We start from the raw sequence: 45,526 nt of genomic DNA on the forward strand, positions 1-45,526 counted from the left end.
AAGAAGGAGAATACAACAACTGCTGGTAATGAAGGGAACTCACAGGTTAGCCAGACGCAGGAAAGCAGTTCTAAGAGTGAAGAAAAGTCAACTAGTCAGAGTAATGACCAGTTAGAAAGTCAAATTAGTATATTTAATGGATTTACAGCACAGATACCTAAGGGATATACATTTACTGGTGGCGGTGGAAAAATAATATATAATTCGAAGGACAAGACAGACCTATATATATCAAGATCATTTGATAAAAAAAGTGTATTACCACTCACATCTGTTACGAAAGAGACTATAGTTGAAAGTATATCACAGCTTTTATGGACTGATGATGGTATTTCAGAGCAGATAAATGGGTATACAAAGGATGTTCCTGTGACAGTAGCATCAGTTACTGATACAGAGATTAATGGAATAAAGATGAAGAAGTTTGAAGGAAAGCTTACTCTAGCAAAGTCAAGTAGTGATAAGGATACGACATGGGATTGTTATATATATGGATATGTGCTTGAGGCTGGTCCTAATACTGTTGGTTTCTTCGGTCTTGAGCAGGAACAGTCACAGTCAGCAGATAAGATTGAGCTAATAAAGAAGAATATGGATGCAATGGTAAAGACAATTAAGCTTATTTAATTAAGATAATAAATTGAGAAAAGTACCATCATAATTCATAAAAATGTATATTAATTTCATACAGGGAAAATTCGCACTTGAAAAGTGATATTGACTATGTTATCATTTAACTATATGAATATCTTAAAGACTGTGAAAGAGACTTCTTTTCATGGAACCTGACAGGAAAGCGATGCCACCGACTGAAAGCATACGCAGGGAATTGATAAGAGGAACGCTCTGGAGTTGGATGGTTGAGCAGCCACGGCTGGGTAGGTCATTCCGTTACACGCGTTAAGTGCAATGAGATGAAAAGTTTAGAACTTTTCAATGCGGGTGGTACCGCGGATAACACAGTTTATTCGCCCCGGGATGTATATTACATCCTGGGGCTTTTTTGCGCGAAAAAGCATAGCAGGATGTTAGGTATTATTATTTTATTTGACAGGACATAACATTTTGCCTGTCCAGAAAAGAAAGGAGATTGCAATGGCAAACATGTACAGAGATGTTAACTTAAGTGAAGTTAATGAAAGTTACATCGGCAAGGAGTTAAAGGTTGCAGGATGGGTTGAGAACATCCGTGACCACGGAGGAGTTTCATTTATCGATTTAAGAGATATGTATGGAGTACTTCAGGTAGTACTTCGTGATACAACATTACTTGATGGTATTCATAAGGAAGAGTGTATCGCTATCGAGGGTATTATGGAGCAGAGAGATGAGGAGACATACAATCCTAAGATTCCTTCAGGAACAATTGAGCTTGAAGCTAAGAAGATTACAATACTTGGACAGGTATACCAGCAGCTTCCATTTGAAGTACAGACTTCTAAGGAAGTAAGAGAGGATGTACGTCTTAAGTACAGATATCTTGATTTAAGAAACCAGAAGGTTAAGGATAACATGATATTCAGATCAAAGGTTATCGCATTCCTTCGTCAGAAGATGACAGACATGGGATTCCTTGAAATCCAGACACCTATTCTTTGTGCTTCATCACCAGAGGGCGCAAGAGATTATATCGTACCTTCAAGAAAATATAAGGGTAAATTCTATGCTCTTCCACAGGCACCACAGCAGTATAAGCAGTTACTTATGGTATCTGGTTTTGATAAATATTTCCAGATTGCACCTTGCTTCAGAGATGAGGATGCAAGAGCTGACCGTTCACCAGGAGAATTCTACCAGTTAGATTTCGAGATGAGCTTTGCTACACAGGAAGATGTATTCAGAATTGGTGAAGAGGTTCTTACAGAAACATTTGCAAAATTCGCACCAGAAGGATATGAAGTTACACAGGCTCCTTATCCAATCATCAGCTACAAGCAGGCAATGCTTGAGTTTGGTTCAGATAAGCCAGATCTTCGTAATCCACTTAGAATTATCGACCTTTCAGAGTTCTTCAACAAATGTACATTCAAGCCTTTCCAGAACAAGACTGTAAGAGCAATCAATGTACATGCAAAGCTTTCAAAGGGACAGCATGAGAAGTTACTTAAGTTCGCTACAGGAATCGGAATGGGCGGACTTGGATACCTTGAGGTTCTTGAAGACGGAAGCTACAAGGGACCAATTGATAAGTTCATTCCAGAAGAGCTTAAGGGAGAAATCAAAGACCTTGCAGGACTTCAGCCAGGAGATACAATCTTCTTTATCGCTGATAAGGAAGACAGAGCAGCATACTTTGCAGGACAGATCAGAAACGAACTTGGTGAGAGACTTGACCTCATTGAGAAAAATGCATACAGATTCTGCTACGTTAATGACTTCCCAATGTTTGAAAGAGATCCAGAAACTAAGAAGATTGGATTTACACATAATCCATTCTCAATGCCACAGGGTGGACTTGAGGCACTTAATACAAAAGATCCACTTGATATCCTTGCATACCAGTATGATATTGTCTGCAACGGTGTAGAGTTATCATCAGGCGCAGTTCGTAACCATGACATGCAGATAATGGTTAAGGCATTCGAAATTGCCGGATATGACGAAGAAGTATTAAAGGCAAAATTTGGAGCATTATACAATGCATTCCAGTTTGGTGCACCACCACACGCAGGTATGGCACCAGGTGTTGACCGTATGATTATGCTCCTTAGAAATGAAGAGAATATCCGTGAGATAATTCCATTCCCAATGAGCGGAACAGCACAGGATTTAATGTGCGGAGCACCAAATGAGGTAACAGAGCAGCAGCTTAGGGAAGTTCATATTAAGGTTAGGGATTAGGAGGCATACGGACGACTGCGAGGTTTATAAGTTCACCGCAAGGCACGCTCTCGCTGCGAGCGACAAGTAGCGAAAGCGTGTCTTGTGATGATTTATCCAATTTCTCCAGGCGTATATAACGACAACGAAAGGAGACGCACACATGGCTAATGTAATTAGTGATGAGACAATTGAGTATGTTGGTATCCTTGCCAAGCTTGAACTCTCTGATGAAGAGAAGGAAGCTGCCAAGAAGGATATGGCTAGCATGCTTGATTATATTGACAAGCTCGGAGAGCTTGATACTACAGGGGTAGAACCTATGTCACATGTGTTCCCTGTTAATAATGTAATGAGAGAAGATGTTGTTACTAATGGTGACGGAAGCGAGGCAACTCTTGCTAATGCACCTGAATGTAATGAATCAGGATTTATTGTACCTAAAACTGTTGAATCATAGAAAGGACGCATATGAGTTTATTAGATTATACAGCTGTTGAACTGGCTGCTAAGATTAAAGCGGGTGAGACAACAGCAACAGAGGCTATGGAAGCTGTTATTGCACAGATTGAAAAATCTGAAGATGAGCTTAACTGCTATGTCACATTTGACAAGGAAAAAGCTCTTGCAGCAGCTAAGAAAGCAGATGAGGATATCAAGGCAGGTAAGCTTACAGGACCTTTGGCCGGAGTACCATTTGCAATCAAAGATAATATGTGTACAGAGGGCATGCTTACTACATGCTCATCAAAGATACTTGGTAATTTCGTTCCAACTTACACAGCAGACGCTGTAGAAAGACTTCAGAATGCCGGAGCTGTAATTATCGGAAAGACTAACATGGATGAATTCGCGATGGGTTCTACAACTGAGACAAGTGCATTTGGTGCAACTAAGAATCCACGCAATCCTGAGCATGTACCTGGTGGTTCATCAGGTGGTTCAGCAGCAGCTGTAGCAGCTAATGAGTGCTTTGCAGCACTTGGTTCTGATACAGGTGGATCAATAAGACAGCCAGCTTCTTACTGTGGTGTTGTAGGCTTAAAGCCAACTTATGGAACAGTTTCACGTTACGGACTTATCGCTTATGGTTCATCATTAGACCAGATTGGACCTTTATGTAAGGATGTAACTGACTGTGCAACTATTATGGAAGCTATCGCAGGCAAGGACGATAAGGACTCAACATCAATTGGAAGAGATGATTATTCATTTACAAAGGCATTAGTTGATGATGTTAAGGGAATGAGAATCGGTATTCCAAGAGATTATTTTGGAGAAGGTCTTGACCCTGAGGTTAAGGAAGCTGTTCTTAACGCTGCCAAAGTTCTTGAGAGCAAGGGCGCAATCGTCGAAGAGTTTGATTTAAGCCTTGTTGAGTACGCAATTCCTACTTACTATACAATCGCAGCAGCAGAAGCAAGCTCTAACCTTGAAAGATTCGATGGTGTTAAATACGGATACAGAACTAAAGAATACGAAGGACTCCACAACATGTACAAGAAGACACGTTCAGAGGGCTTTGGACCAGAGGTTAAGAGAAGAATTATGCTCGGTTCTTTCGTATTAAGTTCAGGATATTATGACGCTTATTATCTTAAGGCATTAAGAGTTAAGGCTCTTATTAAGAAAGCATTTGATGAAGCATTTGCAAAATACGATGTAATTCTTGGACCTGTTGCACCTACAACAGCACCAAAGCTTGGTTCATCACTTTCTGACCCTATTAAGATGTATCTTGGAGATATCTATACTATCTCTGTAAATCTTGCCGGACTTCCGGGACTTTCTGTTCCATGCGGTAAGGACAAGAATGGTCTTCCAATCGGCTTACAGCTTATTGGCGACTGCTTTAAAGAAAATAACCTTATCCGTGCAGGCTACGCTTATGAGCAGGCACGAGGAAGATTTGAATAGGAGGGAGGCATAAGTATGAAAGATTATGAAGTTGTAATCGGACTTGAAGTCCATGTTGAATTAGCTACTAAGACAAAGATTTTCTGCGGATGCTCAACTGAGTTCGGCGGAGCGCCTAACTCACATACTTGCCCTGTGTGTACAGGTATGCCAGGTTCTCTTCCTGTTCTTAATAAGAAGGTTGTAGAATATGCAGCAGCAGTAGGACTTGCAACTAACTGTACAATTACACAGGACTGCAAGTTTGACAGAAAGAATTATTTCTACCCTGATAACCCACAGAATTATCAGATTTCACAGCTTTATCTTCCAATCTGCCGTAACGGTCATGTTGATGTTACATTATCAGATGGAACAGAAAAGACAATAAGAATCCACGAGATTCATATGGAAGAGGATGCAGGAAAGCTTGTTCATGATGAGTGGGAAGGCGTGTCATATGTAGATTATAATCGTTCAGGTGTGCCTCTTATCGAAATCGTTTCTGAACCAGACATGCGTTCAGCAGAAGAAGTTATTGCTTATCTTACTAAGTTAAGAACAACAATCCAGTATCTTGGTGCTTCTGACTGCAAGCTTCAGGAAGGTTCTATGAGAGCCGATGTCAACCTCTCTGTAAGAGAGCGTGGTTCAAGCGAGTTCGGAACAAGAACAGAAACTAAGAACCTCAATTCATTTGCAGCGATTGAAAGAGCAATTAAGGCCGAGACAGCTAGACAGATTGACTTAATCGAAGCAGGCGAGAAGGTTGTACAGGAAACAAGAAGATGGAATGATGACAAGGAATATTCATATGCTATGCGTTCAAAAGAAGATGCGCAGGATTACAGATATTTCCCAGATCCAGACCTTGTTCCAATTCACATCAGTGATGAGTATTTAGCAGAGCTTAAGGCAAAACAGCCAGAGTTCAAGGACGAGAAGAAGGCACGTTATATTGAAGAATTCGGACTTCCTGAATACGATGCAGAGATTCTTACAGATTCTAAGAAGTTCACAGAAATCTTTGAGGAAGCTACAGCAATCTGCAACCAGCCAAAGAAGGTTTCTAACTGGATTATGGGTGAGACAATGCGACTCATGAAGGAAGAATCAGCTAAGACTGGAAGAGAATTCAGAGCCGAGGAATTAACATTTTCACCTGAAAGCCTTGCCAAGATTATTACTCTTGTTGAGAAAAAGGAAATCAACAATGCAGCAGCTAAAGAAATATTTGAGCATGTATTTGCAGAAAATGTTGATGTTGACGCATATGTTGAAGAACACGGTTTAAAGCAGGTTAATGATGAAGGCGCGCTCAGAGCAACAGTTGAGAAGGTTATTGCTGATAACCCACAGTCAGTTGCTGATTATAAAGGCGGCAAAAAGCAGGCAATCGGCTATCTTGTCGGACAGACAATGAAGGCAATGCAGGGCAAGGCTAATCCGGGAATGGTAAATGCTTTGTTACAGGAGCTTTTAAAGTAACACATGAACTTAAAACTAAAAGGAGATGTGGAATGAAAAAAGTTAATTTTGATGTAAAACTCCCGGCATTTGTTGACAGAATAGTATATGTTGACAACTATGGTGCAAGACCATACTGCTATACTATTGAAGATGCATCAAGAAATGCTGATGCTATAAACAGGGCTATTAACTATATCTCAGAAAAGGGCGGCGGAACTGTTGTGATTCCTGAGGGAATCTGGTTTACAGCGCCAATCGAGATTAAGAGCGATGTTGAGTTAAGAATTGAGAAGAATGCAATACTTAAATTTTCTAAAGATATTGACCAGTATCCACTTATTATCACTAACTATGAAGGTCAGGAGTGTATAAGAGCCAAGTCTCCTATCACAGCTGAAAATGCTATTAACATCGGTATAACCGGTGGCGGTGTTATTGATGGAAGCGGTGATCTGTGGCGTCCTGTAAAACAGTTTAAGATGACTGAGAGACAGTGGCAGGAGCTTATGAAAAAGAGCCAGTACACAATTGATACTAAAGAGGGCGGCATATGGATGCCGACAGAAAGCTCATTTAAAGGTAATGAGCATAATATCCAGCTTGACGCTGAGAATGCACTTGAGAAAGCAAGCGAGTATTATGATTTCTACAGACCTGTAATGGTAAGTCTTCGTCACTGTAAAAGAATTCTTCTTGATGGTGTAACATTTATGAATTCACCGGCATGGAATATACACCCATTTTTCTGTAAGAATCTTACAGTAAGAAATGTTACGGTGAGCAATCCATATTATGCGCAGAACGGTGATGGAATTGATGTTGAATCATGCAAGAAGGTTCATATACATAACTGTACATTTGAAACAGGTGATGATGCAATCTGTTTAAAGTCAGGCAAGAATGCCGTAGCAAGACAGATTGAAGGACCTTGTGAGGATGTATATATCCATGACTGCCTTGTTAATAAGGGACATGGCGGTTTCGTTATCGGAAGTGAGATGAGTCGAGGCATTAAAAATGTACTGGTAGAGAATTGTACTTTTCTTGGAACTGATGTCGGAGTCCGCATTAAGAGTGCACTCGGACGAGGCGGCGTTATCGAGAATATTAATGTAAAGAATATTAATATGGTTGATATTAAGGAACAGGCAATAATTCTTACAATGTCATATGTGCTTAATTTGCTTAACAGAAATGAAGAGATTAACGGAATTGACAAGGACGATATTCCTTATATTAAGAATATTAATTTCGAGGGAATTAATTGCCTCGGAGCAAAGGAAGCGGTTGTCATAGAGCCGTTAAAGGATATGCCTGAGACAATCACAGATATACACATTAAGGCTTCATCATTCGTAACAAGCGGTGAGAACCGTGTTGGATGCGACTGTCTTACAAGCGAACAGACAACTTATGAGATATTATAAAGAAATCCCGGCAGCACTGATATATGTGTTGCTGGGATTTATGCGTTGTGTATTAATTTTTCTTTTCTGCTTGGGCTGCTAATAATTGTTCGTATTTAGCTTTCCACTTTTCGGTTTCTGATATTTCATTTTGCAATTTTATGTGTAATTCAGTTTTTTCTCTTGTGAGATTTTCCTTATCTTCCTCTAGTTTCTTCAATTTATCTTGCATATGTTTTTCTTCAATCTCAGCCCGTCTTCGTGCTTCACACTGCTGGCGGATTGTTTCGTCACTATTAAGCTCATACAAAGTCTCTGCTGCATCTTTCATATATTCATTACTCTGAACAGCCATACGCAACTCCTCCCATGTCTTAGCCTTGAAGACAGTGGCCCATGTGTCTATTCCATAAGCCTTGTCTTCATCACTCGCCATATCTATCTGAGTTAAGTCTAACACACTGATACCAAGTTTGTCACTATACCTTCTGTGAGTTTTCTTATTCAATAGTTCAAATTCAGCGTAGAATTCCGGTGCGTCTTCAAATAAAGTATAATCAAGAATACCAATATTGATAACAGGTTTAATATCTTCGTATGCGTCACCTTTATTAAGCTGGCTGAAGTCTGAACATAAATAACATAATGACCTGTTTTCCCAGTTGTGCAGATTATTAACCTGCATCTCAAGGTTCAGCATTCTACTGTTATTAAGCAGAATATTTACATCAAGTATAAATGTTTTGGCATTAATGCTTTCACCTAATATTATAGGATTGGTTATTTCAATATCCTTAATATCTTCAGGGTTAAGATGCAGCAATGCACTTGCTAGTCCAATCAGTGTTTTTCTGCTTTTTTGCAGTATTGCACGAAACATATAATCATTAGTCAGACCATAATCAATCTTTCCTTTTGCCACCATAATAGGTGCAGTATTCCCCATAAAATTCCTCCTCTATTCGTATTGCTATATTGTTTTGTGGATATAATTGGCGAAATGTAAAACCTGCCAGACAGTTAAATATAATATTTAACATAATTGTATAATAACATGAAATATATTCTAATGCAATACACAATAGAAAGAAAATATTAAATAGATACGGTATTTAATGAGAACAATTAAAAAGTTGCATGTTATTCATTATTAGATTGAATGGCATGCAACTTTTTCCATTGTGTCATAATTTTTCTTTTCTGCTTGGGCTGCTAATAATTGTTCGTATTTAGCCAATGGCTCTCATATTGCATTAGTTGCCAACTTCTTCCTGAATCAATTCCAATGCATATAAGTCAACACTCAGATACTGGTTTTTGTAAAGAATTGCAGGGCATTTTACAATAGACAGTTCTTCAGAAGAGCCATCTTTATATTGTATGTTGAGTACATACTGTACATATGAATCAGCATCATTATAGAAAGTAACCGGGTGCGATGGAGTGAAAGCCAGAGCATCTGTTAAATCTTTAAGTTTATTTCCATCAAAAACGGCAGTCTTATGATTAGACTGGTTGGTGACAGTAATGCTGTCAGCATTGGCTATGTTAATTGTTACAAGACTTTTGTTATAAATGTTGTCGAGATAATCTATAACATTTGCTGCTGATTTTCCAAATGGACGGTAAGTTATGTTGTTAATTGTGACTTTGTTGTTGAGTATAATAATGTTGTTGGTACGGTTATCAGTAAATATTCTATATGTCCAGCCAGTTGATTGCGGATACAGCCACGGCATAACAGTTATATCTTCTATTATGTCAATTAGCTGGTTCTTCTCATTCTGTGTCAGGCTGATTTCGCTGCCTTCTCTTACAACAGATAAGTCGTCTGTGTCTGACAAACTGACTTTGATATGACGTGGTCTTAGTAAGATTATTAAAATAATAATTAAAACTGCACCAATTAAGAGACATATCTTTTTCTTATTCATAATAATTACCTACTATTGAGGGGATGTCTATTGTGACTCTTTATTCTTTTTCAATCTTAGCCTCATATTCATCAAAGATATAACCAAGAATCGGTGCCATACCGACAAACTCGCAGCCATAAAGATAATTGTCAGTGCCCTCAATCGCCTGACTTCTTATAATCTTGACAACACTGTAGAGAGTATCTGTTTCAGAGCCAAGATTAAGTGCAGCGTTAAAATAGAAGTTGATAGGCAGCATGCTCTTTGATTCAAATGCAATTCCACCTTCAGATATATTGATAACTTTAATAGGAGAATCAAGATTTTTAATCTCCATGTTATCCTGCTTAAATAAAGATGAAACATTGAGTGACAGGTCTGCTTTCATTCTTTTAAAACGTCTTTTTTCAATTCCATTAGCCATAATAAAATCTCCCATCTTAATATTATTATCCAAGTGAATAGTACACTTCTAAAAACTGACTATATTTATATTTTTAATAATACACTTTAATGAGGTAATGCGCAATGTATTATTGCAAAAGATAAAGTCTATTGATTTTGAATGGACGCTGGTATATAATATTTTTGTTTGTTTTTAAACCGCATAAACACTACGGTTTGATAACTTTTTAACTAATAATTATATTAAGAAGAAAAGGATGGATGAACTCATGGGAAAATGTGAATTACTCTATGAAGGAAAAGTAAGAGAAGTATATGATTGCGATGACAAGCTTGTTATGGTCGCTACAGACCGTATCTCAGCATTTGATCACATTTTAAAGAATAAGGTTACAGAAAAGGGAGCAATTCTTACACAGATGTCAAAGTTCTGGTTTGATTATACTAAGGACGTTGTTGCTAATCATATGGTTTCAGTTGATGTTAATGACATGCCAGAGTTCTTCCACAAGGATGAATATATTGGAAGAAGCATGCTTTGCAAGAAGCTTACAATGCTTCCTGTTGAGTGTATCGTAAGAGGATACATTACAGGTAGTGGCTGGGCAAGCTACAAGGAAAACGGAACAGTCTGTGGAATTAAGCTTCCAGAGGGACTTAAGGAATCAGAGAAGCTTCCTGAACCAATCTACACACCAAGTACTAAGGCTGAGATTGGCGACCATGATGAGAATATTTCATTTGAGAAGAGTATTGAAGTTCTTGAGAAGCAGTTCCCAGGTAAAGGTCTTGAGTATGCTACTAAGATTAAGGATGCAACTATCACTCTTTACAAGAAGTGTGCAGAGTATGCTTTAAGCAAGGGTATTATTATTGCAGATACTAAGTTTGAATTCGGTCTTGATGAGAATGGTGATGTAGTTATCGGTGATGAGATGCTTACACCAGACAGCTCAAGATTCTGGCCATTAGAAGGATACGAGGCAGGAAAGAGCCAGCCATCATATGACAAGCAGTTTGTAAGAGACTGGTTAAAGGCTAATCCAGACAGTGATTATTTACTTCCAGATGATGTAATCGAGAAGACAGTTGAGAAGTACAAGGAAGCATATAAGCTTCTTACAGGCAAGGATTTTTCCCGCAAATAATCACAGGCGATAAGGAATGGAGAATTATGAATCAGATTGATATTAATGACAGCCACTATGCTGAAGATGAACTTCATGAGGAATGCGGAGTTTTTGGTGTATATGATTTCGATGGCAATGATGTTTCATCTACAATATATTATGGCCTTTTTGCCCTTCAGCACAGAGGACAGGAAAGCTGCGGTATAGCAGTCAGTGATACAGAAGGACCTAAGGGAAAGGTTCTTTCATATAAGGATATGGGACTTGTTAATGAAGTCTTTAATCCTGAAAAGCTTGAAAAGCTTAATGGTAATATAGGTGTCGGACATGTAAGATATTCAACAGCCGGAAGCAGCAGCCGTGAGAATGCTCAGCCACTTGTTCTTAACTATGTTAAGGGAACTCTTGGTATGGCACATAACGGTAATCTTCTTAATGCGGTTGAACTGCGTGAAGAGCTTTCTTATACAGGAGCTATCTTCCAGACAACTATTGATTCAGAGGTTATTGCTTACTTAATCGCAAGAGAAAGACTTAATGTTCCTACTGTTGAGGGAGCTGTGTTAAATGCGATGAAGAAGATTAAGGGTGCTTATTCACTTATCGTAATGAGTCCTAGAAAGCTTATCGGAGCAAGAGACCCATTTGGTTTCAAGCCATTATGTATCGGTAAGAGAGATAATGCATACTTCTTATCATCAGAGACATGTGCACTCGATACTGTAGGTGCAGAGTTTGTAAGAGATGTTGAGCCTGGTGAAGTTGTTACTATTACTAAAGACGGAATCAAGTCTGATAAGTCACTCTGCCAGAAAAATACAGCAAGATGTATATTTGAATACATATATTTTGCAAGACCAGACAGCAAGATTGACGGAATGGGCGTATATGAGTCAAGAATTAATGCAGGTAGAATCTTAGCAAAGACTCATCCTGTAGAAGCTGATATTGTTGTAGGTGTTCCAGAATCTGGTAATCCGGCAGCACTTGGTTTCTCAATGGAATCAGGAATTCCTTATGGTAATGCATTTATCAAGAATAACTATGTTGGACGAACATTCATCAAGCCTAAGCAGGAACAGAGAGAATCAAGCGTTAAGGTTAAGCTGAATGTACTTAAGGAAGCAGTTGCAGGCAAGAGAGTTGTCATGATTGATGACTCGATTGTACGAGGAACAACAAGTGCAAGAATTGTTAATCTTCTTAAGGCAGCAGGTGCTAAGGAAGTTCATGTAAGAATAAGTTCGCCGGCGTTCCTTCACCCATGTTATTTTGGAACAGATATTCCTTCAGAAGACCAGCTTATCGCATCAGGCCATTCTGTAGATGAAATCTGTGAAATTATCGGAGCAGATTCATTAGGCTATCTTGAGGTTGACAAGTTAAGCGAGATGATATGTGGACAGACAGGTTACTGTGACGCATGTTTTACAGGCAATTATCCAATTGAACCGCCTAAGATTGATATCCGCGGTGAGATGGGCTGATAAAGCGATTGCAGCATGCTGCCTGGAGGACATCTCTGATGTGGCGGTTGGTTGAGGCTTGCTATAGCCGTGTCGCGGACAGTGGATGTGCCTTGAAAGCATAATATTGCTGAATATGAAGGCAATTTCTGGCTGAATACCTATAAGATTAACATATGTGCTGATTTGGTAGGTGTTTTTTAGCAGAATAATAGAATATATGACACAAGATGCCTACTAAAAGCATGGAATATGTTATTTAGTAGGCATTTTTAGTAAAAATGTAGTACTATTATAATAGTCACAAACGAAATTTACCTACTAAAATACTGAATATGCGACTATTTATAGGTATCATGACAACAAGCAAAGAAAATCAGGCTAAAGCAAACAGAAATTAACAGTTTCAAAGTGTATCATGACAATAATTACAAGAAAAGGGGAACAGGATGAGTTATTTTCCGTTTTTTAGAGAAATAGAAGGGGAGAAATGCCTTGTTATCGGTGGCGGTAAGGTGGCAGCAAGAAAGATAAGCAGGCTGAAGGGATTTGGCGTGAAGATTAAAGTTGTTGCACCGTCTATAGTTTCTGACATAGAGGCAGTGGCGCAGGCTTGCGATAATATAAGTGTTGAAAGAAGAATATTCACACCACAAGATATTGAAAATGTGGATTTTGTTATCGCGGCGGCTGGTGAAGAAGTGGATAAAGAAGCTACAAGATTGTGCAAAGAAAAGGCAATTCCTGTAAATGTTGTGGATAACCAGGAGTTATGTGATTTTATATTCCCTTCAATTGTGCAGAAGGGTGATATGGTTGCAGGCTTTGTTACAGGTGGGAAGAGTCCGCATGTTGCAGCTAAGTTAAGAAGAGATTTTGAAGCAAATGTATCTGATAATATAGAGAGCATATTAGATTATCTTTCAGAGGTCAGGACACTTGCCAAAGAAAAGATAGATGATGACAGAAAAAGAGCAGCATTTATAAGAGAAGTTTCTGAATTCTGCATGAAAGCAGACAGAGTGTGCAGCAACAAGGAAGAAAATGCATTTTTACAGAAATATCTTGATAACAGGAGTGAGACAGTGCTTCCGGGGGCAGCACTTGTTGGAGCAGGATGCGGCTCATATGAACTCATCACAATAAAAGGTCTTAATGAGATAAGACGGGCAGAGGTTATAGTGTATGATGATTTGATTGATGAGCATCTGCTGGAATTTGCACCGGAGAGCTGTGAGCTTATATACGCCGGAAAGAGGAGTGGCAGACATTCCAAGGCACAGGAGGAGATTAATGAGCTTCTTGTAGAAAAAGCTCTTGAAGGCAGATATGTTGTGAGACTAAAAGGTGGTGACCCTTATGTGTTCGGCAGGGGCGGAGAGGAAGCACTTGCACTTAAAGAACATGGAATACCAGTGCATGAAGTTCCGGGGGTTACATCAGGTATCGGTCTGTGTGGAATGGCAGGAATTCCGGTGACACACAGGGGTGCAAGCCGTGGATTTCATGTGATTACCGGACATACGGCAGATAATCTGTCACCAGAGGTTGAGGAAATCAGGTGGAAATCATATGCGAAGCTTGATGAAACATTTGTATTTCTTATGGGTTTAAAGAGTATAGACATGATTACGGAAAAGCTGATGAGATATGGAAAGTTGTCAGATACGCCGGTTGCGGTAATTCACGGTGAGAATACAGATGGTACATATGTAAAGCTTGTCGGAACACTTTCGGATATTGCAGCAAAGGTGAAAGAAGTAGACTTCCCATCACCAGCTATTATAGTTGTTGGCGAGGTTGCGTCACTGGAATTGACGGATTAGCAGAAACTTAAGATGCGCTGAAAAGCAGCGCAGGAATAGAGGTTAACATGGATAAAGACAGACTTGACAGACAGATAGAGTTTATAAGAGAGATTGATAAGGAAAAGAGCATTGGCAGACAGACGTATCTGGCGGATGCGTCAAGAAAGGAAGATGACGCTGAGCATGCATGGCATATGGCAATTATGACTGTGCTGTTGTCTGAATATGCCAACGAAAAGATTGATGTGCTCCGCACAATGACAATGCTTCTTATACATGACCTTGTAGAGATAGATGCAGGCGATACATATGCTTACGATGAGAATGCTAAGAAGACACAGCGTGAAAGAGAGTTAAAATGTGCTGACAGAATATTCAGTATTCTTCCAGAAGACCAGGGGAAATATATGCGTGAATTGTGGGAGGAATTCGAGGCACAGGAAACACCAGAAGCAAAGTTTGCAAGAACTATGGATAACTTCCAGCCTGTAATTTTAAATGATGCTTCAAAAGGAAAAAGCTGGGCAGAAAAGGGTGTGCATCTTAGCCAGATATTAAAAAGAAATGCACGAACAGGAGAAGGCTCAGAAGAACTCTGGAAATATTCGTATGAAAAATTTATAATGCCTAATGTGAAAAAAGGGAATATTAAAGAGGATTAAAATAGTAGAAATTCGAGTTAAGGGGGTAAAATTTACAAAAAAGTAAAAAAATACCCCCTTAACTTAAAAAAACATTTCTTTTGCTATAATAAAAATATAAAACGGAAATTTTCCGAAAACAATATTTTATGATAATCCAGACGATAAGAGAACATATATTAAGAGTGTTATAGGAGAAATATTAGAAAAGGATATTAAGCACAGGGTAAAGATACGTAATGTTTCAGTTTTTGAAAAAGTGCAGACATATCTTATTAACAACTTTGGCTCAACAACTAGTTTGAAGAGTATCTTGAAAGAACTTCATAAATCTGGAATGGACATAAAGAGAGAAACTTTGAACCGTTATATTAATATATTAATGGATGCAAAAATAATATACGAATGTAAGAGGTTTGATTTAAAATCCATAAATGGTGAGCAGAAGTATTATTTATCAGATATGGGTTTCTATTTTGCAACAAATACTGATAACAGAATTAATTATGGACCAGCCCTTGAAAATGTTGTTTTTAACTATGCAAAATCAAAGGGGTATGATATCAGTATTGGAAGAATAGGAAAGTTAGAATGTGATTTTATTATGAGAGATAATATGAACAACTATGGTTATGTTCAGGTGACGATGACAACAATGTTAAACAGAGAAACAGAGGATCGAGAGTATGCTCCATTAGAGATGATTAAAGATAACTATCCTAAATATGTGCTTACAAGAAATGATATGATACAAAAAAGAAATGGAATCATTCATGAAAATATACCGCAGTTTATGGCATCTGGAAAGCTTTTCTAAGGATGCTCCAGCATAACCACAACGCGGAATTCCTGCTTTTCCTCCGAGTAAACATAATTGAGCAGACCATTATATTTATCTGCAATGCGCTTTACACTTTTAAGACCATAACCGTGAAAACCAGTGTCCTGTTTTCTGGAATGAAGTTTTCCGTCATGGCCTAAAGGAGATGATTTGCATGAGTTAGCAATGCTTATAAGGTCAGCGTTGCCGCCTCTGATAAGAGAAACATTACAATCTATATATGGTTCATCACATGATAGGGATGCATCAATGGCGTTATCAAGAAGATTGCAGAATATGGAAGTGAAATCCTGTGCGGGAAGATATTCAAGGGTGTTGGCGCGTATGTCTGCCTCAAAGCTTATACCTGAATTACTACATTGTTCGGCATATCTTGAGATAATTACATTCAGTATATCAATTTTGCAATATCTTTTGGATTTTCTTAGTGCATCACTTCCCAGAATGTTATTGATATATCCGGTTATTTCGTCAATATGTTTTCCATCATTCAGCTGGCTGATAGTATTAAGGTGGTTCTTAATATCGTGAATAAGAATGTGCTGTTTCTCATTAACTTCCTGAACATAATTATAATAATGTTCAGTGTCAGTCTCTTTCTGTAATTCAATCTGCAATCTGGCATATTCAACATTTTTCTGGCTGATATCCTGCTGCAGATAGAAAGTCAGGATATTGATTGAGAGCAGCAGAACCAGACATATGAATACAATAACAGAGTCAGAGCCAGACAGTTTACCGTTGAGACATATATAGCCAAGAGAAACGGTAATGATAGAGGACATAACAGGTATCAGATACAGCATAAGGGTGCTTTTGCGTATAGAAGCATTATTGACTGTATTTTTAGAGAAAATTCTGGTTACTAACTGTGAAATACATAAATAGACAGATTTGCTTAATATAACAAATGTAAATGCCGAACTATGTATGTTTCCATCACGGAATGCATATATCGTTATGTCAGGAATAGCTGCGGCAATAAGTCCTTCTGATAATGCCATAAGAATTGTCAGGGCAAGGGCATGAAACAGTGCCCAAACCGGTTTTGAATCATAATTAAGCACGATGCAGCACAGATAGACAATGAATGAGCAAAATGCATTGAGTGCCGCATTAGTGAGAATTGCTACAGGTATAAGCAGACTGAACATGCCAATAGTGATTAAAAGAGATAAAAATGTGTTCTTTCGTGAAGTAAATATCCGGTTGCAGTATAGCCATAGAATAATGGCTTCTATAAGATATACAAATAAATAGTACAATATTAAATTCATAAATCCCCCTCTGATTAATAAACTAGCGCAATGTTGTAAGAAATGCTGAATAGGTATTAAAAAAATCATTATACTTGCGCAAGGCAATATCAGCGTAAAGATGATTTTCCATATATATTCTGCTGTTATTATAAGACATAATATAATTCATATTCACTATATAACATCGATGGCTCTGATAAAAGCTCCCAGACGGAAGCATTGATTTAATGCTGGCGAGAGTCTGGGTGGTTGTATATGTATCTGAAACCGTGTGGATAGTAAGATTGCGGCAGTGAGGATTAACCTCCACCATAATGATATCCTTTGCTGATAATACATATGTTTTGCCTTTACATTTTACAATAATCCTGCCGCCAATAGAATTGAATTCAGATATGGCGTCTTCAAGGTTACGCATAAAACGTTTACTTTCAACAGGCTTTGAAATATAACGGAATACATGAAAGCGCATGGCTTCGTCAAGATATTCCGGAAAGGAAGTTATAATAATTATTATTGCTGCCGGATAAGATTTAACAAGCGAATTACCAACGGCAATGCCATCTATGCCAGACATCTGGATATCTAAATATACAATATCGGGTTTGATATCTGAAGCCAGAATGTCTTCACCAGAGTGAAATATGTAAATATCAGGTCTTTTCAGTTTATGTTCAATATAATAACTTTCGCACAGAGTTTTAATCTGCTCGCATATCAAATTGTCATCATCACATATAAATATATTCATTATCCAATCTCCATAAAATAAAACTATTGTTATTATAACCGATGAGAATATTAAAATAAATGTTATTTTAAACACGAAAAGTGTCATTTCACGCAATTGGTATTGAATTAATAAAATAGATGTGGTATTAAAGGCTTATATAAAGCGTTGTACACATATGCGCATGGGTATGGGAGAAGACCAGCTCATGTATATAGATAAGAGAGAAATTGAAAAAGCCGAAGAATGGAAAAATATTTTTAGTGAGCCAGTTCATTTACTAGGGAGATGATATTAAATGAAGAGAAGAGGCATTAGGTATGTGATTCCAATTATATTTATTGCAGTATTGGTGGGAGCAATGGTGACATATGTTCTACTCCATAAGAATACAGAAGCAGAGAAGGGCTTAGATTATGCAAGTCTTATCGGGGTAACAGGAGACAGTGATTTTCAGAATTACTGGGATACAGATGGATGGTATGATCTGGCTGCAGTTGAAGATGGATATTATTACATGAATTTTGAACAGAAGTTGTTGTTTTTGAATCTGGAGACAAATGATGTTATACCTGTGTGTGCAAAACCTGAGTGTGATCATAAATCTTCAAGTTGTAATGCTTTTTTTGGAAATGGAGCGGCATTGAGGAGTATATATTATTATAGTATATATATTATTTTGGACTTTCTAATGGCATGGCACAGTTATGCCGCATGGATAAGAGTGGCACAACAAGAGAAGTTATAGGTGAACTTATACCTAATGATGGGGTTGACTCGATTCGAGCTGTTTTTCAGGGGGAATACGCTTTTATATATGATGGGAGTGGCCTTGCTGATGAGCAAGAGACTACAAAGAGCATAATAGAAGTATCTCTGACATCAGGAGACAAGAAAATTGTATATGAAGTTACTGGAAAAGGGATATCAATAACTAATGTTAAATGTTTTGGTGATAAAATATTTTTTACTGTGAGGGAAGCCGATTCCATATCAGATAAAGCCATAAGTGTGCATAGCAGAGGTTTGTTTAGCTATTCGTGCAGCAATGATGAGATAGAAGAAGTGAGTGGACAGAATATTAATGATTATTATGTTGTGGATGGAACAATGTATTACTTTGTTACGGGAGAGGGGCTTTACAAGATAGATATTGGAAGTGATATATCACAAAAAATATGGGAGTCAACAGAACAATGTGATATGTGTAGTGTATCTTCAGATGGAGAATACATTTATCTTAATAATCATAAGTACTGTTATTATATGTGGGAATTATATGGCTTTTCAGAAAACAGATATATAGTTATTGATAAAGGTGGAAATGTTATTAATGAGATATTGTGTCCTGATGCATTGGCGTTATATTTTGGGGATGACAGGTATTTATTTTATAAAAGTATGAACGATGCAGAAGGTCTTATGTATATGAAAAAAGATGATATAGAGACTGGTGGAGATTGGAAGCAGGTGTTTGAATGACAAAGTATATAAGGCTGTTTAAGAAAGGAATGTATAGATTTTGTATGATGTTTCTTCTTATATTGATATCATCAGGATGCAATGTAAAGGAAATAGAAACACAGACACAAACAGAGACTAATAACCAATATGCAGTACAAGAACCAGAAATGACAGTTATAGATGGAATAAATTATATAACGGAGCAAGGCATTAAGTTAAAGGTGACATACCCAATAATATCTAAAGATATCGCCGATGGTAATTTGGTTGGAACATATATGGTAAATCCAGTAAAATTAGGCAATGGATTGGGAGAAAAGGATGAAATGGCGTATATTGTTGCCGGTATTATAGAGTGGCCATCATTATATAATGATGAAAATATAGAGAAATTAGAGTATACGGCATATAATGCATCCTGCATATTTGATTACAGTGATATGAGTGAGAATAAATATACAAAAAAACAGATGGATATAAAAGGCGAAACAAAAACAATATATGGAAATGATGAAAATAAGTTAAAGTTAATAATTATAAATGAACTCCCAACATCTGATAAAGCAGCTTATAGTTATATGCAGCCTGAGTATGTTGAGATAAAGAGTGTTATTGACGATATCAATAAAATGATTGTAGGAGTCCATGTTTATTATATGGATGGGAGCGAAGATTCTGATTATTATAGAGTAGAAAGTATATCTAAGAGTGATATAAGCAGGATACAAATATACAGGTTATGATTGGCATATAGGGGGAAATATGCAGGAATTAAAACGTATCATCAATTATAAACGGATTATATTGTTGTTAATTGCTGTAACAGTTAATGTTGTATTCTTTTTGTATGACAATAAGCCGGTAATGGATGAAGATATAATCAACAAAGAAAATGTTGCTCATGAGACATATATTAAGAATTATCACGAAGAAGTGAATGCAATAATTGATAATGCTGATAAACTTAAGAAATATAGTATTTTTAATAAAGCTGGAAGTTTTTCGTATGCGAATATATTGCAGACGGCAAGGGATTTTGAACGAGTAAAGAACGTTATTTTACCAGAGGATGAGTATAAAGGGGTGCAGGCATATACAACTTATTATTATCAATATTTCTTTACTATGCTTGTAATGATGTTTGTTATATACGATATGTTTGCACAGCGGGATAATGGCATGTGGAGCATAACATATAGCTGCGCTAATGGAAGAATCATGTATGCGATAAAGCAGACGAGAGTTATTGTTGTTACAGGAGCTTTTACACATACTCTGATATACTGGTCCACGTTTATTGCGGCAATGCTGCAAAGAGGAGGCGTCAGGGACTTAGTAAATCCAGTGCAGACAATTGAGACATTTGATAAATTTACATATCCGTGGAGCAAAATAAAGTATGTGACGGTGCTATATCTGATATCAATGGTGTGTATAGTTGCCCTATGCATTACTATATGGGGTGTTTTTGTTATGTTCCGTAATCGTGTCTATGCACTGGTTACAATGCTTATATTTGCGGCTGTGGAGCAGTTTATATATTCTCATATAGATATACATAGCGTGTGGAATGGTCTGCATTATATTAATATTATTAATATAATTAATATAAATGCTACATTTTCATCATATAGAAACTGGGGTGTGGGAACTTATGTATTTCCTGTATTTTCAGTGGTGCTGTTCGTGCATATTATATGTGCAGGTGTAATAGGTTATATTGCTATAAATGTGTCTGCTTCAATGAAACCATACAAAAATACAACATTTATAAAACGGTTTACAGATTGTGTATCAGCTGGCTGTCAGAAAATTCTTGCAAGGATTCCGTTTCTATTTAAGGAAATACATAAATTTATATTTACTTCTCATTGTGGCTGGGTTGTTGTGGTAATGCTGACAGTTACAGCGTATGTATGCCAGACAGGCCAGTATCACTATACAGATGACAATAAGTATATGGATAGTGAATACATGTTACATGGAGGGAAAGATTATACATATTTTCAGGATTATCTTGATAATCTATATCAGCAGAGAGATGAGCTGCAAGCTGACATAGATGATTATGGAGATATATTGACAAGAGATGAAAGCGTTGATATTGGTAGTTATGTTAATCTGAAAACAAAACAACAGCAGATACTAAAGCTGATAGAAAGTCGTAGGGAATACGCGGACAAGATTGAATATATCGGACATATGGATGAAACATTTAATATAAGAGCATGGATGATATCGGACAGAGGATATGAAGTGATATTGGGCAAGAAAGGACTGTATCGCAGAATAATGGTAAATCTTGCACTGATATGCGGTTTTATACTTATGTCAGCAGATGCAGGAAGACTTGAAAGAGTCAGCGGCATGATACTTTTTGAACATAGTACAGCATTGGGACGTAATAAGATGAGATGCAATAAATATTTGTCGTGCATAACAATTACAATAATAATGACTGTTATTATATGTGGAATGGAATTCTTATGGATGAGACATATATATGGGATACCTTACATGAATGCGCCGGTCGTGAGTCTTACATTTATGGGGAATAAACTTGGAATGGGACTATATGCATCTGGAATTCTTAAGTGGATGCTGTTACATATGACAATATGGCAGTATATGCTTATGCAATTTATCATGAGGCTTGTAATATGTCTTATATTAAGCGTTGGCATAATGAAAATAACAAGAAGCATTAAGAATATAAAATAAAGGCATAAATTGCAAACGCAGTTCTGCTATGATATACTTAATCTGTATATAGCCCTGCGATGGCTGAATAATGAATTTTTGATATATGAAAGGCGGATACGAGATGAACGACAGATATCAGACACCACTTGCAGAAAGATACGCAAGCAAGGAAATGCAGTACATTTTCTCTCCTGACATGAAGTTTAAGACATGGAGAAGACTCTGGATTGCATTAGCAGAGACAGAGCATGAACTTGGACTTCCTATTACACAGGAGCAGATTGATGAGTTAAAGGCTCACAAGGATGATATTAACTATGAAGATGCCAAGAGAAGAGAGAAGGAAGTAAGACATGATGTTATGTCACATGTATATGCTTACGGACTTCAGTGCCCTAAGGCTAAAGGTATCATACATCTTGGAGCAACTTCATGCTATGTTGGTGATAATACTGATATCATCATTATGACAGAAGGCTTAAAGCTTGTTCGTAAGAAACTTGTTAATGTTATTGATGAGCTTTCTAAGTTCGCAGATAAATATAAGGCACAGCCTACACTGGCTTTCACACATTTTCAGCCAGCACAGCCAACTACAGTTGGTAAGAGAGCTACATTATGGCTCAATGAATTAGTTATGGACCTTGAAGACCTTGATTATGTACTCTCTACAATGAAGCTTTTAGGCTGTAAGGGTACAACAGGTACACAGGCATCTTTCCTTGAACTTTTCAACGGAGATCAGGATAAGATCCGCCAGATTGACGGAAAGATTGCAGAAAAGATGGGATTTGACGCATGTGTTCCAGTTTCAGGCCAGACATATTCAAGAAAGGTTGATACAAGAGTACTTAATGTACTTGCAGGAATTGCTGCGAGCGCACACAAGTTCTCTAATGATATCAGATTATTACAGCACCTCAAGGAAGTTGAAGAGCCATTTGAAAAGTCACAGATTGGTTCATCAGCTATGGCTTACAAGCGTAATCCTATGAGAAGTGAGCGTATGGCTTCACTTGCTGATTTCGTTATCAGTGACGCACTTAACCCTGCTATTGTTTCATCTACACAGTGGTTTGAGAGAACACTTGATGATTCAGCTAACAAGAGAATGTCAGTTCCAGAAGGCTTCCTCGCTGTTGACGGAATCCTTGACCTCTACTTAAATGTTGTTGACGGACTTGTTGTATATGATAAGGTTATTATCAAGCACATGATGGCAGAGCTTCCATTCATGGCAACAGAGAATATTATGATGGATGCTGTTAAGGCTGGCGGAGACAGACAGGAGCTTCATGAGAAGATCAGAGAGCTTTCTATGATAGCAGGAAAGAGAGTTAAGCAGGAAGGTCTTGATAATAACCTTCTTGAACTTATTGCAGCAGAGCCAATGTTCGGTGTTACTCTTGAAGAGTTACAGTCAAAGCTTGATCCTATGAAGTATGTTGGCCGTTCTAAGGAACAGGTTGACGAGTATCTTGCTAATGTTATCAAGCCTATTCTTGATTCTAATAAGGAAGAGCTTGGCATGAAGGCAGAGATTAATGTTTAATTAATAATTTGGAGGTGTTATAACATGAAGGTTGTATTAGTTAATGGCAGCAGAAGAGATGCAGGCTGTACATATACAGCACTTTCTGTCGTTGCTAAGGAATTAGAGGCACAGGGAATTGATACTGAGATAGTTGCAGTTGGCAGCAGAGTTGTTAAGGGCGAGCTTGACGCAGTTGTCAAGGAAGTTGGCGCTAAGATAACTGATGCAGACGGACTTATTGTTGGTTCACCTGTTTATTATGCTTCTCCAACAGGAGAGATATTAATGTTCCTCGACAGATTATTTGGTGCATATGGTAACGAGCTTCGTTACAAATGTGGTTCTTCAATTGCATCTGCCCGCCGTGGCGGAACAACATCAACAGTTGATGTGTTGAATAAGTATTTCCAGATTAACCAGATGCCGGTTGTATCATCTAACTACTGGAATATTGTACATGGCAATACACCTGATGAGGTTGTTAAGGACGAAGAAGGCATGCAGACAATGAGACTTTTAGGTCAGAATTTTGCATGGCTTGTTAAGTCAATAGACGCAGCAAAGAAGCAGGGAATTGAGCTTCCACAAGGCGAGAATAAGATTAAGACCAACTATATCAGATAATTTATAATTCTTCATAAATATTTAATGTCATAAGAGGCGTGCTGTATATATAATTATGTATATACAGCACGCCTTTACTGCCCGGGCAGTGATGAGGATAGACAGATATTTAAGGAGTATTGTTGTGAAGTCTTACAATAGGAGAAAACTTATGAAGAGAATAATTCTTGGGGCAGTGATACTGCTTGTGGTGCTTATTGCCGCAATCGTAGCCTGCGCCCTGATAAGTTACCACAAACAGCCAGAGCTTACTGCTGATGAGATTAAACAGCTTGATGAGCAGGGCATATGGAAAGAGAGAACAAGTGCCGAGCGGGCGCGCATTATTGAGGATAATGACGAGGCGCTTAAAGAGCGGATAAGAATGATAAGCAATGCAAAGAGTGAGATTATACTCTCAACATTTGACTTCAGGTCAGATGACAGCGGAAAGCTGATGCTTGGAGCACTTATTGATGCTGCAGACAGAGGTGTATCGGTCAATGTTATAGTTGACGGGGTATCCGGTTTTACCAAGATGAAGGGCAATCCTGATTTTAATGCACTTGCGTCATCAGACAATGTGAATGTGAAGATATACAATAAGGTCAATCCTTTTAAGCCGTGGCAGTCAATGGGAAGGCTTCATGATAAATATGTCATAGCCGACAGGACTAATTATATACTTGGTGGAAGAAATACATTTAACTATTTTCTGGGAGCATATCCGGGACATAAGAATTACGACAGAGATGTGCTTGTGTACTGCGAAAGTCCTGATGAAACCAGCTCTGTGAATGATGTTCTTGCTTATTATGAGAGTGTCTGGAACTATAAGGAGAGCAAGGCATTTTTAAAGAATAACAAATGTGCAGGCAATAAGAAGGTCAAGGCGGCAAGGAAAGAACTACTTGATAATTACGACATTTATTATGCAGATAACAAAGATTACCTGACTGACACTGATTATACAGATGAAACAGTTGAAGTCAGCAATATAGCACTTCTTAGCAATCCGATAGAATGTGGCGCAAAAAAGCCGGTAGTGTGGTATCAGCTCACGAAGCTTATGGAACAGGCGGATACACAGGTTAAGATACATACGCCTTATATTATCTGCAATGAGTATATGTATGACGGATTAAAGAAGGTATGCGATTCTGTTGAAAATGTGTCACTGATGACTAATTCAGTAGGCAATAATGGCAATCCATTTGGATCAGCAGATTATTATGCGCATAAGGATAAGGTGCTTGGCACAGGGCTTGAAGTGTGGGAATATGAAGGCGGATATTCATACCACGGAAAGTCGGTTCTTATAGATGATGATATATCGGTGGTTGGCTCATTTAATATTGATATGAGAAGCGTGTATCTTGATACAGAGCTTATGCTTGTTATTGACAGCAAGGAGATTAATGAACAGCTTGGAGGTGCCATGCAGACGTATGAGCATAGTGCAAGAAAGGCTAATGCTGATGGCACATACGATAATCCATATAATGTGCAGCCTGTAGCGCTTACGCCTAAGAGAGAACGCAGAATGAAGCTGATTAAGAATTTCCTGTTGTGGACGAGGTATTTGTTCTAATTAAAATTTTGTGAAAAAAGTTTTGAAAAAGTCAAAAAAGTGCTTGACAGGTAGCACATTTTAATATTATAATAGCAGAGCAGTTTGCGAGAGAAATCAAGCGAATTGTTCTGAATGTGGGGTCTTAGCTCAGCTGGGAGAGCATCTGCCTTACAAGCAGAGGGTCACAGGTTCGAGCCCTGTAGGCCCCATTTCTTTTTAAGACATTCAGTAAATATTATGGCGAGATAGCTCAGTTGGCTAGAGCACACGGTTCATACCCGTGGTGTCGTGGGTTCAAATCCCTCTCTCGCTACTATCTAAGAAGTGGAAGCAGGCGATGCTTCCACTTTTTTTGCGCGAGTAGCGATGAGAGAAGCCATGGAAAGTTTACAGCCGTGCTTGCACGGACTTGGAACTTTGTATGGTTTTACGAGGAGCACCGCGACAACGACAGAACGAAGTTCTGGAGTATGAGCTGCTCGCGCAACCCGCGGCGATGAGCCAGCTCACACAGGAGGGGAATAATGACACATTTACAGGAAGAATTGTTTAAGCTGCAGGACACAGAGTACAGGGATTTTAACAGCAGTCTGATTCCGGGAATTGAGAAAGAGACAGTTATAGGAGTAAGGACTCCGGTTTTAAGAAAATTTGCAAAGGAATATGCAAAGAGCGGAGAAACTGAGCAGTTTATGCGTGAGCTGCCACATAAGTATTATGAGGAGAATAATCTTCACATGATGTTAATTGGGCAGATTAAGGATTATGCTGAGTGCATAAGTGAGCTTGAAAAGTTCCTTCCATATATTGATAACTGGGCAACCTGTGATTCACCGCTTCCAAAATGTTTTGATAAGAATAAAGAAGATATTCTTGAAAGGGCGAAGAAGTGGATTGCAGCAGATACCACATATGTTAAAAGATACGGAATGGGCGTTATGATGCGCCTGTTCCTTGACGAGGATTTTAAGGAAGAATATATACAGCTTGTTGCAGGTGTTAAGTCAGAGGAGTACTATGTAAATATGATGATTGCATGGTATATGGCTACAGCACTTGCTAAACAGTGGGATGCGGCGATTCCTTATATACAGGAACACAGGCTTTCTGAATGGGTACACAGAAAGTCAATACAGAAGGCTGTAGAGAGTTACCGCATTACACCAGAGCAGAAGGATTATTTAAAGGGTTTAAGATAAGGTTATGAAATCAAATGAAATAGATATGACGACAGGTTCCCTGCCAAAGAAAATATTAATGTATTCAGTGCCGCTTATGTTGTCAAATGTACTGCAGGTTATGTTCAACCTGTGTGATGTGGCGGTAGTTGGTAAATTTGTAGGACCACTGGCACTTGGTGCGGTAGGTTCAACGAGTATAATTATTACATTGACAACCGGCATCCTGCTAGGACTAGCAGGTGGTGTCAACGCTGTAGTCGCGCTGTTTGTGGGGGCTAAGAATAGTGCAAATGTAAAGAAAGCAGTCCACACTTCAATTGTAATATGCATGATTGCGGGACTGCTGCTGCTTTTGTCTGGACTGTTCCTTTCAAGACCGGTGCTGAATCTTATAGGAACTAAGAAAGAACTGATAGATGGTGCAGTTATATATCTTACAATATATCTTCTTGGTTCACCGGCACTTGCCATGTATAACTATGGTAACGCAGTGTTAAGTGCAGTTGGAGATACCAAAAGGCCACTTATGTATCTTATTACAGCGGGGATAATTAATGTGGTACTTAATCTGTTCTTTGTAATAGTATGCAGGCTTGGAGTTGTCGGTGTTGCACTGGCAAGTATAATATCACAGTATATATCAGCATTTCTGATACTTAAATTCCTGTTTGGCTGTGGCAAGGATTACGGACTTTATATAACAAATATAGGAATGGATTCGCATATAGCAGCGAGAGTGTTAAAGATTGGATTGCCTGCAGCAGTACAGTATTCACTTTTTGCAGTTGCCAATCTGTACATACAGACGGCAGTTAATTCATTTGACCATGTAGTTGTTGAGGGCAATTCGGCTGCGGCTAATGCTGATAACATTGTGTATGATATGATGGCGGCATTCTATACTGCATGTACAAGCTTTATAGCGCAGAATCTAGGAGCAAGAAAGCGTGACAGGATTAGGAAAGCATATCTTGTTACACAGATGTATTCATTTATTATAGGAGCAGTGCTTGGTGCATTGCTTGTAGTTTTCAGGACACAGTTTCTTAGTCTGTTTACAAGTGATCCGGATGTGCTGCATTACGGCTCAATAAGACTGGGAATAATGGGATGCTCTTATTTTGTATCCGCATTTATGGATAATGCGGCAGCGGGAGCAAGAGGACTTGGCAGAAGCGTTATACCTACAATAATAGTTATAATGGGTTCTGTTGTATTTAGAATCATATGGGTGTGTACAATATTTGCAAGTATACATACACTGATGTCACTCTATCTTGTGTATGCGAGTGCGTGGGCATTTACATCTATTATAGGAACGGTGTATTTTATAATAATATTCAGAAAGACTTTGAGATAAAAGGGCTGTGTCTTAACACATATAATCGTTAAGGCACAGCCTGTTTAATATTAGTTATTATTAGCGATAGCAGCTTCTGCTCTTTCTAAATCTTCTTTGGTATATTTAGTTAATATCTGTTCTTTAGTTATTCCGAATTCTAGCATGGAAATTATTGAATTGACTTTTTCAGTGTCTATGCCAAGTTCAATACCCTCATTTCTGCCTTTGCTTTCACATTCAGCCTGAAATCGTTTCATTGCTTCACACATATTAACAGTCCCTCCTTGTTCATTATCTATACATAAGTCCATAAGCTTTGGAACTGAGGTTATGCTACATATCAGTTCCATTACATCAATATCTACATTGCGGGATTCATATTCACGATATATTGAATCGAAATCATCGTTATATATGTTCCTTATAATATTAAACACATTTCTTACATCTTCATTATAAAATGTATACTTATCAGAATCAAGTATCTGAACCAGATTTAACTTATAGTCGGAGAAGTAAGTTTTGATATTATCAGGCATGGAAACCATCATGTCAGAGAGGCATGATGGGCCGTCCCATAATGAATCACCATAGTATAAAACGAGCGTGATGATAGGGTGGAAGCGGTCAGATTTGTCAATTCCAGATAAGAATTCTTCAGGAGAGCTGAAAGAATCCTTATTTAGCTTATGCTGTTTCTTGATGTCGTTGTATTCCTTTATGTAGCCGAGTGCGTCATAGGTCATGGTTCGCAAAGGCATGGCATAATGTGTCTTATCCTGAATCTCAAGACCGAGAATATTAAACTCTACGCCGTCTGACATCTTCTTTACAACATCTCTGTTTCTGGTAATAGATTCATTGTAATTCTTAGACTGGATAGTAGCAGAAACATCAGTGTCCATCTCAGTAAGCTTATCAGGCTTAAGCACCTGCCTGCCATTAAAGACAGTAGCATTGAAAAGGTCTGCAAAATGTTCATTATCGCGCCAGAAAGTCTTAAGAGAGACATCTTTCTGGTGAGTAGTGCGGTTGTTATTATTCATATGTCGCCTTTCTTAAATGTTTCATATGTGAGATATAGTTAAAATATAAAATGATGCATCAATGTGTAATATATAATAACAATATGAAAAGTATATGTCAATATAATTTATAAAATATATTATACATCAATATTCTCAATGGTAATCATGAAGAAATTATGAAAAACGGCACGATTTTAAGGATGATACAGATACTGCTGTATGTCTAAATAAAATAATCAATCACATACATTTTACAAAAACTTTACGAACGTGAGATTATGCATTTTACATAACATTGATAACATACCCTCTGCAAGCAGATGCAGAGGGTTTTCTTTTTTGAGACGACTCACATATCATTCGGTCAGGAAACTGATTCAAGCCCCTATGAAAATCTTCTGTTAATGCTTGCAAATAAAAAAAGAGGAAGGTAACGAAAGTTATGAGAAAAGGAATTAAAAAGTTACTTACAGTTGCATTAACAGCAACATTAGGTCTTGCAGCATTAGCAGGCTGTGGAACAGGTACATCATCAAATGGAGATGGCTCAGCAAACGGAGGCACAACTAAGGAGCTTTCAGGAAAGATTCAGTTAGCAGGAAGTACATCAATGGAAAAGATGTGCGGCGCTCTCATGGAAGCATTCATGGAAGAATATCCTAATGTAACAGTAACAACAGAATATACAGGTTCAGGCGCAGGTATCGAGTCAGTAACATCCGGAGCAGTTGATATTGGTAACGCTTCAAGAGCTTTATCAGATAAAGAAAAGTCAGCAGGTATTGAGGAGAATATCGTAGCAATTGATGGTATCGCAATGATTACTGATAAGAACAACAAGGTTACTAATGTAACAAAGCAGCAGCTTACAGATATCTACACAGGAAAGATTACTAACTGGAAGGACCTTGGCGGTTCAGACGAAGCTATCGTAGTAATCGGCAGAGAGGCAGCTTCTGGTACAAGAGGAGCATTTGAGGAACTTCTTGAAGTTAAGAATAAATGTGCATATGCACAGGAACTTGACAGTACAGGCGCTGTACTTGCCAAGGTAGCAGCAACTCCAGGTGCAATCGGATATGTTTCATTAGATGTAGTTGATAAGACAGTTGCAGCTTTAAAGCTTGATGGTGTAGATGCAACAGAGGATAACATTAAGGCTGGTAAGTATACACTTTCAAGACCGTTTGTAATGGCTACTAAGGGTTCTGTTTCATCACAGAGTGAACTTGTTCAGACATGGTTCAACTTCGTAAAGTCTGACGCAGGCAAGAAGGTTATCAAGGGTGTAGGCTTAATCCTCCCAGAGTAAGCCGCGGTTAATATAGATTCTGAATGGAGAGATTGACATGGATGAGGTTATAAATGTTGGTATGAATAAAATAAATAAAACGCCAGAAGCTGTTAAGGCAACAGCAAACAGTTCGTTAAAGGGTAATAAAAAGTCAAAGCATGCAAGTGAAAGCGTGGCACGGTTTATATTCCTTATATGTGCGGTAGTAGCTATCCTGGCAGTCTGCTCCATTACCATCTATATGTTTATAAAAGGAACAGAGAGTCTTAAAAGTGTCGGAATAGCAGACTTGCTCTTTAAAACAGTATGGGCGCCAACTGCTACACCGCCTGCATATGGAATTGTATACATAATTCTTTCATCAATAGTAGGAACAACACTTGCGATTCTTATCGGAGTTCCAATTGGATTATTAACAGCAGTTTTTTTGACAGAGATAGCAGGAAAAAAACTTGCAGCAGTAGTTCAGCCGGCAGTTGAACTGCTTGCAGCAATTCCTTCTGTTATATACGGACTTCTCGGATTAATGCTATTAAACCCCCTCCTTTATAAATTAGAAAAGCATGTATTCGCGAATTCCACAACACATCAGTACACAGGAGGAGCCAACCTCCTGGCTGCAGTGCTGGTGCTTGCAATTATGATACTTCCAACAGTTATCAATATGAGCGCGTCAGCAATCAGGGCAGTTCCAATGAATTTAAGAGCAACATCGCTTGCTCTTGGTGCAACTAAGATACAGACAATATTCAAGGTTGTAGTTCCGGCAGCCAAGTCAGGAATTATAACAGGAATCGTTTTAGGTATAGGAAGAGCCTTAGGTGAGGCAATGGCTATTAATCTGGTAGCCGGTGGTTCAGTAAATCTGCCGCTTCCATTCAACTCAGTCAGATTTCTTACAACACAGATTGTAAGTGAGATGAGTTACGCAGATGGAGTACACAGACAGGTTCTTTTCACAGTAGGACTTGTTCTTTACATTTTCATAATGATTATTAACCTGATAATTACTTTAATGCAGAAGAAAGGGGAGAAAGCAAATGGATAATCTTAAAGCTAAAAAAAGGCATACGGAAGAGATTGCAGTATACTCAGCGATATATGTGTGTGCAGCATTTTCAGTTCTCCTGCTTTTAGGAATTATTATATATGTGTTCGCAAAGGGCGCAAGGCGTGTAAACTGGGCATTTCTTACAGGTGTTACATCAATTCTTCACGGAACTGTGGGAATTGCCGGTAATATTCTGAACACATTGATAATAATATTACTTACTATGATAATTACAACGCCAATCGGTGTAGGTGCTGCTATTTATTTAAATGAGTACGCCAAACCGGGAAAGCTTGTTACAGTTATAATATTTGCAACAGAGACACTTGCAGGAATTCCATCAATTATATTTGGCTTGTTTGGAATGCTTTTCTTCGGACAGTTATGTCACATGGGATATTCACTTCTGACAGGTTCTCTTACACTTACATTAATGGTGCTTCCGCTTGTTACGAGAAATACACAGGAAGCGTTAAAGACTGTACCTGACAGTTTCAGAACAGGAGCGGTAGGTTTAGGCGCAGGTAAATGGTACACAATCAGAACAATTCTTCTTCCGTCAGCAATGCCTGGAATTGTAACAGGAGTAATCCTTGCAATAGGAAGAATTATTGGTGAATCAGCAGCATTGCTTTTTACAGCAGGAAGTGCACATCTTCTTCCAAAGACTTTCGATGCATTTCTTGAGAAAATATTTCATTCGGGCGGAACACTTACAATCCAGCTTTATTTAAGCGCAAGCAAGGGTGAATTTGAGGTGGCATTCGGCATAGCGGTTGTACTTCTTGTAATTGTACTTCTTATTAATTTTGGTACAAAGAGGCTCGCTAAGAAGCTCGAAAAGCACTAATTGGGAGGAATATATGAGTAATAAGATTAAAGTTAAAGTTGAAAATCTGAACCTGTATTACGGTGAAAATCATGCCCTTAAGGATGTGAACATGGATATACAGGAAAATGCAGTGACAGCATTTATCGGACCATCTGGCTGTGGTAAATCAACATTTTTAAAGACATTAAACCGTATGAACGACTTGGTTGACGGTGTAAGAATAGATGGCAAGGTGCTTCTTGATGGTGAGGATATATATGATCCATCAGTTGATACTACAATCCTTCGAAAGAAGGTTGGAATGGTATTCCAGCAGCCTAATCCTTTTCCTATGAGCATATACGATAACATCGCTTATGGCCCAAGAGTTCATGGAATAAGAGATAAGAAAAGACTTGACCAGATAGTCGAGGAGAGTCTCCGTGGAGCAGCTATATTTGATGAGGTTAAGGACAGATTGAAAAAATCGGCCATGGGTCTTTCAGGCGGACAGCAGCAAAGAATCTGTATAGCAAGAGCTCTTGCGGTACAGCCTGAAGTTCTTCTTATGGATGAGCCGACATCAGCTCTTGACCCTATATCTACAGCCAAGATTGAGGAACTGATGGAAGACTTAAAGAAGAAATACACAGTAATCGTGGTAACACATAACATGCAGCAGGCAACGAGAGTTTCGGATCAGACAGCATTTTTCCTTGTAGGGGAGATGGTGGAGTTTGGAGATACTAAGCAGATATTCTCTTACCCGCAGGATAAGAGGACAGAAGATTATATCACAGGAAGGTTTGGATGATGAGAAGTAAATTTGACGAACAGCTTGACAGACTTAATAAAGAAATGATGAAGATGGGCTCTGCAATTGAAGATTCTATACGAAAGGCAGTTGATGCGCTTGTAAAACAGGACGCAGAGCTTGCTAAAAAGGTTATGATTCAGGACGAGGAGATTGACAGGGAGCAGAAGACTATTGAGAGTATCTGCTTTAATCTTCTTATCCAGCAACAGCCGGTTGCTAAGGATTTAAGAACAATTACAGCAGCTTTAAAGATGGTTACTGATATGGAAAGAATTGGTGACCAGGCAGCAGATATCGGCGAGATAACTATTAAACTTGCCAACCAGCCATACATAAAGAAGTTAGAGCACATCAACCAGATGGCTTCTGAGACAATGCTTATGTTAATCAGAAGTATTGAAGCTTATGTTGAGAAAGACATGGACAAGGCAAGAAAAGTTATAGCATATGATGATGTGGTAGATGACCTTTTTGAAAAGGTAAGAGATGACCTTATTGCAATGATACAGGCAGATTCAGCCAATGGTGAGCAGGCTGCAGATCTTCTTATGGTTGCCAAGTATTTTGAGAGAATAGGAGACCATGCAACTAACATTGCAGAATGGGTAATATTTGCTCTTGATACGAAGGGAGGTTTTGATGAAAATGCTTCTGAACATTTGTAAAAATACTAATTTAACTGAAAAGAAATATGAATATCTGTTTCTTCTTCTTAACACCCTTGCATGGTGTGCAATCGGCTTTGTAGTGTGGGCGGTTGTAAGCATATTTGCATTCAAAGGAACGGAATGGATGTTTACATTCGTTGGATATTTTGGACTTATTCCCGGCTTTATCGGAGGGGTTGTTGAGGTCTGGAGGAATGAGCGGTAACGGGACTTTTATTTATATTAAAAAAGGCATAGAATATAGGCAGAGGTGATTGTTATGAAATTTGCTATGAAACACGGAGGCTTATGTTCTATGTCTTTTGTTTTGCGTATATGTTTATGTGTTGTATTCTTGTGTACATGGGTGGCGTTTCTTTGCGCGTGTGAGGGTAATGCAAGCAAAATCAGTAACACAGGTGTTGAGGAAAGCACTTACGTTTTACAGTCTGGTATTGGAACAGATGCAGCCACTTCTTTAGAGGGACAGCCAGTGATGAGAAAAGGTTATAATCCACAGATGGATTTTGCTTATGATGAGCATGATGATGTAGATATTGACGAGAATTATGTTGGCAGCTTATGCGGTGAAGCCACAAAAGAACTTGAAACAATGTTCGGACCAGCAGAATTCTATGTGACAGCAGAAAGTAACGAAGATGACAGTTACACAATCGATGTGTATTATAATGAAAAAGCTGCGTCATTTTCAGATGATGAGGTGGAACAGATAAGAATGTATATTAATCAGGAATACAAAGAAGTGAGACTGTCAGAGATTAATATACAGGGCTGGTAGTTGTAAATTAAGCCAGCTTATGTTATATTAATTGAGGCGTTGAATTGGGGACACCACTTTTCAAGACCAGCAGACAGGATTATATGAATGAATCATGTCAGCGAACATACAACAGGCGTCGGTAATAAAAGATTTCCGGCGTGTTTATATTATGATTTTAAAGGCAGAACCAGCTGGAAAGCGGTTCTGCCTTTTTTGCGCGAGCAGCGATGAGAGAAGGCATGGAAAGTTCACAGTCGTGCTTGCACGAGCTGTGAACTTTATATGGGTTCTCAAGGAGCGCCGCGACAATGCCAGAATGAAATTCTGGCATATGAGCTGCTCGCGAAGCAATGAGCCGTGCAAGCTGGAATGTGCTTGCACAAATTCCAGCTTATACGGCGAATGCCCATAATGAACAACGAAGGGAAAGGAGAGTCTATGGTACAGATTAACGGAGAGCAGGTTGAAGCTTCAAAGGTTGTGGGGAAAACACTTCTTGCTTATGTAACAGAGGCAGGGTATGACCCTGTAGGCATTGTGATTGAGAAGAATATGGAAATAATTCACAGGGAAGACTTTGACAAGGTTAATATTGCTGATGAAGATGTGATTGAGATATTGCATTTTGTTGGCGGCGGACAGTTTTAATATGAGTTTAGTCTGAGAGCAGGGAGTCTGGCTGCTTATAAGCAATGTCAGAGCGGTTAATAATAGGCAAAGACCTACTACAATTACAGAATTTGAAATTGAGTAGGTTAATATTTGGCAGGGAAATATTAAGAAACCTACAAGGCGTGAGAAAATCAAGATTTAGTAGGCTTTTGTGATAGCTGACAGCCTATAAAAGCGAGATAAACAAGGTATTTATAGGTCGTATTAAAACATGAGAGTAAAGAAAGACCTATAAGAAGCTTTATAAGAGTTTGATTAGTAGGTTTTCTGAAAATAAGAGAGCTGACGCGAACCTACTAAAAGACAGAAAATACATTTTTTATAGGTTTTCTAGCGGTAAGAGGACAAATTCAATCAGCAATTACAAGATTGAGAACATAAAAGAGAGGCAGGACAGACTATAGGTGCAGGAAGTATTGCCAGAAAAAGAACAGTCATCAGAAACATAATAAAAAAGATAACAGGAGGAAGCAAAGATGGAAAATAAGGCACAGGACAAGAAAGAAGATAAGTTAATATTAGGAGGACATGAGTTCAACAGCAGATTCATATTAGGTTCAGGAAAGTACAATGTGAATCTTATTAAGGCGGCAGTTGAGCAGGGCGGTGCTGAAATTATCACACTTGCTCTTAGACGTGCCAATACAGAGAATAAAGAGAATATTCTTGATTTCATACCGAAGGGAGTAACTCTTCTTCCTAATACTTCAGGAGCAAGAAATGCAGAGGAAGCGGTAAGAATTGCGAGACTCAGCCGTGAGATGGGATGTGGAGATTTTGTAAAGATTGAGATTATGCATGATGCAAAGTATCTTCTCCCAGATAACTATGAGACAGTGAAAGCAACAGAAATACTTGCTAAGGAAGGATTTGTTGTAATGCCATACATGTATCCTGATCTGAATGTGGCAAGAGATTTACAGAATGCCGGAGCTGCCTGCGTTATGCCGCTTGCTTCACCGATTGGAAGCAATAACGGACTTTCAACCAAAGCATTTATACAGATACTTATTGATGAGATTGATCTGCCAATTATCGTGGATGCAGGAATTGGCAAGCCTTCGCAGGCATGTGAGGCAATGGAGATGGGAGCTGCTGCGGTTATGGCTAATACAGCGATTGCGACCGCAGGAAATGTTCCAGCAATGGCAGAGGCGTTTAAGAAGGCTATAGAGGCAGGAAGAAGTGCATATCTTACAGGAATGGGAAGAGTTCTTGCAAGAGGTGGAAGTGCATCTGACCCATTAACAGGATTCTTACGTTAAATGTGGAGAGCAATCTGCAAGAGGAATTGTGGTATTAAAAAATAAAATAGAAAAGAAGGCAGAATAATGAACGAAGAAAATCAGGTGTATTTTATAGACAGTGACCAGCTTCCACCGGCTGCGTTAGAGAGAAAACATAAGTTAGAGCAGGATCCGTCATTCAGAACAGATTACATGAAATATCTTGATGACATGGAAATAATTGATTCAGATATTAAGGATAAAGTCTTAAAGGCAATGGATGAGTATGATTATGATTCATACGCAGCTGCAGATGTGGAGAGGGCATTAAGCAAAGAAACATGTAATATTGAAGATTTTAAGGCATTGCTTTCACCAGCTGCAGCACCTTATTTAGAGCAGATGGCAAGAAAAGCAGAGAATGAAACTAAGAAACATTTTGGCAATACAGTGTATATATTTACACCTATCTATATAGCTAATTACTGCCAGAATTACTGCATATACTGTGGCTTCAACTGCTACAATAATATTCATAGAAAGAAACTTTCATTCGAGGAAATTGAGCATGAGATGAAAGTTATTGCAGATACAGGAATGGAAGAAATCCTGATACTGACAGGAGAGAGCAGAAAATATTCAGACGTTGAATACATTGGTGAATCAGTTAAGATTGCAAGAAAATATTTCAAGAATATCGGCATAGAGATATATCCTGTAAATGTGGATGAATACCGCTATCTTCATGAGTGCGGAGTTGATTATGTAACAGTATTTCAGGAGACATATAATCCTGTAAAGTATGAGACATTACATTTGTTAGGTCATAAGAGAGTATGGCCATACAGATTTGATGCACAGGAAAGAGCACTTATGGCAGGTATGAGAGGTGCAGGCTTTTCAGCATTGTTAGGACTTGATGATTTCAGAAAAGACGCACTGGCAACAGCACTGCATGTATATTATCTTAACAGAAAATACCCACATGCAGAACTGAGTCTTAGCTGTCCGAGACTCCGTCCGATAATCAACAATGATAAGATTAATCCAAGAGATGTCGGCGAAAAGCAGTTGTGTCAGGTGCTTTGTGCGTACAGATTATTTCTGCCATTCGTTGGAATAACAGTTTCAAGTCGTGAGAGTGCGCAGTTTAGAAATGGTATAACCAAGATATGTGCCACTAAAGTTTCAGCAGGTGTTTCAACAGGAATCGGCGACCATGAATCTAAATATACAGGAAAAGAAGATGGTGATGCCGGAGATGAACAGTTTGAAATCAATGATAACCGTTCATTTGACAGAATGTATAAGGATATGGAGGATGGCGGGCTTCAGCCAGTCGTGAATGAATACATTTATGTATAGAAAATATATATGTATAACGAACAGACATCTGGTGAACGGCAGCGGTGGCGCAGAGTGTACCATGGAGGAGTACATTATGCAACTTGAAAAATGTGTGGCACTGCACCCATATGCCATGATACTTCGTGAAAAGGATATGGACAGGCAGGACTACAGGGAACTTGCCAGACACATACAGGTAATGTGCAGGAAAGCTTCTGTTAAAATGTTTGTTCACAGTGATATCAGTGCGGCAAAGTATGCAGACTGTGGAAATGTACATTTTTCAATGGAACATTTTAAACAAATGTGTGAAGAACAGGCAGATGTGATAAAGAGGCTTGATTGTGTGAGTGTATCGTGTCACAGTATGGAAGAGGCAGTGAATGCTGTCCGCGCAGGAGCAGACCAGATTGTGCTTGGAACGATATTTGAGACACAGTGCAAGCCGGGGAAGATGGGAGCAGGACTTAGTTTTCTTAAAGAAGTGAGTAGAGCGGCTCATACTGTTAATCCCACAGTAAAAGTGTTTGCGATTGGAGGAATTAAGCCTGATAACATTAAAAAAGTGCTTGAAGCCGGTGCAGATGGCGGATGTATGATGTCATGGTTTATGCAACATAATTAATATAATATACAAAGAAAAACTTCTGTGATATAATTTCGCGGAAGTTTTTCTTTTTTTAAAATTTTTTAAACTTATTTAAACTTCATTTCGTATAATAATATATAGAACTAAAGAAAGGGCAGAAAATTATATGAAAGACATGTTAAGACTAGGTACTAAAGATAGAAAAAAATATCTAATTATAAGCGTAGTGTCAGTCTTAGTTATAGCATTAATAACTGTTTCCATAATTGCTGTGCAATTAAGACATAATAAGAATGAAAAAAAGAAAAATGTAGAAGAAACAACTGTGCATACAATGATGGTGCAGGAAACTACAGTGCAAGAGACTACAGAAGAGGGAACCACAGAAGAGGATACAACGCAGGAAGAGAGTGCAGAAGTAGTAGATAGGGAAGTGGTTGAAGAATTTTTTGAAAATGAGATATCAACAGAAAATGAGGAGGCATTTGAACTTCCGCCAAGGCAGCTTACGGACGAGTTTATCCCATATGATGGACAGAAGAGAGAAATAACATGCTATGGGGATAGTATGATGGCCGGAGCAGGAAGTGCAACTGAAGGAAAAGTAAATGGAATTGATATATATGGGTGGACTACACCTGTTACAATAGAAAAACTGACTAATATACCAACACATAATCTTGGAGGGTCAGGAGAAAATTCAAGTCAGATTACTTTTAGGGCTGGTGGAACAAAGGTTTATATAGACAGGGATATTACAATAAGTGAAACTGATTCGGCAATAGCTCAGATTATAGATGAAAATGAAAATGTATTTGAAACAGATAATTATAGTGGATATGGATTTGATTATGATCCTTATCCGGGTGATATGTATATAAATGGTTATTTGTGTGATGTTAAAAATACAGGTGATGGTCAGGTTGAAATTAAACTTACAAAGGGATATGCAGCATATGACAATTCTACTGATAATAGTGTTGTTATATATGAAAGTGAAACAGCTGCATATTCAAGACAGGGAGCAGATATAAAAGCAGAGAGTGATATAGTAACAGAATATGACACAGTGATAAAAGAAACAGAGTCACAAACATCTGGTGAAAAACCAATGGAGAAGCCAACAGAAAAACCAGCAGAAACTTCAGGCGTAGAAAAAGTTACAATTTCTGGCGGAACACAGGCAATGACAAGGGCATCACAGGAAAGAAGTGCGAAAGATATATTAATACTTGAAATGGGAAGTAATGGCGGCTGGGAAAATGATTATCAGCAGCTTATTCTTCAATATGATAATATAATACTTAATTCCGGCTGCAAATATTATATAGTACTCGGAGATACGGATGATCCGGCTGATTCTGTAGATGTTAATCAGGGAGAGTATGGAGAAGACGGTAATTATGTGGGAATCGGTGATACAGCATGGGAAGCAGCCTTAAGAGAAGCATATGGCGAGCATTTTTTTAATACGAGAACATATATGATTCAGAATGGATTAAGTGACTGCGGACTTGATACAACAACAGATGACCTTGAGAATTTCAAGAAAGGTAATATATCTGAACAATTAAGATATGACTGGACACATTTTAACTGTTATGGATATTATACAAAGGGAATTGGTGTATACAAGAAAGGCGTAGAACTAGGATACTGGAGTTAGAATTTTACAAGAATTATACATGAATATGATTACACCTTTTACATTAAATGGTTATTATGAATATGCATTGAAGGGGGACAGCCAAAAGACGGGGATGGCTGTGGTTCCCGGATATGTAAACTTATAGACCATGGAATGTAGAAAGGTGGTACTCATATGGAAGTAGCTATCTTAAAGCATTCGCAGCGTAAGCTGCTTTTTTTATGCCCTAAAATGTTAATTTGTTAAGAAGGTTTGAATAGATTGACTGTATATGTTATTATTTCAAAGTAAAATCAATAAGAAATATTAAAGAGAAATATGAATGTTTAACAAATACAGAAATATAAAAAAGATTGGTCTTGTGTTAATAGGTCTTGCCTTAGTTATATTTTTAATAACCAATGTAAGAATCCGTTCTGTTGATTCCTACAGAAAGCAATTCAGTAATATGGCAGATTCGGGTCAGACACAGCCCGACAGACCAGATAATAATGATAGATTACAGGATGAAACCATCAGTACCGATAATGCCAATGCCACAGACAACGGCAGCTTTGATGGAACGGGTGATGGAACAGTTTCAGATGACAATTCTGCTTCTGGCTCAACGGATAATATAACAGTTACAGATAATAATTCCGGTTCAGGTGGTAGAGAATCAGACAGGAGTAACGGAAACGCCGTATCAGGTGGCAATGATTCAGAAAGCAGCAATTTAGGGAATAATACTTCAGAAAGTAACAATTCGGGAAATGATGATTCAGGGAATAATTCACAGAATACCAGACCGGCAGGCAAGGTAATCAGTTGTACTATAGAGATAAGATGCGATAATGCGACAGCGAGAAAAGACACTGTTAATCCGTCAATTGCATCACGTATCCCTGATGATGGAACTATACTTGAAGTTACAACATACACTGCAGTTGAAGGCTTTACTGTATATGATGTTCTTGCAGCAGTTACAGCAATGCATGATCCTGTAATTCCGATAGTTGCTAATTCTGATAAGTCGTATGTATCAAGCATTAATAATCTGTCAGAGAAGAATGTAGGACCACAAAGTGGCTGGACTTACAGAGTTAATGGAGTTCTGCCTATGATGGCGGCTAATCAGTATACAGTAAAAGATGGAGATGTAATAAAATGGATATACGTGTGCCAGTTAGGCGACAAGTAACTAAATATTCAGCATTTGCAGTAATGCATCCGTGGACGAATTTCATCTACATTGCACTTGTGCTGGTGATAACCATGTTCACAATGAACCCGGTGATACTGGCGGTTTCGTATGCAGGTTCACTTGCCCTTGGAATATATATGCAGGGTGGTTCTTTTATTAAGAAGAATATTATGATAACAATTCCTGTTGTTATATTCTCTGTGTTAATCCAGCCAATTTTTAATCACAGCGGAGTTACACCGTTGTTTTATATTAACGATAACATGGTATGTCTTGAGAATATAATATACGGCGCAGTTATAAGTCTTTTATTAATTGCAGTCATACAATGGTGCAGTGTTGCAGCCAGTTATCTTTCTTCGGAGAAAATGATGTATCTGTTCGGAAGTTTTATTCCTTCTGTTGGCATGATATTTTCTATGATATTAAGAATGATACCGCTTATGAGAAAGAGATACAGACAAATACATGACGCACAGATGGGACTTCGAGGAGTGGAGAATAAGAATGGCATCTTTGAAAAAATCAGACATTTTGCGAATGAATTTTCAACTCTTATAACATGGTCACTTGAAAGCTCAATGGAAACTTCTATGTCTATGGAGAGCAGGGGATATGGACTTAAAGGAAGGACAAGCTTTAACAGATTCAGATTCACACTAAAGGATACCTTTACGATAATTATAATGCTTGTATGTTTTGTGATGGCTGTTATTCCAATAGCAGGAAAGAAGCTTGCAGTATATTATCTACCTGTAATATATTATACGAAATCAGGTGTAGAAGGAGTGCTGGCAGTTACAGCATTTGTAATACTGACAGTAACTCCATTGATAATAGAGATAATAGGAGATGTGCAGTATAAGAGACGAAGTTCATATAACGAAAGGTAATTGCATAATGACAGACACAATTATTAATGTTTCATCACTTTCTTTCGGGTATGCAGGAAGTGATGTATTGGTACTTGAAGATATAACATTTGATATAAAGAAGGGCGAGGTTGCGCTGATTATAGGCGCTTCAGGAAGCGGAAAGACTACGCTTCTTAAGATGCTTGGTAAAAGCATGATTCCAGAGGGGAGACTTAGTGGAAAAGCAGAATATTACGGCAGACAGATAAGCAGCTTAAGTCAGGCAGAAGCGGCAGTTAAGATTGGATATGTCGGACAGAATCCTGACAACCAGATTGTTACTGATAAGGTATGGCATGAACTGGCATTTGGGCTTGAAAATCTCGGCGTGCCAAATGCAGACATAAGGCGCAGGGTTGCAGAAATGTCTGAATATTTCGGTATTACCGGCTGGTATGATAAGAATACAGAGGAATTGTCTGGCGGACAGAAACAGCTTCTTAATCTAGCTTCCATAATGGTTATGAGACCAGAGGTTTTATTGCTTGATGAGCCGACGGCACAGCTTGACCCGCTTGCTAAGAAGAAGTTCATAGATACAGTTCTGGAGCTTAACAAGGATTTTGGAATAACAATTATGTGTGTTGAACACAATCTTGCGGATATCTATTCTAAAGCGGACAAAGTGCTTGTGCTTGAGAATGGAAAGCTTATATATAATGGTTCTCCTAGAAAGACAGCAGAAAGTCTTGTTAAGACAGAGAATCCGCTTGTTTATGGGCTTCCTTCATCTGTAAGGATATATGAGGGCTGTAAGAAGGATATTACATTTGAAACAGACTGCCCGCTTACAGTTAAAGAGGGCAGGAAATGGATAGCCAGTCTTAATATTAAAGGAGAATCTTATGTATCACAGGATAAGCATTACGAAACCGGGGATACAGCGGTTTCAGTTAAAAATGTGTTTTTCAGATACACTAAGAATTCTGCAAATGTACTTGAAAATATCAGCTTTGATATAGAGAAGGGCAGGATAACTGCTCTGCTTGGAAGTAATGGAGCAGGAAAGACAACGCTTTTAAGACTTATGTCAGGAATTAAAAAGCCTATATCAGGTAAGGTGAAGGTGAATGGAAGATGTGCAGTGCTACCGCAGAATCCTATGGCATTGCTTAATCAGATAAGTGTTGAGGAAGAATTAGCATCAGCAGTTATGGATAAGAGAAATTCGTCTGTTAAGAATATGGACAGAAAACAGAGAATTGTGCTTGTTGAGAATATGCTGGAGCGGACGGGACTTCTAAGGGTGAGAAAGCAGCATCCGTATGATTTGAGTGGAGGGCAGCAGCAGAGGCTTGCATTTGCAAAGATTCTGCTGTATGAACCGGATATTATTCTGCTTGATGAGCCAACTAAAGGAATTGACCCGTTCTTCTGTAAAAAGATGGGTGAATGGCTGGAAGAATTAAAGAATATGGGAAAAACTATTGTGATAGTTTCACACGATGTGGAATTCTGTGCATTATTTGCCGACAAATGTGGATTAATATTTGACAGAAACATAGAAAGTTACACAGATTCACACAGCTTCTTTGCAGGCAATATATTTTTCACAACGGATACTAACAGGATTATGTCCGATTTTTTCAAAGATTGTGTAACATGTGATGAAGCTGTTGAAACGATTCACAGATGTTTAGAGGATAATAGATAATGAGTGTTAATTATATGCTTATAAGCATTATTATACTGGCTGTTGCAATTGCCATTCCTTTCTTTACATTTGAAAAGAGGAAGCCGAAGGCAAGGCATGTTGTGATGATTGCAGTTATGTCAGCTCTTACAGTTGTTGCTAATATAATATGTGCGTATACGATACCGCTTCATGCGGGTACAGAACTTGTCATAATAACAGGGATTGCATTTGGACCACAGACAGGATTTCTTACAGGTGTACTGTCAAGATTTGTATGTAATTTCTTTATGGGGCAGGGGGTATGGACTCCGTGGGAAATGGCTGCGTGGGGGCTGCTTGGTGTTCTTGCGGGAATTGCATTTTATAAGCCGGAGCTTGTCGGATACTTTGATGATAAGAAAGAGATTGTAAGAAAGCAGGCAAGAACAGGTCTTTCGGTTATGGCTGTTCCCGTTGTGTGTATGGTTGTCTCGGAGCTTGTAGGATATATTGTGTATTTATTTACCACAAAGCCAGGAGAGACATTTTTTGGCTGGAGGTTGTATGCTTTCGGACTTGCTGGAATTATTATGGCAGTTCTTCTTATGAGAAGCCGCATACCGTGTAATTTCATTACAGTGACAATATTTACATTTATAAGTGTGTTTGTTATATATGGTGGAATTATGAATATTGCAGCCATGATGATGAACAGCACATATACGGATTCAGGCAGTGCCAATATATCATGGGAGGCACTGAAACTTCTGTACATAACAGGTGCGCCTTATGATGCAATGCATGCGGGCGGAGCGGCTGTGTGTGCATTTCTTTTTGGTGATGGACTGCTTGGAAAGCTTACGCGTGCTAGAATTAAATATGGGTTATAGAGAGCTGCTATAATTTGGAAAGCCTACTATAATAGCATTTTTAGGCGATTGAGTGGGTTGATTGAGGTATATGAAGGAATTATTAAGGCGTGTGCCATAGTTAACAGTAATTCTAATAAAGAGTATAAAAGGGTAGCGTGGAAAGTAAATGAAAGAGATAATAATGTATGGATAATCCATGCTCTTGCAGTGCGATATGAGTACCGCGGTATGGGTCTTGCTACTTAATTTGTAAAAAACTTAATATCATATGCTAAGTTAGAAAACATAGAAGCCATTCATCTTGATGTAATAGATAAGAACACACTAGCTGACAAGTTATATATCAGAGCTGGCTTTAAATATGTAAGTACTGAAAACATTTTTTATGAGGTAGTTGGAAACAGGCAGTTTAGAATGTATGAGTATGTGATAGAGTAGAAAGTATTAGAAATACGCATATAATGTGCAGTATCTGCCTTACAGGAAGCTATAAAAGAAAACTAAAGGGGATAACAATGGGATTAACGGACACAAGCAAATTTTTAAGTCTCATTTTGCGGCATAAGCCGGAAACAATAGAAATCAAATTTGATGAACATGGCTGGGCAGCAGGCATGGAAAGCCTGTGGTGTATAGGGTGGCAGCCGGAAAGATGGCAGATGAAGGATTTGAGTTTTTCTTATCTGTAAATGGAGTATGGCTTACGAAGGCTGTTCCGGCAGAGTATTTAAGCAAAATATAGTAATATAAGAATAAAAACTAAATATAAAAAGCAATAGTAAAGAAGGAATGATTGTGAATATAAGATATGCAACAATGGCTGATTTAGACGATATTGCATCG

At 38.3% G+C, this 45,526-nt stretch carries 44 protein-coding genes and 2 tRNA genes; 40 read left to right on the forward strand and 6 right to left on the reverse strand.

Annotated features, from left to right (window positions below):
* The 6 genes from GKE48_RS14625 to GKE48_RS13670 form a co-directional block, all read left to right on the forward strand.
* Positions 1–627, forward strand: a 627-nt coding sequence (locus GKE48_RS14625; RefSeq protein ID WP_173016949.1) for a hypothetical protein, incomplete at its 5' end; no start/stop codon positions are given.
* A gap of 468 nt (positions 628–1,095) precedes the next feature.
* Positions 1,096–2,841 carry an aspartate--tRNA ligase gene (gene aspS / locus GKE48_RS13650; RefSeq protein ID WP_012738696.1) on the forward strand — a complete coding sequence of 582 codons (1,746 nt, stop codon included), beginning with the start codon at positions 1,096–1,098 and terminating at the stop codon, positions 2,839–2,841.
* A 142-nt stretch (positions 2,842–2,983) separates the two neighbouring features.
* Positions 2,984–3,280 (forward strand): Asp-tRNA(Asn)/Glu-tRNA(Gln) amidotransferase subunit GatC, encoded by a 297-nt coding sequence (gene gatC / locus GKE48_RS13655; RefSeq protein ID WP_012738698.1) that lies wholly within the window; start codon positions 2,984–2,986, stop codon positions 3,278–3,280.
* Between the two features lie 11 nt (positions 3,281–3,291).
* Entirely contained in the window at positions 3,292–4,737 is a 1,446-nt protein-coding gene (gene gatA / locus GKE48_RS13660) for an Asp-tRNA(Asn)/Glu-tRNA(Gln) amidotransferase subunit GatA (RefSeq protein ID WP_055216860.1), read from the forward strand.
* Positions 4,738–4,752: 15 nt separating this feature from the next.
* Positions 4,753–6,204, forward strand: a complete 1,452-nt coding sequence (gene gatB / locus GKE48_RS13665) for an Asp-tRNA(Asn)/Glu-tRNA(Gln) amidotransferase subunit GatB (RefSeq protein ID WP_022098713.1) — start codon at positions 4,753–4,755, stop codon at positions 6,202–6,204.
* Positions 6,205–6,236: 32 nt separating this feature from the next.
* On the forward strand, positions 6,237–7,613 hold the full coding sequence (locus GKE48_RS13670; protein ID WP_055216858.1) for a glycoside hydrolase family 28 protein: 1,377 nt from the start codon (positions 6,237–6,239) through the stop codon (positions 7,611–7,613).
* 52 nt (positions 7,614–7,665) lie between these two features.
* Here the strand turns inward: GKE48_RS13670 and GKE48_RS13675 are convergent, their stop codons facing one another.
* The 3 genes from GKE48_RS13675 to GKE48_RS13685 form a co-directional block, all read right to left on the reverse strand.
* Entirely contained in the window at positions 7,666–8,538 is an 873-nt protein-coding gene (locus GKE48_RS13675; protein ID WP_055216857.1) for an Rpn family recombination-promoting nuclease/putative transposase, read from the reverse strand.
* Positions 8,539–8,845: 307 nt separating this feature from the next.
* Positions 8,846–9,526, reverse strand: a complete 681-nt coding sequence (locus GKE48_RS13680) for a hypothetical protein (protein WP_055216855.1) — start codon at positions 9,524–9,526, stop codon at positions 8,846–8,848.
* Positions 9,527–9,566: 40 nt separating this feature from the next.
* The gene (locus GKE48_RS13685) at positions 9,567–9,932 is read right to left on the reverse strand and encodes a PilZ domain-containing protein (protein WP_242854968.1); all 366 of its coding nucleotides are present in this window, start codon (positions 9,930–9,932) and stop codon (positions 9,567–9,569) included.
* 238 nt (positions 9,933–10,170) lie between these two features.
* Here GKE48_RS13685 and GKE48_RS13690 point away from each other — a divergent pair, with 238 nt between their 5' ends.
* The 5 genes from GKE48_RS13690 (at position 10,171) to GKE48_RS13710 (ending at position 15,775) form a co-directional block, all read left to right on the forward strand.
* Complete coding sequence (locus GKE48_RS13690; RefSeq protein WP_172676025.1) at positions 10,171–11,061, forward strand: phosphoribosylaminoimidazolesuccinocarboxamide synthase; 891 nt, start codon at positions 10,171–10,173, stop codon at positions 11,059–11,061.
* 26 nt (positions 11,062–11,087) lie between these two features.
* Positions 11,088–12,530 carry an amidophosphoribosyltransferase gene (gene purF, locus GKE48_RS13695; RefSeq protein ID WP_022098707.1) on the forward strand — a complete coding sequence of 481 codons (1,443 nt, stop codon included), beginning with the start codon at positions 11,088–11,090 and terminating at the stop codon, positions 12,528–12,530.
* 428 nt (positions 12,531–12,958) lie between these two features.
* Positions 12,959–14,335, forward strand: coding sequence for a uroporphyrinogen-III C-methyltransferase (gene cobA, locus GKE48_RS13700; RefSeq protein WP_012738705.1), 1,377 nt, complete (start codon positions 12,959–12,961; stop codon positions 14,333–14,335).
* A gap of 47 nt (positions 14,336–14,382) precedes the next feature.
* Entirely contained in the window at positions 14,383–14,979 is a 597-nt protein-coding gene (locus GKE48_RS13705; RefSeq protein WP_012738706.1) for an HD domain-containing protein, read from the forward strand.
* A gap of 193 nt (positions 14,980–15,172) precedes the next feature.
* Positions 15,173–15,775, forward strand: coding sequence for a DUF4143 domain-containing protein (locus GKE48_RS13710; protein ID WP_408606595.1), 603 nt, complete (start codon positions 15,173–15,175; stop codon positions 15,773–15,775).
* Here GKE48_RS13710 and GKE48_RS13715 read toward each other — a convergent pair.
* Both GKE48_RS13715 and GKE48_RS13720 read right to left on the reverse strand, forming a co-directional pair.
* A complete protein-coding gene (locus tag GKE48_RS13715; protein ID WP_041687925.1) occupies positions 15,772–17,076 on the reverse strand; it encodes a sensor histidine kinase in 1,305 nt (434 codons plus the stop codon). The two genes, GKE48_RS13710 and GKE48_RS13715, sit on opposite strands and share 4 nt — an antisense overlap.
* Before the next feature lie 22 nt (positions 17,077–17,098).
* Positions 17,099–17,809, reverse strand: coding sequence for a LytR/AlgR family response regulator transcription factor (locus GKE48_RS13720; protein WP_041687927.1), 711 nt, complete (start codon positions 17,807–17,809; stop codon positions 17,099–17,101).
* A gap of 277 nt (positions 17,810–18,086) precedes the next feature.
* Here GKE48_RS13720 and GKE48_RS13725 point away from each other — a divergent pair, with 277 nt between their 5' ends.
* The 11 genes from GKE48_RS13725 to GKE48_RS13775 all read left to right on the forward strand — a co-directional run bounded on the left by GKE48_RS13725 (position 18,087) and on the right by GKE48_RS13775 (position 28,206).
* Entirely contained in the window at positions 18,087–18,536 is a 450-nt protein-coding gene (locus tag GKE48_RS13725; RefSeq protein WP_154301341.1) for a hypothetical protein, read from the forward strand.
* On the forward strand, positions 18,503–19,270 hold the full coding sequence (locus GKE48_RS13730) for a hypothetical protein (protein WP_173016950.1): 768 nt from the start codon (positions 18,503–18,505) through the stop codon (positions 19,268–19,270). The genes GKE48_RS13725 and GKE48_RS13730 overlap by 34 nt, the downstream gene beginning before the upstream one ends.
* Before the next feature lie 62 nt (positions 19,271–19,332).
* Positions 19,333–19,995 (forward strand): hypothetical protein, encoded by a 663-nt coding sequence (locus GKE48_RS13735; protein ID WP_158567479.1) that lies wholly within the window; start codon positions 19,333–19,335, stop codon positions 19,993–19,995.
* Positions 19,996–20,014: 19 nt separating this feature from the next.
* The gene (locus GKE48_RS13740; protein WP_022098700.1) at positions 20,015–21,973 is read left to right on the forward strand and encodes a hypothetical protein; all 1,959 of its coding nucleotides are present in this window, start codon (positions 20,015–20,017) and stop codon (positions 21,971–21,973) included.
* A gap of 103 nt (positions 21,974–22,076) precedes the next feature.
* Positions 22,077–23,507: an adenylosuccinate lyase gene (purB, locus tag GKE48_RS13745; RefSeq protein WP_022098699.1), complete on the forward strand. Its 1,431-nt coding sequence runs from the start codon at positions 22,077–22,079 to the stop codon at positions 23,505–23,507.
* A 24-nt stretch (positions 23,508–23,531) separates the two neighbouring features.
* A complete protein-coding gene (locus GKE48_RS13750) occupies positions 23,532–24,113 on the forward strand; it encodes a flavodoxin family protein (RefSeq protein ID WP_022098698.1) in 582 nt (193 codons plus the stop codon).
* Between the two features lie 151 nt (positions 24,114–24,264).
* Positions 24,265–25,683: a phospholipase D-like domain-containing protein gene (locus tag GKE48_RS13755; RefSeq protein WP_242865614.1), complete on the forward strand. Its 1,419-nt coding sequence runs from the start codon at positions 24,265–24,267 to the stop codon at positions 25,681–25,683.
* A 118-nt stretch (positions 25,684–25,801) separates the two neighbouring features.
* Positions 25,802–25,874, forward strand: a tRNA-Val gene (locus GKE48_RS13760).
* 30 nt (positions 25,875–25,904) lie between these two features.
* A tRNA-Met gene (locus tag GKE48_RS13765) sits at positions 25,905–25,978 on the forward strand.
* Positions 25,979–26,189: 211 nt separating this feature from the next.
* Positions 26,190–26,864 carry a DNA alkylation repair protein gene (locus tag GKE48_RS13770; protein WP_055216837.1) on the forward strand — a complete coding sequence of 225 codons (675 nt, stop codon included), beginning with the start codon at positions 26,190–26,192 and terminating at the stop codon, positions 26,862–26,864.
* Positions 26,865–26,868: 4 nt separating this feature from the next.
* Positions 26,869–28,206 (forward strand): MATE family efflux transporter, encoded by a 1,338-nt coding sequence (locus GKE48_RS13775; protein WP_154301343.1) that lies wholly within the window; start codon positions 26,869–26,871, stop codon positions 28,204–28,206.
* A gap of 50 nt (positions 28,207–28,256) precedes the next feature.
* Here the strand turns inward: GKE48_RS13775 and GKE48_RS13780 are convergent, their stop codons facing one another.
* A complete protein-coding gene (locus tag GKE48_RS13780) occupies positions 28,257–29,234 on the reverse strand; it encodes a hypothetical protein (protein WP_055216833.1) in 978 nt (325 codons plus the stop codon).
* A gap of 424 nt (positions 29,235–29,658) precedes the next feature.
* On the opposite strand from GKE48_RS13780, the gene GKE48_RS13785 reads away from it, so the two are divergent.
* From GKE48_RS13785 to GKE48_RS13870, 18 genes are all read left to right on the forward strand, one after another.
* Positions 29,659–30,528: a phosphate ABC transporter substrate-binding protein gene (locus GKE48_RS13785; RefSeq protein WP_022098827.1), complete on the forward strand. Its 870-nt coding sequence runs from the start codon at positions 29,659–29,661 to the stop codon at positions 30,526–30,528.
* 61 nt (positions 30,529–30,589) lie between these two features.
* Positions 30,590–31,558, forward strand: a complete 969-nt coding sequence (pstC, locus tag GKE48_RS13790) for a phosphate ABC transporter permease subunit PstC (RefSeq protein ID WP_154301347.1) — start codon at positions 30,590–30,592, stop codon at positions 31,556–31,558.
* The gene (gene pstA, locus GKE48_RS13795) at positions 31,551–32,411 is read left to right on the forward strand and encodes a phosphate ABC transporter permease PstA (RefSeq protein WP_154301344.1); all 861 of its coding nucleotides are present in this window, start codon (positions 31,551–31,553) and stop codon (positions 32,409–32,411) included. Before pstC ends, pstA begins: the two co-directional genes overlap by 8 nt.
* Before the next feature lie 13 nt (positions 32,412–32,424).
* Positions 32,425–33,186 carry a phosphate ABC transporter ATP-binding protein PstB gene (gene pstB, locus GKE48_RS13800; RefSeq protein ID WP_022098824.1) on the forward strand — a complete coding sequence of 254 codons (762 nt, stop codon included), beginning with the start codon at positions 32,425–32,427 and terminating at the stop codon, positions 33,184–33,186.
* Positions 33,186–33,854 carry a phosphate signaling complex protein PhoU gene (phoU, locus tag GKE48_RS13805; protein ID WP_055288155.1) on the forward strand — a complete coding sequence of 223 codons (669 nt, stop codon included), beginning with the start codon at positions 33,186–33,188 and terminating at the stop codon, positions 33,852–33,854. The genes pstB and phoU overlap by 1 nt, the downstream gene beginning before the upstream one ends.
* Positions 33,829–34,062 (forward strand): hypothetical protein, encoded by a 234-nt coding sequence (locus GKE48_RS13810; protein ID WP_022098822.1) that lies wholly within the window; start codon positions 33,829–33,831, stop codon positions 34,060–34,062. Before phoU ends, GKE48_RS13810 begins: the two co-directional genes overlap by 26 nt.
* Positions 34,063–34,152: 90 nt before the next feature.
* Positions 34,153–34,635 carry a hypothetical protein gene (locus tag GKE48_RS13815; RefSeq protein WP_147604250.1) on the forward strand — a complete coding sequence of 161 codons (483 nt, stop codon included), beginning with the start codon at positions 34,153–34,155 and terminating at the stop codon, positions 34,633–34,635.
* 420 nt (positions 34,636–35,055) lie between these two features.
* Positions 35,056–35,265, forward strand: a complete 210-nt coding sequence (gene thiS / locus GKE48_RS13820; protein ID WP_022098820.1) for a sulfur carrier protein ThiS — start codon at positions 35,056–35,058, stop codon at positions 35,263–35,265.
* Between the two features lie 500 nt (positions 35,266–35,765).
* On the forward strand, positions 35,766–36,554 hold the full coding sequence (locus GKE48_RS13825) for a thiazole synthase (RefSeq protein WP_012738727.1): 789 nt from the start codon (positions 35,766–35,768) through the stop codon (positions 36,552–36,554).
* 66 nt (positions 36,555–36,620) lie between these two features.
* The gene (gene thiH / locus GKE48_RS13830; protein ID WP_022098819.1) at positions 36,621–37,880 is read left to right on the forward strand and encodes a 2-iminoacetate synthase ThiH; all 1,260 of its coding nucleotides are present in this window, start codon (positions 36,621–36,623) and stop codon (positions 37,878–37,880) included.
* A gap of 61 nt (positions 37,881–37,941) precedes the next feature.
* Positions 37,942–38,487 carry a thiamine phosphate synthase gene (locus GKE48_RS13835; protein WP_278320319.1) on the forward strand — a complete coding sequence of 182 codons (546 nt, stop codon included), beginning with the start codon at positions 37,942–37,944 and terminating at the stop codon, positions 38,485–38,487.
* A 130-nt stretch (positions 38,488–38,617) separates the two neighbouring features.
* Entirely contained in the window at positions 38,618–40,117 is a 1,500-nt protein-coding gene (locus GKE48_RS14880) for a hypothetical protein (RefSeq protein WP_055288149.1), read from the forward strand.
* A gap of 304 nt (positions 40,118–40,421) precedes the next feature.
* Positions 40,422–41,279 (forward strand): DUF4430 domain-containing protein, encoded by an 858-nt coding sequence (locus tag GKE48_RS13845; RefSeq protein ID WP_022098816.1) that lies wholly within the window; start codon positions 40,422–40,424, stop codon positions 41,277–41,279.
* Complete coding sequence (locus GKE48_RS13850) at positions 41,258–42,175, forward strand: energy-coupling factor transporter transmembrane component T (RefSeq protein ID WP_173016952.1); 918 nt, start codon at positions 41,258–41,260, stop codon at positions 42,173–42,175. Before GKE48_RS13845 ends, GKE48_RS13850 begins: the two co-directional genes overlap by 22 nt.
* Before the next feature lie 7 nt (positions 42,176–42,182).
* Positions 42,183–43,850, forward strand: coding sequence for an ABC transporter ATP-binding protein (locus tag GKE48_RS13855; protein WP_022098814.1), 1,668 nt, complete (start codon positions 42,183–42,185; stop codon positions 43,848–43,850).
* The gene (locus GKE48_RS13860; RefSeq protein ID WP_022098813.1) at positions 43,850–44,701 is read left to right on the forward strand and encodes an ECF transporter S component; all 852 of its coding nucleotides are present in this window, start codon (positions 43,850–43,852) and stop codon (positions 44,699–44,701) included. Before GKE48_RS13855 ends, GKE48_RS13860 begins: the two co-directional genes overlap by 1 nt.
* A gap of 48 nt (positions 44,702–44,749) precedes the next feature.
* On the forward strand, positions 44,750–44,929 hold the full coding sequence (locus tag GKE48_RS13865; protein ID WP_173016953.1) for a hypothetical protein: 180 nt from the start codon (positions 44,750–44,752) through the stop codon (positions 44,927–44,929).
* A gap of 269 nt (positions 44,930–45,198) precedes the next feature.
* The gene (locus tag GKE48_RS13870) at positions 45,199–45,372 is read left to right on the forward strand and encodes an RNA 2'-phosphotransferase (protein ID WP_243138516.1); all 174 of its coding nucleotides are present in this window, start codon (positions 45,199–45,201) and stop codon (positions 45,370–45,372) included.
* Positions 45,373–45,526 lie beyond the last annotated feature (154 nt).

The organism is Lachnospira eligens, assembly GCF_009680455.1.
Taxonomy (GTDB): Bacteria; Bacillota; Clostridia; order Lachnospirales; family Lachnospiraceae; genus Lachnospira; species Lachnospira eligens_A.

Coding starts and splice junctions, on each gene's coding strand:
- GKE48_RS13815 (WP_147604250.1), top strand. CDS start 34,153: ATGTCTTTTGTTTTGCGTATATGTTTATGTGTTGTATTCTTGTGTACA.
- GKE48_RS13845 (WP_022098816.1), top strand. CDS start 40,422: ATGTTTAACAAATACAGAAATATAAAAAAGATTGGTCTTGTGTTAATA.
- GKE48_RS13740 (WP_022098700.1), top strand. CDS start 20,015: ATGCAGGAATTAAAACGTATCATCAATTATAAACGGATTATATTGTTG.
- GKE48_RS13725 (WP_154301341.1), top strand. CDS start 18,087: ATGAAGAGAAGAGGCATTAGGTATGTGATTCCAATTATATTTATTGCA.
- GKE48_RS13715 (WP_041687925.1), bottom strand. CDS start 17,076: ATGAATTTAATATTGTACTATTTATTTGTATATCTTATAGAAGCCATT.
- pstA (WP_154301344.1), top strand. CDS start 31,551: ATGGATAATCTTAAAGCTAAAAAAAGGCATACGGAAGAGATTGCAGTA.
- GKE48_RS13750 (WP_022098698.1), top strand. CDS start 23,532: ATGAAGGTTGTATTAGTTAATGGCAGCAGAAGAGATGCAGGCTGTACA.
- GKE48_RS13670 (WP_055216858.1), top strand. CDS start 6,237: ATGAAAAAAGTTAATTTTGATGTAAAACTCCCGGCATTTGTTGACAGA.
- GKE48_RS13755 (WP_242865614.1), top strand. CDS start 24,265: ATGAAGAGAATAATTCTTGGGGCAGTGATACTGCTTGTGGTGCTTATT.
- pstC (WP_154301347.1), top strand. CDS start 30,590: ATGAATAAAATAAATAAAACGCCAGAAGCTGTTAAGGCAACAGCAAAC.
- GKE48_RS13690 (WP_172676025.1), top strand. CDS start 10,171: ATGGATGAACTCATGGGAAAATGTGAATTACTCTATGAAGGAAAAGTA.
- pstB (WP_022098824.1), top strand. CDS start 32,425: ATGAGTAATAAGATTAAAGTTAAAGTTGAAAATCTGAACCTGTATTAC.
- phoU (WP_055288155.1), top strand. CDS start 33,186: ATGAGAAGTAAATTTGACGAACAGCTTGACAGACTTAATAAAGAAATG.
- GKE48_RS13675 (WP_055216857.1), bottom strand. CDS start 8,538: ATGGGGAATACTGCACCTATTATGGTGGCAAAAGGAAAGATTGATTAT.
- gatB (WP_022098713.1), top strand. CDS start 4,753: ATGAAAGATTATGAAGTTGTAATCGGACTTGAAGTCCATGTTGAATTA.
- GKE48_RS13770 (WP_055216837.1), top strand. CDS start 26,190: ATGACACATTTACAGGAAGAATTGTTTAAGCTGCAGGACACAGAGTAC.
- GKE48_RS13685 (WP_242854968.1), bottom strand. CDS start 9,932: ATGGCTAATGGAATTGAAAAAAGACGTTTTAAAAGAATGAAAGCAGAC.
- GKE48_RS13780 (WP_055216833.1), bottom strand. CDS start 29,234: ATGAATAATAACAACCGCACTACTCACCAGAAAGATGTCTCTCTTAAG.
- GKE48_RS13785 (WP_022098827.1), top strand. CDS start 29,659: ATGAGAAAAGGAATTAAAAAGTTACTTACAGTTGCATTAACAGCAACA.
- aspS (WP_012738696.1), top strand. CDS start 1,096: ATGGCAAACATGTACAGAGATGTTAACTTAAGTGAAGTTAATGAAAGT.
- GKE48_RS13720 (WP_041687927.1), bottom strand. CDS start 17,809: ATGAATATATTTATATGTGATGATGACAATTTGATATGCGAGCAGATT.
- thiH (WP_022098819.1), top strand. CDS start 36,621: ATGAACGAAGAAAATCAGGTGTATTTTATAGACAGTGACCAGCTTCCA.
- gatC (WP_012738698.1), top strand. CDS start 2,984: ATGGCTAATGTAATTAGTGATGAGACAATTGAGTATGTTGGTATCCTT.
- GKE48_RS14880 (WP_055288149.1), top strand. CDS start 38,618: ATGAAAGACATGTTAAGACTAGGTACTAAAGATAGAAAAAAATATCTA.
- gatA (WP_055216860.1), top strand. CDS start 3,292: ATGAGTTTATTAGATTATACAGCTGTTGAACTGGCTGCTAAGATTAAA.
- GKE48_RS13680 (WP_055216855.1), bottom strand. CDS start 9,526: ATGAATAAGAAAAAGATATGTCTCTTAATTGGTGCAGTTTTAATTATT.
- GKE48_RS13860 (WP_022098813.1), top strand. CDS start 43,850: ATGAGTGTTAATTATATGCTTATAAGCATTATTATACTGGCTGTTGCA.
- GKE48_RS13705 (WP_012738706.1), top strand. CDS start 14,383: ATGGATAAAGACAGACTTGACAGACAGATAGAGTTTATAAGAGAGATT.
- GKE48_RS13810 (WP_022098822.1), top strand. CDS start 33,829: ATGAAAATGCTTCTGAACATTTGTAAAAATACTAATTTAACTGAAAAG.
- GKE48_RS13730 (WP_173016950.1), top strand. CDS start 18,503: ATGGATAAGAGTGGCACAACAAGAGAAGTTATAGGTGAACTTATACCT.
- GKE48_RS13835 (WP_278320319.1), top strand. CDS start 37,942: ATGGAGGAGTACATTATGCAACTTGAAAAATGTGTGGCACTGCACCCA.
- purF (WP_022098707.1), top strand. CDS start 11,088: ATGAATCAGATTGATATTAATGACAGCCACTATGCTGAAGATGAACTT.
- cobA (WP_012738705.1), top strand. CDS start 12,959: ATGAGTTATTTTCCGTTTTTTAGAGAAATAGAAGGGGAGAAATGCCTT.
- thiS (WP_022098820.1), top strand. CDS start 35,056: ATGGTACAGATTAACGGAGAGCAGGTTGAAGCTTCAAAGGTTGTGGGG.
- GKE48_RS13775 (WP_154301343.1), top strand. CDS start 26,869: ATGAAATCAAATGAAATAGATATGACGACAGGTTCCCTGCCAAAGAAA.
- GKE48_RS13855 (WP_022098814.1), top strand. CDS start 42,183: ATGACAGACACAATTATTAATGTTTCATCACTTTCTTTCGGGTATGCA.
- GKE48_RS13825 (WP_012738727.1), top strand. CDS start 35,766: ATGGAAAATAAGGCACAGGACAAGAAAGAAGATAAGTTAATATTAGGA.
- purB (WP_022098699.1), top strand. CDS start 22,077: ATGAACGACAGATATCAGACACCACTTGCAGAAAGATACGCAAGCAAG.
- GKE48_RS13870 (WP_243138516.1), top strand. CDS start 45,199: ATGGGATTAACGGACACAAGCAAATTTTTAAGTCTCATTTTGCGGCAT.